Annotated in this window: 50 protein-coding genes and 1 pseudogene (2 of these 51 running past the window's edge); 21 read left to right on the top strand and 30 right to left on the bottom strand. The window is 72.3% G+C overall.

All coding sequences use genetic code 11. The annotated features are described in order from the left end of the window. A protein-coding gene (locus tag ACFYX3_RS20635; protein WP_389015266.1) for an efflux RND transporter permease subunit crosses the window boundary here: on the bottom strand, positions 1 to 2,122 show its 5' portion. 1,046 nt of this gene lie to the left of the window's left edge; the window shows 2,122 of its 3,168 coding nt (coding positions 1-2,122); it begins with the start codon at positions 2,120 to 2,122; its stop codon lies off the left edge, out of view. Further along, positions 2,122 to 5,802, bottom strand: a complete 3,681-nt coding sequence (locus ACFYX3_RS20630) for an efflux RND transporter permease subunit (RefSeq protein ID WP_389015263.1) — start codon at positions 5,800 to 5,802, stop codon at positions 2,122 to 2,124. Before ACFYX3_RS20630 ends, ACFYX3_RS20635 begins: the two co-directional genes overlap by 1 nt. Positions 5,803 to 6,309: 507 nt before the next feature. On the opposite strand from ACFYX3_RS20630, the gene ACFYX3_RS20625 reads away from it, so the two are divergent. From ACFYX3_RS20625 to ACFYX3_RS20615, 3 genes are read left to right on the top strand one after another with little or no spacing between them, the layout of a single operon-like run. Then, positions 6,310 to 6,489 carry a hypothetical protein gene (locus ACFYX3_RS20625; protein ID WP_389015260.1) on the top strand — a complete coding sequence of 60 codons (180 nt, stop codon included), beginning with the start codon at positions 6,310 to 6,312 and terminating at the stop codon, positions 6,487 to 6,489. Continuing rightward, complete coding sequence (locus ACFYX3_RS20620; protein WP_116158065.1) at positions 6,486 to 6,842, top strand: helix-turn-helix transcriptional regulator; 357 nt, start codon at positions 6,486 to 6,488, stop codon at positions 6,840 to 6,842. Before ACFYX3_RS20625 ends, ACFYX3_RS20620 begins: the two co-directional genes overlap by 4 nt. After that, positions 6,839 to 6,991 (top strand): DUF6126 family protein, encoded by a 153-nt coding sequence (locus ACFYX3_RS20615; RefSeq protein ID WP_376591467.1) that lies wholly within the window; start codon positions 6,839 to 6,841, stop codon positions 6,989 to 6,991. Before ACFYX3_RS20620 ends, ACFYX3_RS20615 begins: the two co-directional genes overlap by 4 nt. 322 nt (positions 6,992 to 7,313) lie before the next feature. On the opposite strand, the gene ACFYX3_RS20610 is transcribed toward ACFYX3_RS20615, so the two are convergent. From ACFYX3_RS20610 to ACFYX3_RS20585, 6 genes are all read right to left on the bottom strand, one after another. Continuing rightward, entirely contained in the window at positions 7,314 to 7,658 is a 345-nt protein-coding gene (locus ACFYX3_RS20610) for a metalloregulator ArsR/SmtB family transcription factor (protein WP_359514355.1), read from the bottom strand. Between the two features lie 153 nt (positions 7,659 to 7,811). Next, positions 7,812 to 8,204 (bottom strand): STAS domain-containing protein, encoded by a 393-nt coding sequence (locus ACFYX3_RS20605; protein WP_359514282.1) that lies wholly within the window; start codon positions 8,202 to 8,204, stop codon positions 7,812 to 7,814. A gap of 52 nt (positions 8,205 to 8,256) precedes the next feature. Further along, on the bottom strand, positions 8,257 to 8,676 hold the full coding sequence (locus ACFYX3_RS20600; RefSeq protein ID WP_389015255.1) for a pyridoxamine 5'-phosphate oxidase family protein: 420 nt from the start codon (positions 8,674 to 8,676) through the stop codon (positions 8,257 to 8,259). Next, entirely contained in the window at positions 8,673 to 10,331 is a 1,659-nt protein-coding gene (locus ACFYX3_RS20595; RefSeq protein WP_389015308.1) for a SulP family inorganic anion transporter, read from the bottom strand. The genes ACFYX3_RS20600 and ACFYX3_RS20595 overlap by 4 nt, the downstream gene beginning before the upstream one ends. 65 nt (positions 10,332 to 10,396) lie before the next feature. Continuing rightward, positions 10,397 to 10,774, bottom strand: a complete 378-nt coding sequence (locus ACFYX3_RS20590; protein ID WP_389015252.1) for an ArsR/SmtB family transcription factor — start codon at positions 10,772 to 10,774, stop codon at positions 10,397 to 10,399. Positions 10,775 to 10,938: 164 nt separating this feature from the next. Then, positions 10,939 to 11,427 (bottom strand): helix-turn-helix transcriptional regulator, encoded by a 489-nt coding sequence (locus ACFYX3_RS20585; RefSeq protein ID WP_389015249.1) that lies wholly within the window; start codon positions 11,425 to 11,427, stop codon positions 10,939 to 10,941. On the opposite strand from ACFYX3_RS20585, the gene ACFYX3_RS20580 reads away from it, so the two are divergent. Further along, on the top strand, positions 11,417 to 12,304 hold the full coding sequence (locus ACFYX3_RS20580) for a saccharopine dehydrogenase (RefSeq protein ID WP_389015246.1): 888 nt from the start codon (positions 11,417 to 11,419) through the stop codon (positions 12,302 to 12,304). The two genes, ACFYX3_RS20585 and ACFYX3_RS20580, sit on opposite strands and share 11 nt — an antisense overlap. A 657-nt stretch (positions 12,305 to 12,961) precedes the next feature. Here ACFYX3_RS20580 and ACFYX3_RS20575 read toward each other — a convergent pair. Together ACFYX3_RS20575 and ACFYX3_RS20570 are read right to left on the bottom strand one after the other, a co-directional pair. After that, complete coding sequence (locus ACFYX3_RS20575) at positions 12,962 to 13,111, bottom strand: hypothetical protein (protein WP_389015243.1); 150 nt, start codon at positions 13,109 to 13,111, stop codon at positions 12,962 to 12,964. Between the two features lie 98 nt (positions 13,112 to 13,209). Further along, positions 13,210 to 13,731, bottom strand: a complete 522-nt coding sequence (locus ACFYX3_RS20570) for an SMI1/KNR4 family protein (protein WP_389015240.1) — start codon at positions 13,729 to 13,731, stop codon at positions 13,210 to 13,212. Positions 13,732 to 13,939: 208 nt separating this feature from the next. Here ACFYX3_RS20570 and ACFYX3_RS20565 point away from each other — a divergent pair, with 208 nt between their 5' ends. Next, complete coding sequence (locus tag ACFYX3_RS20565) at positions 13,940 to 15,481, top strand: NCS1 family nucleobase:cation symporter-1 (RefSeq protein ID WP_389015237.1); 1,542 nt, start codon at positions 13,940 to 13,942, stop codon at positions 15,479 to 15,481. Here the strand turns inward: ACFYX3_RS20565 and ACFYX3_RS20560 are convergent. The 3 genes from ACFYX3_RS20560 to ACFYX3_RS20550 all read right to left on the bottom strand — a co-directional run bounded on the left by ACFYX3_RS20560 (position 15,435) and on the right by ACFYX3_RS20550 (position 18,362). Next, complete coding sequence (locus ACFYX3_RS20560; RefSeq protein WP_389015234.1) at positions 15,435 to 16,247, bottom strand: serine protease; 813 nt, start codon at positions 16,245 to 16,247, stop codon at positions 15,435 to 15,437. The genes ACFYX3_RS20565 and ACFYX3_RS20560 overlap by 47 nt on opposite strands. 150 nt (positions 16,248 to 16,397) lie before the next feature. Continuing rightward, the gene (locus tag ACFYX3_RS20555) at positions 16,398 to 17,282 is read right to left on the bottom strand and encodes a hypothetical protein (RefSeq protein ID WP_389015231.1); all 885 of its coding nucleotides are present in this window, start codon (positions 17,280 to 17,282) and stop codon (positions 16,398 to 16,400) included. Between the two features lie 24 nt (positions 17,283 to 17,306). Further along, a complete protein-coding gene (locus tag ACFYX3_RS20550; protein ID WP_389015228.1) occupies positions 17,307 to 18,362 on the bottom strand; it encodes a biotin/lipoate A/B protein ligase family protein in 1,056 nt (351 codons plus the stop codon). Between the two features lie 112 nt (positions 18,363 to 18,474). Here ACFYX3_RS20550 and ACFYX3_RS20545 point away from each other — a divergent pair, with 112 nt between their 5' ends. From ACFYX3_RS20545 to ACFYX3_RS20520, 6 genes are all read left to right on the top strand, one after another. After that, positions 18,475 to 19,311 (top strand): inositol monophosphatase family protein, encoded by an 837-nt coding sequence (locus ACFYX3_RS20545; protein WP_389015225.1) that lies wholly within the window; start codon positions 18,475 to 18,477, stop codon positions 19,309 to 19,311. Positions 19,312 to 19,392: 81 nt separating this feature from the next. Continuing rightward, a complete protein-coding gene (locus ACFYX3_RS20540; RefSeq protein ID WP_389015305.1) occupies positions 19,393 to 20,796 on the top strand; it encodes a phytoene desaturase family protein in 1,404 nt (467 codons plus the stop codon). A gap of 10 nt (positions 20,797 to 20,806) precedes the next feature. Then, entirely contained in the window at positions 20,807 to 21,427 is a 621-nt protein-coding gene (locus ACFYX3_RS20535) for an L-threonylcarbamoyladenylate synthase (RefSeq protein WP_376591447.1), read from the top strand. Positions 21,428 to 21,539: 112 nt separating this feature from the next. Then, a complete protein-coding gene (locus ACFYX3_RS20530) occupies positions 21,540 to 22,316 on the top strand; it encodes a metallophosphoesterase (RefSeq protein ID WP_389015222.1) in 777 nt (258 codons plus the stop codon). 72 nt (positions 22,317 to 22,388) lie between these two features. Next, positions 22,389 to 23,867: an AlkA N-terminal domain-containing protein gene (locus tag ACFYX3_RS20525; protein ID WP_389015219.1), complete on the top strand. Its 1,479-nt coding sequence runs from the start codon at positions 22,389 to 22,391 to the stop codon at positions 23,865 to 23,867. Positions 23,868 to 23,902: 35 nt separating this feature from the next. Then, on the top strand, positions 23,903 to 24,403 hold the full coding sequence (locus ACFYX3_RS20520) for a methylated-DNA--[protein]-cysteine S-methyltransferase (protein ID WP_352027464.1): 501 nt from the start codon (positions 23,903 to 23,905) through the stop codon (positions 24,401 to 24,403). Here ACFYX3_RS20520 and ACFYX3_RS20515 read toward each other — a convergent pair. Further along, entirely contained in the window at positions 24,400 to 25,119 is a 720-nt protein-coding gene (locus ACFYX3_RS20515) for an NAD-dependent deacetylase (RefSeq protein ID WP_389015216.1), read from the bottom strand. The genes ACFYX3_RS20520 and ACFYX3_RS20515 overlap by 4 nt on opposite strands. Before the next feature lie 64 nt (positions 25,120 to 25,183). On the opposite strand from ACFYX3_RS20515, the gene ACFYX3_RS20510 reads away from it, so the two are divergent. After that, complete coding sequence (locus ACFYX3_RS20510; protein ID WP_116158049.1) at positions 25,184 to 25,387, top strand: type II toxin-antitoxin system VapB family antitoxin; 204 nt, start codon at positions 25,184 to 25,186, stop codon at positions 25,385 to 25,387. A 248-nt stretch (positions 25,388 to 25,635) separates the two neighbouring features. On the opposite strand, the gene ACFYX3_RS20505 is transcribed toward ACFYX3_RS20510, so the two are convergent. Both ACFYX3_RS20505 and ACFYX3_RS20500 read right to left on the bottom strand, forming a co-directional pair. After that, positions 25,636 to 26,700 carry an ADP-ribosylglycohydrolase family protein gene (locus ACFYX3_RS20505; RefSeq protein ID WP_389015213.1) on the bottom strand — a complete coding sequence of 355 codons (1,065 nt, stop codon included), beginning with the start codon at positions 26,698 to 26,700 and terminating at the stop codon, positions 25,636 to 25,638. A gap of 73 nt (positions 26,701 to 26,773) precedes the next feature. Beyond that, on the bottom strand, positions 26,774 to 28,450 hold the full coding sequence (locus ACFYX3_RS20500; RefSeq protein ID WP_389015210.1) for a BCCT family transporter: 1,677 nt from the start codon (positions 28,448 to 28,450) through the stop codon (positions 26,774 to 26,776). 112 nt (positions 28,451 to 28,562) lie between these two features. On the opposite strand from ACFYX3_RS20500, the gene ACFYX3_RS20495 reads away from it, so the two are divergent. The 3 genes and pseudogenes from ACFYX3_RS20495 to ACFYX3_RS20485 all read left to right on the top strand — a co-directional run bounded on the left by ACFYX3_RS20495 (position 28,563) and on the right by ACFYX3_RS20485 (position 30,876). After that, entirely contained in the window at positions 28,563 to 29,714 is a 1,152-nt protein-coding gene (locus ACFYX3_RS20495; RefSeq protein ID WP_376591428.1) for a glycerate kinase, read from the top strand. Positions 29,715 to 29,880: 166 nt separating this feature from the next. Then, positions 29,881 to 30,297: pseudogene (locus ACFYX3_RS20490) on the top strand (GNAT family N-acetyltransferase); the annotation flags it as partial. Positions 30,298 to 30,363: 66 nt separating this feature from the next. Beyond that, positions 30,364 to 30,876: a GNAT family N-acetyltransferase gene (locus tag ACFYX3_RS20485; RefSeq protein ID WP_389015302.1), complete on the top strand. Its 513-nt coding sequence runs from the start codon at positions 30,364 to 30,366 to the stop codon at positions 30,874 to 30,876. 61 nt (positions 30,877 to 30,937) lie between these two features. Here the strand turns inward: ACFYX3_RS20485 and pssA are convergent, their stop codons facing one another. From pssA to ACFYX3_RS20440, 9 genes are all read right to left on the bottom strand, one after another. After that, on the bottom strand, positions 30,938 to 31,804 hold the full coding sequence (pssA, locus tag ACFYX3_RS20480) for a CDP-diacylglycerol--serine O-phosphatidyltransferase (protein ID WP_352027487.1): 867 nt from the start codon (positions 31,802 to 31,804) through the stop codon (positions 30,938 to 30,940). Continuing rightward, positions 31,797 to 32,453: a phosphatidylserine decarboxylase gene (locus tag ACFYX3_RS20475; RefSeq protein WP_073812552.1), complete on the bottom strand. Its 657-nt coding sequence runs from the start codon at positions 32,451 to 32,453 to the stop codon at positions 31,797 to 31,799. The genes pssA and ACFYX3_RS20475 overlap by 8 nt, the downstream gene beginning before the upstream one ends. A 169-nt stretch (positions 32,454 to 32,622) precedes the next feature. Then, the gene (locus ACFYX3_RS20470) at positions 32,623 to 33,828 is read right to left on the bottom strand and encodes an acyl-CoA dehydrogenase family protein (protein WP_017236794.1); all 1,206 of its coding nucleotides are present in this window, start codon (positions 33,826 to 33,828) and stop codon (positions 32,623 to 32,625) included. Positions 33,829 to 33,831: 3 nt separating this feature from the next. After that, positions 33,832 to 34,344: a MaoC family dehydratase gene (locus ACFYX3_RS20465; protein ID WP_015656728.1), complete on the bottom strand. Its 513-nt coding sequence runs from the start codon at positions 34,342 to 34,344 to the stop codon at positions 33,832 to 33,834. Between the two features lie 5 nt (positions 34,345 to 34,349). Next, complete coding sequence (locus tag ACFYX3_RS20460; protein ID WP_015037486.1) at positions 34,350 to 35,315, bottom strand: CoA ester lyase; 966 nt, start codon at positions 35,313 to 35,315, stop codon at positions 34,350 to 34,352. After that, the gene (locus ACFYX3_RS20455) at positions 35,312 to 37,348 is read right to left on the bottom strand and encodes a protein meaA (RefSeq protein ID WP_389015203.1); all 2,037 of its coding nucleotides are present in this window, start codon (positions 37,346 to 37,348) and stop codon (positions 35,312 to 35,314) included. The genes ACFYX3_RS20460 and ACFYX3_RS20455 overlap by 4 nt, the downstream gene beginning before the upstream one ends. A 10-nt stretch (positions 37,349 to 37,358) precedes the next feature. Next, positions 37,359 to 38,696 (bottom strand): crotonyl-CoA carboxylase/reductase, encoded by a 1,338-nt coding sequence (gene ccrA / locus ACFYX3_RS20450; RefSeq protein WP_116158041.1) that lies wholly within the window; start codon positions 38,694 to 38,696, stop codon positions 37,359 to 37,361. A 401-nt stretch (positions 38,697 to 39,097) separates the two neighbouring features. Next, a complete protein-coding gene (locus ACFYX3_RS20445) occupies positions 39,098 to 39,946 on the bottom strand; it encodes a TetR family transcriptional regulator (protein WP_352027470.1) in 849 nt (282 codons plus the stop codon). Positions 39,947 to 40,061: 115 nt separating this feature from the next. Continuing rightward, positions 40,062 to 41,843: a 3-hydroxyacyl-CoA dehydrogenase family protein gene (locus ACFYX3_RS20440; protein ID WP_382652134.1), complete on the bottom strand. Its 1,782-nt coding sequence runs from the start codon at positions 41,841 to 41,843 to the stop codon at positions 40,062 to 40,064. Positions 41,844 to 42,139: 296 nt separating this feature from the next. Here ACFYX3_RS20440 and ACFYX3_RS20435 point away from each other — a divergent pair, with 296 nt between their 5' ends. Further along, entirely contained in the window at positions 42,140 to 42,760 is a 621-nt protein-coding gene (locus ACFYX3_RS20435) for a HEAT repeat domain-containing protein (protein ID WP_382652137.1), read from the top strand. Here the strand turns inward: ACFYX3_RS20435 and ACFYX3_RS20430 are convergent. The 4 genes from ACFYX3_RS20430 to ACFYX3_RS20415 all read right to left on the bottom strand — a co-directional run bounded on the left by ACFYX3_RS20430 (position 42,734) and on the right by ACFYX3_RS20415 (position 47,419). Further along, positions 42,734 to 43,981: an MFS transporter gene (locus ACFYX3_RS20430; RefSeq protein WP_389015197.1), complete on the bottom strand. Its 1,248-nt coding sequence runs from the start codon at positions 43,979 to 43,981 to the stop codon at positions 42,734 to 42,736. The genes ACFYX3_RS20435 and ACFYX3_RS20430 overlap by 27 nt on opposite strands. 133 nt (positions 43,982 to 44,114) lie before the next feature. Then, positions 44,115 to 44,564 carry a RidA family protein gene (locus ACFYX3_RS20425; RefSeq protein WP_389015194.1) on the bottom strand — a complete coding sequence of 150 codons (450 nt, stop codon included), beginning with the start codon at positions 44,562 to 44,564 and terminating at the stop codon, positions 44,115 to 44,117. Between the two features lie 79 nt (positions 44,565 to 44,643). Further along, positions 44,644 to 46,272 carry an alpha/beta hydrolase gene (locus ACFYX3_RS20420; RefSeq protein ID WP_389015191.1) on the bottom strand — a complete coding sequence of 543 codons (1,629 nt, stop codon included), beginning with the start codon at positions 46,270 to 46,272 and terminating at the stop codon, positions 44,644 to 44,646. A 115-nt stretch (positions 46,273 to 46,387) separates the two neighbouring features. Continuing rightward, a complete protein-coding gene (locus ACFYX3_RS20415; RefSeq protein WP_389015188.1) occupies positions 46,388 to 47,419 on the bottom strand; it encodes an Rv2578c family radical SAM protein in 1,032 nt (343 codons plus the stop codon). Positions 47,420 to 47,566: 147 nt separating this feature from the next. On the opposite strand from ACFYX3_RS20415, the gene ACFYX3_RS20410 reads away from it, so the two are divergent. Then, positions 47,567 to 48,010, top strand: a complete 444-nt coding sequence (locus ACFYX3_RS20410; RefSeq protein WP_116158034.1) for an SRPBCC family protein — start codon at positions 47,567 to 47,569, stop codon at positions 48,008 to 48,010. A 239-nt stretch (positions 48,011 to 48,249) separates the two neighbouring features. Further along, positions 48,250 to 50,691 carry an MFS transporter gene (locus ACFYX3_RS20405; protein WP_385659143.1) on the top strand — a complete coding sequence of 814 codons (2,442 nt, stop codon included), beginning with the start codon at positions 48,250 to 48,252 and terminating at the stop codon, positions 50,689 to 50,691. Positions 50,692 to 50,702: 11 nt separating this feature from the next. Here ACFYX3_RS20405 and ACFYX3_RS20400 read toward each other — a convergent pair whose 3' ends face one another. Then, a complete protein-coding gene (locus ACFYX3_RS20400) occupies positions 50,703 to 51,866 on the bottom strand; it encodes a hypothetical protein (protein WP_389015185.1) in 1,164 nt (387 codons plus the stop codon). Positions 51,867 to 52,085: 219 nt separating this feature from the next. Here ACFYX3_RS20400 and ACFYX3_RS20395 point away from each other — a divergent pair, with 219 nt between their 5' ends. The 3 genes in view from ACFYX3_RS20395 to ACFYX3_RS20385 are tightly spaced (at most 33 nt apart) and all read left to right on the top strand, a layout consistent with a single transcriptional unit that may run on beyond the window. Next, complete coding sequence (locus ACFYX3_RS20395; RefSeq protein ID WP_389015182.1) at positions 52,086 to 52,919, top strand: M55 family metallopeptidase; 834 nt, start codon at positions 52,086 to 52,088, stop codon at positions 52,917 to 52,919. After that, a complete protein-coding gene (locus tag ACFYX3_RS20390; RefSeq protein ID WP_389015179.1) occupies positions 52,912 to 54,246 on the top strand; it encodes a M20/M25/M40 family metallo-hydrolase in 1,335 nt (444 codons plus the stop codon). The genes ACFYX3_RS20395 and ACFYX3_RS20390 overlap by 8 nt, the downstream gene beginning before the upstream one ends. Before the next feature lie 33 nt (positions 54,247 to 54,279). Then, positions 54,280 to 56,252: the 5' portion of a prolyl oligopeptidase family serine peptidase gene (locus ACFYX3_RS20385; protein ID WP_389015176.1), read on the top strand. Its footprint extends 49 nt past the window's final position; the window shows 1,973 of its 2,022 coding nt (coding positions 1-1,973); it begins with the start codon at positions 54,280 to 54,282; its stop codon lies off the right edge, out of view.

Raw genomic sequence — 56,252 nt, 5'->3', positions numbered from 1 at the left:
CCAGGCCCTTCTCGCGCAGGACCTTCTGGTCCTGGCCGTAGAGACGGACGACGATCGGGTACTTGGAGCCGGTGAGGACCTCGTCGACGCGCTCGTTGAGGTACGTCTGGACGTCCTGCTCCATGCCGGCGTACCGCGCCACGGTCTCCTTGATCTGCGTGAGGGTCTTGTCGTAGTCGGCCTTGGGTTCGATGCCGATCCAGCCCTCGCCGAAGTTGACCCCCGCGATCTCGTCGCCCAGGAACGCCTGCCCGATGTGGGCCCCGAAGACGTTGCGCACCCCGGGGATGGCCCGTACCTCATGGCTCAGCCGCGAGACCATGCGCTGCTCTTCCTGCACGGACGTGCCGGGCGTGGTGATGAAGTGCACCAGGAAGTCCCGCTCCTTGAAGGAGGGCAGCAGGGACTGGCTGAGCTGGGGCACGAGGAGGGCCGCGACGACCGCGAGCACGCCGGACACCAGGTAGGCGTTCATCGGCCGCTTGACGATGCGCCGCAGTCCCGCCGTGTAGCCGGTCTGCAGCCAGCGCAGGAGAGGGGACTGCCGGCGTTCGACCTTCGCCTTGCGCAGCATGATCAGGCAGAGGGCGGGGGTCACCGTCAGGGCCACGACCATGGAGGCGATGATGGCGAGCGTGTACGAGACGGCCAGCGTCCGGAAGAAGGAGCCCGCCACTCCCTGGAGCAGGAACACCGGCACCGTCGCCACGACGATGATCATCGTCGCGTAGACGATCGGGCTCCGGACCTCGAGGGAGGCGTTGAGGATGATCTTCGCGACCGACGTGTCACTGCCGGCCTTCCGGTGCTCGCGGAGCCGTCTGAGGATGTTCTCGACGTCGATGATGGCGTCGTCCACGACGGCGCCCAGCGCGATCACGAGTCCGGCGAGGGCCATCGTGTTGATGGTGTCCCCGCGCCAGTAGAGCACGAGCACGGCCGCCATCAGGGACAGCGGGATCGTCAGCAGGCTGATCAGCGCGACGCGCCACTCGTAGAGGAACGCCGCGAGGACCACGACGACGAGCAGGAAGCCGAGCACCAGGGCCTGGGTCAGATTGTCGATCGCGGTGTGGATGAAGTCCTGCTGCTGGAAGATGGTCGTGTCGAAGTGGATGCCGGGCAGGCCGGGTTCGAGGGTCGCGATCGCCTTCTCGACGTTCTTGGTGATCTCCGGGGTGTCGCCCCAGGGCAGCTTCTCGACGATCAGCAGCAGACCGGGGTCGCCGCCGACGATGGCGCTGCCGCCGAGCGGCTGGTGGGCCTCCTCCACCCGGGCCACGTCCCCGAGCCGTACGGTGCCGCCGCCCGCCGCGGAAACCGGCACCTGGGAGAGGTCGGTGGGCGTCACGACCGGCAGGAGGTTCCGGATGCCGAGGCGCTGCGTGGGGGTCTCGATCCAGCCGCCGGTGCCGATGACGGAACCGGTGGTGAACTTGAGCAGACCGGAGTCGACCGAATTGCCGGTGGCCTCCATGACGTCGTCGAGACTGACCTTGTGGGCCTGCATCCTGAGCGGGTCCACCTGCACGGTCATCATCTTCAGCCGCTCGCCGAAGATGCTCACGTTGGCGACGCCGGGCACCCGCAGCAGCCGGGCCCTGACCTCCCAGTACGCCGTCATGGACATCGACATCAGGGCCTTGTCGGAGTGGTCGTCCGAGGACATCCCGATCTTCATGACACGGCTGGTCGCGGCGACGGGCGGCATGATCACCGGCGGCGCGGCCCAGGTCGGCAGGGAGTGCGACACCTGCTGCACCCGTTCCTGGACCTCCTGCCGTGCCTTGAAGATGTCGGTCCCCTCGTGGAAGATCAGCTGGATCGACGAGAGCTGCGCGATGGACTCGGAGCGCAGGTCGTCGAGTCCGCCGAGGCCGTTGAGGGACTGTTCGAGCGGAACGGTGACCAGGGACTCGACGTCGGCCGTGGACAGGCCGAGGCAGGTCGTCTGGATCTCGACCCGCGGCGGTGCGAACTCGGGGAAGACGTCCACCCGCTGCCGGGGCAGCGACGTGATGCCCACGACCATCATCACCGCGGCCGCGGCGACCACGAGATAGCGGAAGCGCAGGCTGGACCGGACGATCCAGCGCATCAGGGTGCTGCGGTCCCCGGACATCAGTGCTCGCCGTCCGTCTCGTACTCGATGCCGAGGAGTTCGGCGGCCCCGACCGTCACGACGGGGGTGCCCTTCGGGAGGCCGGACTTCACGACCGCGTAGTCCTTACCGAACTTCCCCAGTTCGACGGGGGTCCGGATGTAGACGAAGGGCTTCGGGTTGGTGAAGGCGAAGGTCTTGCCCTCCGGGTCGTAGACCACCGCCTTCAGCGGGATGAGGGTCTGCGGCGGTCCGGCGCCGTCCAGCGGCGCCTGACGCAGCGGCTCCGTCGTGATGTGGATCCGCGCGGCCGTGTCCTCGGCCAGGGTCAGATGGGGGATCTTTCCCTCCGGGACCTGCTCGATCTCGGCGGGCGGCTGCTCGGAGTGCTCGGCGGCCGAGGCCGAGGAGGAGTGCGAGTCGGCGCAGGCCGTCAGGCCCGCTCCGCCGGCGAGCAGCAGCCCCGCGGCCGACAGGCCCACGGCCCACCGGCGCCCGGTGCGGCGCCGGCCGGGCCCGCCGCGGGGCGCCTCCCGCCGCTCCTCCCGGCGTTGCGTCCTGCCGTCGTCCGCGGCCGGCACGTCCGGTGCCGGTCCCGCCGTCGACAGGTCGGGTTCCGGGCCGACGCGGCGCTGCCCGCGGCCGCCGGGGGTGGAGAAGAAGCGGATGTAGAGGGCGGGCACGATGAACAGCGTGACGAGGGTCGAGGTGACGAGTCCGCCCAGCACGACGACGGCCAGCGGGTGCAGCACCTCCATGCCCTCGACGGTGCCGAGGAAGACCGCGGGCAGCACCGCGACCGCCGTGGCCAGCGCGGTCAGCAGGACCGGGCCGACCCGGTCGCGCGTGGCGTCGACGATGCGCCGCGGGTCGGCGGTCCCGTCCTCGCGCGGCTCGGTCTCCTGGTAGCCGCGGATCAGCAGCACCAGGTTGCGTACGGCGATGCCCACCACGACCAGGAAGCCGCCGAGCGCGCCGATCGACGTGACGCCGTCGACGGCGAACGCGGTCAGCACACCGCCGACACCGGCCAGCGGCAGGGCGAGCAGGACGAGCGTCGCCGCGCGCCAGCTGCCGAAGGCCGACTGCAGGAGGAGGAACGTGCCGAGCAGCGCGGCGGCCACCAGACCCACGATGCGCAGATCCTGGCTCTGCTGGTGCGCGACGTCGCTCTGCACCTCGGCGTGGAACTCGTACGGCATCGGCATCGCCTGGACGCGGTTCCTGACGTCGTCGAGGACGGAGTTCAGATCACGCCCGCTGACGTCGGCGACGACGTCGAGGCTGCGCGAGGTGGCGTCGTGCTCGATGACCGTCGGGTACGGCGTGACGCGGACGGTGGCGACGTCGCCGAGGCGGACGTGGCCGCCGTTCGGCGTGTCGATCAGGAGGTCGTGGACCTTCTGCGGGGCGGAGCGCGTCCCGGGCGAACCCCACACCACGACGTCGAAGACCTTCTGCTCCTCGTACAGACTGCCCACCGGCAGCCCGGAGAAGTAGGTGGCGGCCGTGCGGCGGACGTCACCGGGCTTGATCCCGTGGCTCTGTGCCGCCGCGAGGTCGACCTTGACCTCGATGGTCGGCTCCTCGGCCACGGCCGGGACCTGCGGCCGGACGACTCCGGGGACCTGCGAGAGGACCTTGCTCACCTGCTCGGCCTGGTGCCGCAGTACGCCCAGGTCGTTGCCGTAGACGCGGACGACGACGGGCGGCCCGGCGCCGTCCTCGGCCCGGACCTCGTCCAGGCGTGCCTGCGGGTACGTCACCACGTCGCTGTCGAGACCGGTCTGGTCGTGCATGGTGCGGTTGATCGCGGCGACGGTCCTGCCGTAGTCGGCCGAGCTCTTGAGGTTGACCCAGAACTCACCGGAGTTGACGTTGACGACCTGGTCCGACTCCCTGGCGCGGCCCACGTGGGCTCCGACGCCCTCGACGCCCGGCAGTGCGCGCAGCTGGTCGGCGGCCGCCTGGCCGAGGCGGTTCATCTCCGGCAGCGACGTACCGGGCGGGGCCTCCACCTGGATCAGCAGTTCACGCTGGTGCAGGGCCGGGATGGGGGAGGCGCTGTCGAGCTGCGGCCACACCGCGAAGCCTGCGGCCGCCAGTACGCCGGCCGCGACCAGCGCCCGGCCCGGCCGGAGCACGGTCTTGGGGCTGATCCGGTCGAAGCCGCGGTGGAGCAGTCCGAGCAGTGGGTTGCGGGGGTGGCCGAGCCGGGTGCGCGCGAGCAGCAGGGCGGCGAGTACGGGCGTGAGGGTCAGGGCGACGACGGTGGAGGCGAGCACCGCGAGCACGTACGACAGGGCCAGTGGCCGGGCGAACGCTCCGCCCACCCCGTTCAGGAAGACGACGGGCACCACGGCGAGGAGCAGGATCAGCGTGGCGAAGAAGACGGGCCGCCGCACCGCCGCGGTCGCGTCGACCACGACGTCGGCCACGGACCGGCGTTCACCGGAGCGCCTGCCTTCGCGCTCGAACTGTCCCTGGATGCGGTCGAATCCGATGACGATGTCGTCGATGACGGCGCCGAGAGCGATCGCGAGCCCGGCCAGGACCATCATGTTGAAGGTCGAACCCTGCAGATAGAGCACCCACAGGGCGGTGATCTCCGCCATGGTGATCGAGACGAGGCTGATCAGGGCGACGCGCCAGGAGAGGAAGTACAGGCCGAGCAGCACCGAGACGGCCGGCACGGCGACGAGGACCCACAGGCCCATGTGGTCGAGCGCCGTGTCGACGAAGGACGCCGGCCGGTACACGTGGGTGTCGACGGTGATGCCGGACAGTCCGGGCTGGAGTGAGGTCATCGCCTCTTCGACGGCGTGCGTGACCTCACGGGTGTTGGCGTCGGGGTACTTCTCGACCACCAGCATGATCCCGGGGCCGTCGCTCAGCATCACGTCGCCGATGAGGGGCTGGTGGTCCTCCACCACGGTCGCCACGTCGCCGATGCGCAGCTGCTTGCTCGCCGTGTCCTCCACGGCCACCGAAGCCAGGTCCTGCGCCTTGGTGATGGGCAGCACGTGCTGGATCGCCAGACGCTGGCTCGGCGTGTCGATGAACCCGCCGGTGCCCGGCGTCGAGGCCTCCACGAAGGTCAGCGGCGACACCCACAGCGCGTTGCCCGTGGTGCGGACCACCTGGTCGAGCGAGACGCCCCGGCTGGCCAGCTGCTGCGGGTCGACCTGGACCTGGAGCTGACGGTCCCGCTCACCCCAGATGACCACGTTCGCCACGCCCGGAATGCCGAGCAGACGCGGCTTGATGTTCCACCGCGCGAGCACGGACATGTCGATGCGTGAGACGTCCTTCGAGGACAGCCCGATCATCATGACCCGGCTCGTCGACGACAGCGGCTGGATCATCACCGGCGGCTTGCCCACCTGGGGCAGGCCGCCCACCTGGATCAGGCGTTCCTGGACGGCCTGCCGGGCCTTCTGCTCGTTCGTGCCCGGTCCGAAGACCAGGTTGACGGACGACAGTCCGGGGGCGGACTCGGAGGTGATCTCGTCGAGCCATGCCACGCCGTTCAGCAGGTCCTGCTCCAGCGGGACGGTGATGAGCTGCTCGACCTCGGCCGCCGACAGGCCCGGCGCCTCGGTCTGGATCTGAACCTGCGTCGGGGCGAACTCCGGGAAGACGTCCGTCGACGCCGCCTTCGGGAGGTGGATGAAGCCCAGGGCCATCACGGCCGCCGCCACACCGAGGATCAGGTTTCGGAACGTAAGACTGAGGGAAAGGATTCTGTGGACCACGACGGGGTCCTGCCTTCCAGAGCGACGGCGCGTTCCGCCGAGCCGCTCTCGGACCCTCTTGGCAGGGCCTCGCGAGAGCGTGGGATCACGCATCGGGCGGACGGCATACCGGGCGCCCGCACGGGGTCGTCCGTCCTGCTGCGGCATCAGTCGCCGGCTTCGACCGGCGAGGGAGAGGATTCCCGGCCACCGTCCTCACCGCGCGGTCGCGGGACACGGACGGGCCGACCTCATATGCACTATGCCTATGGTCGATAGATACGCCGTAAATGTACCCAGTAGGGGAAAACCCTGTCAATGATTTCCCCCTGAAAGGGACATACCGTGCGAGGGGGGTCACGGTCGGCGACCCCCGGGTCCCGCCCTGCAAGGGGTGTTTGCGCGCTAGAATTGCAGAATTCTTCAATTCAGCAGATGTCGATCCTCAGAACTGTGCGGGGCAGGGAGTGTGACGTGAGCACGTTCGCGGAAGCGGTCGTGGAGAGGGTGCGCGCCGCGCGGGCGCGGCTGGCCGCGGCGTACGAGGACGGGGACGCCTACGGGGCGTCCCTCGCCCAGGACGAGCTGGAGGACGCGCTGCGGCTCGCCCGCAAGCACGGCATCGACGCGGGCGACGAGGAGGGCGAAGGATGAGCCCCGCCCCCGTCCCGCTCTACCAGGCCAAGGCCGAGTTCTTCCGGATGCTGGGCCACCCGGTCAGGATCCGGGTCCTGGAACTCCTCAGCGACGGCCCGCTGCCCGTGCGGGAGTTGCTCGCGGCGATCGAGATCGAGCCGTCCAGCCTCTCCCAGCAGCTGGCCGTGCTGCGCCGGTCGGGCATCGTGACGGCGACCCGCGAGAGCTCGACGGTCGTGTACGAGCTCGCGGGCGGCGACGTGGCGGAGCTCCTCCTGGCCGCCCGCCGCGTCCTGTCGGGTCTGCTCGTCGGGCAGCAGGAGCTGCTCGCCGAACTGCGCGGGGCCGAGGAGCAGGAGGTGGGCGCGTGACCACGGAGCCGGAGCACGGAGGCCGGGACACGGAGAAGTGGAAGGAGCGCGGCGTGATGCTGCGCGTCTTCGTGTACATCTTCGCCACCCACCTGTTCGCCGGGTTCGTCTGGATCCTCTTCTACGTGGGCCAGCACGCCCAGAAGTGAAGCCGCCCGGCTCCCGCCGTCGCAGGTGGTCGCCGCGTACGGCGCGGAGGCCCCCGCACCCCTCCGCCGCGCGGCAGCCGGTGGCCCGTCACCTCCGCGTCGAGGTGCGGGAGTTGCTCCCGTACCTGCGGGGCGTGGGCGACGGCGGTGTCGCCGCCGACGCGTTCGGCGAGGGGGAGTCCGGCCGCGGGGCCGGCCGGGGGTCGAGTGTCGGCCGGTGCAGGGGATTCTGTCGTCGGGCCGACGTGGCGCTCGCCGCCACCGTTCCCGTCGCTGTCCATCGGTGGGCGCGGTGGCGGCGAACGCCGGTTCCGGGCCGCCGTCAGGCGGGCGGCTTCCCCGTCGACGCCTGCAGGTCCGCGAGCAGTTCGGCCTGTCCGGCCAGCACGCCGGAGAGGATCGAACGCGCCACGGCCAGCAGCTCCGCGACCTGGGGGTCGGTCAACGAGTAGAAGACCGTGGCCCCCTCCCGCCGGGCGACGACCAGGTTCGCCCGGCGCAGCACCGCGAGCTGTTGCGAGAGGTGCGCCGGCTCGATGCCCAGCTGGGGCAGCATCTCGCTCACCGCGTGCTCGCGTTCGCTCAGCAGCTCCAGGACGCGGATCCGCACCGGATGCCCCAGCGTCTTGAAGAACTCCGCCTTCAGCTGGTAGAGCGGCGCACTCATCCGCACCGCCTCCACCGTGTCGATGCAGGGCTCCCCGTTCGATGCCATCTCTTCGTCATGGCCCTATCCTCGCGCCCTCACGACAACGTGATGACCTCGGTAATTGCCAACATCGGCAACTATCGAAGATCGATATGCGGAATTTCCGGAAAGCTACGCCCGCATGTCGGGCCAGTCGTCGCTGCGCCACTCCCGCTGATGCGCGCCCTCGCTCCGGTGGGCGGCGAGGGCGGCGGCAAGGTCGCAGTGCACGGGGATGGCCGGCTGGTCCCCGGTCGGCACGAGGGAGCCGTCCGCCGGGATCGCCGCGAGCTCCATCCGCCGGCCCTCTGCGCGGAAGCGGCGGGCCGCCTCGGCGACCGCGAGCTGGCCGCCCACCGACCAGCCGCGCAGGCTCGTCAGGTCCAGGACCACCGGACCGGTCCCGCGGGCCAGTGCCCAGCCGACCGCGCCGGTGAAGCGGTCCACCGCCTCGGCCCCGAGGAACCCGGCCAGGGATAGGACTCCGAGGTCCTTCTGGATGGTGTATCGCCACTCGATGGTCATCGCTGCCGCTCTCTCGTACGCATGGGCTCGTTCTCGCTCTGCAGTCGCGCGTTCATCGCGCCGCGGTCTTCCCGAGGCGGTACCCGGTCACGGTCTGCGGCTGGATCCGCAGGACGGCGTCGTGCGGCCCGTACGCCCAGCCGGAAAGGGTGCGGCGGTAGTGGGCGGCCTCGTCGGGGTCCGCGACGGCCTCGGCGGGACCCGTGACCGTCACGCTCCAACCGGTGGCGGCGGGCATCCTCACGTCCTGGACCTGGTAGGTCAGCGTGGGCCGGCCGGCGACCAGGCCGCCCTGGACGGGGGCCCGGACGACCAGCCGTCCGAACTCGAGGACGTGCACGGCCGGCCGCACCACGGCCTGGTCACGGCGGCTGTGGATGAGGAGGCCCTGCGCGGCTCCCTCCAGGAGCCACAGCGACTCCGTGCCGGAGACCTCGACCATGACGCGGGCGGGGGCGGTGGGTGCCGTCATCGGGTGCTCTCCTTCTCGGCGTCCGGCCGCGGGCCGGGCAGCGGCGGCAGGAGCCCGGCGCCCTGGAGGTGGGAGCGGGCGCCGGCGATGGCCGCGGGGGTGGTGGCGTACTCCCGGCCCTCGAACCGCAGCAGGTCGAGGGCGCCGACGGAGTCGAGGACCTGGCGCTGGCCGGGCCGGATCCCCGAGGTCATGACGGCGATGCCGCGCCGGTTCAGCTTCTCGACGGCGTCCTTGAGGACGAGCGCGCCGGTCGCGTCCATCGTGGTGACCCGGGACATCCGCAGGATGACGACCCGGACGTCCGCCACCTCGGTGAGTTCGAGCAGGAAGCGGTGTGCCGCGGCGAAGAAGAGCGGGCCGTCGATGCGGTACGCCACGATGTGCTCGGCGAGGAGCGCGTGTTCCTCCTCGCTGTGCTCACCGGGCAGGTCGGCACGGAAGTCCACCTGGTCCATCCGGGCCTGCTTGGCCACGGCCCGCAGCGCGAGGGCGCCCGCGACGGCGAGACCGATGATCACCGCGTACACGAGGTCGAGCGCGAGCGTGGCGACCGCGGTGAGGACCAGGACGACGCCGTCCGAGCGGGTGGCCCGGGCCATCGCCCGCAGGGACCCGACCTCGACCATGCGGATCGCGGTGGCCAGCAGGACGCCCGCGAGGGCCGCGAGGGGGATCTTCGACACCAGCGGCGCCGCGGCGAACACGATCACGGCCAGGACCGCGGCGTGGGTGAGCGCGGCCAGGCGGGAGGAGGCGCCGGAGCGGACGTTCACCGCCGTACGGGCGATGGCGCCGGTCGCGGGGACGCCGCCGAACAGCGGGGCCACGAGGTTGGCCAGACCCTGGCCGAACAGCTCCCGGTCCGGGTCGTGCTTCTGCCCCACCGTCATGCCGTCCGCGACCTGCGCGGAGAGCAGCGACTCGAGCGCGGCGAGCGCCGCCACGGCCACCGCCGGGGCGAGCAGCGACCCCAGGGCGGACAGGTCCAGGAAGCCGAGGGAGGGGGCCGGAAGCCCGGCGGGCAGCTCGCCGATGGGGGCGGCCGCGTCGAGGTGGAAGACCTGCGACACGACGGTCGCGGCGATCACGGCCACGATCGAGAAGGGGACGGTCGGCCGGATTCGGGCGCCGACGAGCATCATGAGGGCCACGCCGGCGGCGAGCGCCACGGCCGTCCAGTTCGGTGTCCGGACGAACTCCTCGACGGCCCGCCACGTCACGACGAGGACGCGCTCGCCCTCGGGCTCGGGCACGCCGAGGGCGTTGGGGACCTGCTGGAGGCCGATCACCAGCGCGATGCCGAGGGTGAAGCCCTCGATGACCGAGGCCGGGAGGTACGCCATGTACCGGCCGGCGCGGGCGAGCGCGAGGCCGATCACGATCAGCCCGGCGAGCAGCCCGACGGTGAGCACGCCGCTCGGCCCGTGCTGGGCCACGATCGGTACGAGGACCACGGTCATCGCGCCCGTGGGGCCCGAGACCTGGAGGTTCGAACCGCCGAAGAGGGCGGCGAGCGCCCCGGCGACGACGGCGGTCGCGAGCCCGGCCTCGGCACCCAGGCCGGAGGAGACGCCGAACCCGAGCGCGAGCGGCAGGGCGACGACGGCGACGGTCAGCCCGGCCAGGAGATCCCGTCGCGGGTCGCGGGCCATGGCCGCGGCGTCGGCGCGGACGGGCAGGAGGGAGCGGACCCGGGTCCAGGCGGTGCTCACGAGGCTCACGTGGATGCGACCTCGGCTTCCCGGTCGCTTTCCCTGTCCGCTTCCCTTTCGGCTTCTCGGAGTTCGGCCAGGAGCTGGTTCTGTCCGGCGAGCATCTCGGTGAGGATCCGCCGCGCCGCCTGCATCAGCTCCGCCACGTCCCCGCCGGCCAGTGTGTAGACGACGGTGGACCCCTCACGGTTCGAGGTGACGATCCCCGACCGCCGCAGGACGGCGAGCTGCTGCGAGAGCGCCGAAGGCTCGACCGGGATGCGCGTGAGCAGCTCGCGCACCGCGAGGGGGCCGCTCTGGAGCAGCTCCAGGATCTGGATGCGTACCGGATGTCCGAGCATCCGGAAGAACTCGGCCTTCGCCTGATGGAGCGGAACCGGCACGGTCTCTCGTCTCTCCTCGCCTCACCGGCGGGAGTGCGCCCGCCGGGTGGCTGTGCCCGCGGCTACCTGCGGGCACAGCCACTCCATCATGTGATGAATTGCCGAATTTCGCAATTGCTGGCCTGCTGATGATGATCCAGTGGGGGGCGTGTGGGGACAGCGGGTCAGTGGCTCGTCGCCGGGTGCCGCTTGCGGTACTCGCGCGGGCCTACGCCCTTCCACTGCCGGAACGCCTGGGAGAAGGAGGAGACCTCGACGTAACCCAGCCGTCGCGCGATCTGCCCGACGGGCAGGCCCGCGGTGATCAGGAGCTGCTCGGCGAGGTGTTCGCGGACCTCCGAGAGCAGGGCCCGGTACGAGATCCCCTCGGCGGCGAGCCGGTGGCGGAGCGTAAGGGTGGCGAGGTGCGGCCGCGCGGCGACCTCGTCGGCGTCGGGGCGTTCGGGCAGCTGGTCGACCAGGACGTCGCGGACGCGGCCCGCGAAGCCGGTCCGCGCCTGCCGCCGGGCCGGCAGCTCCCGGCACCGGGCGAGCGCCAGGGCCTCCGTGTGCGTGTTGGCCCGCGGACTCGGAGGCCTCGACCACCGGCTCGCCGACGCCTCCCGGCCGGAGACCGTGCGGGCGATCGTCGGCCCCGGCGACGTGCTGATCACGACCGTCGGACCGTTCGAGCGGTTCGGACACACCACCGCGCGGGCGGCCACCGACGCCGGCGCCCACCACGTGGACGCCACCGGAGAGGTCGGCTTCGTCCGAGCCCTCCGGGAGCGCCATCACGACCGTGCCCGCGCCGCCGGCGCCGTCATGCTCCCGGCCTTCGGCTACGACTACGTCCCCGGAGCCCTCGCGGGCGCGCTCGCGGCGCGGCAGGCGGGCCCGGACGTGCGCGCGCTGGACATCGGCTACTTCGTCGACGGCTCGCTGCGCGGTGGGCGCGGGCTCAGCCAGGGCACCCGCAAGACCGTCGCCGACGGCATCACCCCGCCCGTCACCGTCCGGCGGAACGACCGGCTGGTCGACGAACGCGTCGGGCACCGCGTCCAGGCGTTCCGGGTGGACGGGCGTACCCGGCGGGCCGCACTGGCCTCGGGATCCGAAGTGCTCTTCCTTCCCGCACGGATCCCGGCCCTCGAATCCGTGGCCGTGTACAACGGATGGTTCCCCGGCGACGCCGTCCGGCTGGCGTCCCGCGTCGCGAACGCCGCGGTGAAGCACCTGGCCGGAGAGCGCCTCGTCGACGCGGTGCGGCGCCGGGCCGTCGGCCCCGCCGGCGGGCCCGACGCCACGGAACGCGTCCGCACCCGCACCCGCGTGGTCGCGGTGGCCCGCGACGCCTCGGGGGCGCCGCTCGCCGAAGTACAGCTGGAAGGCCCCGGCATCTACGACCTGACCGGCGAGCTGATGGCCTGGGCGGGCGAGCAGCTCGCGGCCGGACACGGCAGGACCCCCGGAGTCGTCGGCCCGATCGATGCGTTCGGCCTCGACACCCTCGCCGAGGGCTGCGCGGGCATCGGACCGACCCAGGTCTGACCCCCGCCGCGCCCGTTCCCCCACCCCGGAAAGGCGTCACCCCATGCGTACCACCACCCGGCCCGCGTCCTACCGCGACCAGCAGGCGTGGCGCGAGATGCAGGAGTTCCTGCCCGCCCGCCTGCGCCTGACCGACGCGACCGCGCCCCGGGAGGAGTTCTGGAACGGGCGCGGGCACCGCGTCCACCTGGACCGGTACCCCAACCCCGCCGCGAAGGCCAAGGTCGTCCTGCACCACGGTGTGGGCACCAACGGCCGCCAGATGTCCCTCGTCCTCGGCGCGCCGCTGGCGAAGCGCGGGTTCGAGACGGTGGCCCTGGACAACCTCGGTCTGTACGGCCTGAGCGCGGGCGGCATGCTCACGTACCACGTCGCCGCCAAGGCACCCCGCGGCACCCTGCACGGCGTCGTCGGCATGACCTTCCTCGACCAGCGGGACCAGCGGGTCCGCGACGAGACCTCGCACGACAAGCTCACCGCCCGAGCGGGCGTCCCGCTGATGGGCCTGCTCGCGAAGACGCCGGCGGCCTCCCTGACGTACCCGATGAGCCTCGCGTCGAAGATGTCCGCGCTCGCCAACGACCCCGCGGCGATGAAGGTCCTGATGAAGGACCGTACTTCCGCCGCCAACCGGGTCAGCGTCCGCTTCCTCGACAGCTACGCGACGTACACCCCCGCCGTCGAGCCGCCGGCCTTCGACGCCTGGCCCGTGCTGCTGACCCAGCCGGCCGGGGACCGCTGGACCCCGCACCACCTCAGCGTGCCCGTCCTGTCCCGCATCACCGAGGTCCCGGTCGAGACCGTCATGCTCGACAACGCCGGCCACTACCCCCTGGAGGAACCCGGCCTGACGCAGATGCGGGACGCCATCGCCGATTTCGTCACGAGGAACACCGCCCGAGGGGTCAGGGAAGGAACTCGTAGAACGGCCCGTCGGGCGCGCGGTCGCGGGCGCACAGCATCACGTTCCTCCCCTTCAGATAGGCGAGCAGCCACTCGCCGAACGTCATCTCGTAGAGGGTCCACGAGGGGCTGTCCATCTCCTGGACCAGGACGCGCCAGCGCGAGGAGGTTTCATCGGGGACGCAGAGGAAGATCATCTCTCCCGTCGTGGCCGACGCCACCGGCAGCAATTCCCCGGGACCCGCCCCCGCCCGGCTCGGCAGGAACTCGGCCATGTCCTCCTCGCGCCAGAACTCGAGGTCCTGCCTGATGTCCCTGCCCAGGTCGTGCAGCAGATGGGTGGCGGGGTGCTTCAGATACAGCTGCCCGTTGACCGAGACCGAGCCGTAGGCGTCGACGATCTCGCGGAAGTCCGCGGGGAACTCGACACCGAGTTCCCGCTCCAGATCGGTCCACGGGGCCGGATCCGACCAGTTGAACCTGGGCTCGCCCAACAGGGCTCGGATGTCCGGGAGCGTTGCCACTGCGTGACTCCTTCTGGAGGATGAACCGGTACGGGACTCGGTGGATTGTTCATCCCGGATCCTGAGCTCCGTCAAGCCGCCGCCCGATCAGGGCATTTCAGCAACGGCATCCCTTGACGCCCCTGCCAGGCAGGACGAGACTCCGCACGGTCAAGAACCCCACGCCCCGCACGGCCTCGTTCCGTCCCCCGAACGAAGGGTTCCGTCCATGACCGCAACCGCACCCTCCGGAAGACCCGGCCCCTCCGCCGTCCACGACGGCCGTGTCGAGCTCGCGTTCGGCACCGCCCCGGACGACCCCCGTTTCGTCAACGACGACCTGCTCCCCGTCCCCGTGGCCGACCGCCGCTGGACCACGTACAACTTCGCCGCCCTCTGGGTCGGCATGGCCCACAACATCCCCTCCTGGATGCTCGCCTCCGGTCTCGTCGCCCTCGGCATGGACTGGAAGCAGGCCGTCCTCACGATCGCCCTGGCCAATGTCATCGTGCTGGTGCCGATGCTGCTCACCGGCCACGCGGGCCCCAAGTACGGCATCCCCTTCCCCGTCCTCGCCCGCGCCTCCTTCGGACTGCGCGGGGCCAACCTGCCCGCCCTCGTCCGGGCCGGCGTGGCCTGCGCCTGGTTCGGCATCCAGACCTGGATCGGCGGCCAGGGCCTCTTCGTCCTGCTCGACAAGGTCGCAGGCGGCGGCTGGACGGGCGCCGAGGAGGTCGCAGGCCAGCCGTGGACGCTCTGGGCCTGCTTCGTCCTCTTCTGGGTGGTCGAACTGGCCATCATCCACCGGGGGATGGAGGCCCTGCGCCGCTTCGAGAACTGGGCCGCGCCCTTCGTGATCGTCGGCGCGCTCGCCCTCCTCGTCTGGATCACGGTCAAGGCGGGCGGCCTCGGGCCGCTCCTCGACCAGCCGTCGAAGCTGGGCTGGGGCGCCGACTTCTGGCCCGTCTTCTTCCCCGCCCTCATGGGCATGATCGCCTTCTGGGCGACCCTCAGCCTCAACATCCCGGACTTCACGCGCTTCGGCGCGGGGCAACGCTCCCAGGTCCTGGGGCAGACCCTCGGCCTCCCCACCACGATGACCCTCTTCGCCCTGCTCTCGGTGCTCGTCACCTCCGGCTCGCAGGCCGTGTACGGGGCGCCCGTCTGGGACCCGGTGGCGCTCGCGGCGAACACCGACAACGTCTTCGGTCTGCTCTTCGCCCTGGTGACGGTCCTGGTCGCCACCCTCTCCGTGAACCTCGCGGCGAACGTCGTCTCCCCGGCGTACGACCTCGCCAACCTCGCCCCGAGGCTGGTCACCTTCCGTACGGGCGCGCTGATCACCGGCGTCGTCGGCGTGCTCATCATGCCGTGGAAGCTCACCGCCACCCCCGAGCTGTACATCTTCACCTGGCTCGGCCTGGTCGGCGGCCTGCTCGGCACGGTCGCGGGCATCCTCATCGCCGACTACTGGCTCGTCCGCCGGACCGTCCTCGACCTCGAAGGTCTCTACCGGGCCGACGGCCCGTACTGGTACCGGGGAGGCTGGAACCCGGCGGCCGTCCTCGCCTTCGCGGTGGGCGGCGTCCTGGCCGTGGGCGGCTCGCACTCGGCGCCGGGCACGGGACCGTTCCCCGAGGACGGCCTGATCCCCTTCCTCAAGCCGCTCGCCGACTACGGCTGGGCCGTGGGCCTGGCCGCCTCCCTGCTCCTCTACACCGTCCTCATGAGGCGCGGGGCAGCTTCCCGGCCGTCCTCCCGATCCAGCTGAGGTAGGACCAGACGCGGGTGTTCACGGCGGGGGTGTCGGTCGCGCACCCCTTCCCGTACGAGACGAGACCGACGAGGTACGGCGTCCCCGCGATCGTGTGGACCAGCGGGCCGCCGGAGTCGTACTGGCAGGTGTCCTGGCCCGGTGCGTACGTGCACAGCTGGGCGGCGGTGACCCCGGACATGCCCCGGGCGCCGCACGTCGGGTTGCTCATGGTGCCGAGGACGACGGTCCGCAGGACGTCGGAGGTGCGGCCCCCGAAGGAGGTGGTGCCCCAGCCGGGGGCCTCGACCCGCGTGTGGTCGAAGGTGCCGTGGGCGTAGCGGACGGGCAGGGCGACCGGCCGCACGTCCCGGTTGAACGCCACGGGCTCGGCCAGCCGGACCAGCGCGATGTCGTCGCGCTGGGTGGCGGGGTCGTAGCCGGGGTGCGTGAGGAAGGAGGCCGGGGTCGCGAGCACCGCGTGCGGGCTGTCGTCGCCGCGCGTCAGGTCGTGGTCGCCGAGGAGCACGCCCACGCGCGCGGTGTCGCCGTACGAGCCGGTCAGGCAGTGCGCGGCGGTGAGCACGTACCGCTCGCCGATCAGCGCGCCGCCGCACATCACCCGGCGCTCCGCCAGATCCACGAGCCCCACCATGAACGGGTACTGATGGGGCCGCGCCTCCCGACCCCCGACGACCGCCTGCGCGGGCGCCGCGATGCCGAGCGGACACACCGCCATCACCAGGCCCGCGACCGCCGCCATGACCTTCTTCGCCCGTCCCACTTGACCTCCGTACCGCCGACACCGTGTCACCGGGCCCGGTGATCGTGCGGAGACGTTTCCGCACGGCCGCCCCGGCCCGCGTGGGCATCAACGACGAGGGAGCGGCGGGGTCACCTGACCACGGGGCCGGACTGATGACCGAGGCGGTGATCAGCGGTCGGCGCCGGGGGCCCAGCCGGGGACGTGCGCGGCGACGGCGGCGTCCCAGGCCGGGGCTCCACCGGGGAACGGCCAGGCACGGGTGAGGTCGGGGGAGTGGACGATGTCCCGGAGCTCGGAGGCCAGCCTCCGGCTCTCGTTCGCGATCCGTACGCTGCCGAGCGGGCCGTCCAGCGCGGCGACCCGCTTCTCGTACTCGATCACCGGACGCTCGGCGCAGAGCGCCACCCACGCGGCGTCCGAGGCACGCGAGAGGACCAGCACCCGGGGCCGGCCGCCCTCGGCGAGCGCCGCCGTCAGGCGGTCGTGGCCGTCCAGGACGACGGGGGACCCGAGCCCGCTGATCCACCAGGCGAACACCGGCGGCAGCACCCCTTCCCGGTACTGGCGGCGGTACGCGCGCACCCGGGGCGCCTCCACCGGTGAGAGCGACCGCAGAGGCAGCAGGTCGCGCGCGTCCTCGGCCGGGTCGCCGTACCCGAACCAGGTCAGATGGCCCCGGTCGGGATCGTGCGCCAGGAGCTTCGGCCAGTTGCCGTCCACGAACCAGCCGTTCGGGCGGGGCCCGAGCCGCCACTCGCCCGTGTGGAGCGGCCCGTCCGCCGCCGCGCGGAGTTCCGCCCCCGCGTGCGCGGCCCAGCGCTCCGTCCACTCCTCCGTGCCCGGCATCGCGAACTCCGCGAACGCGCGCGCCCGTTCGGCCCGCAGCGGGGCCAGCGGGGAGGCGTACCGCCCGGTCCGCGCGTAGTGGACCCCGCGGTGGGTGGCGCGCTGGCGGGCGAACAGCACCGGGGTCGTGCCCTGCAGCAGCACGAGCCGGCGCCCGTCGGCGCACTCCATCCGGAGACCGGGCTTCACCGGCACCTCGACACGCATGCCGTCACCCTACGCAGCGGTCGGTCACGGCACCCGGGCCGTCCACTCCTCCGTGCCGAACTTCGACTCCGCCAGCTCCTTCGCGCGGGTCAGTTCGTCCTCCGTGAGGTGGCCCCGGGTGAGGCCGTAGCGGGTGCGGAAGGACGTGATCATGCGGTCGATCACCGTCTCGCGCGGCAGGCCCGTCTGGCGGCGCAGCGGGTCCACGCGCTTCTTCGCGCTCTTCGTGCCCTTGTCGGAGAGCTTCTCGCGGCCGATCCGCAGCACCTCGGTCATCTTGTCCGCGTCGATGTCGTACGCCATCGTCACGTGGTGCAGGACCGCGCCCTCGCCCGCCACCAGCCGCTTCTGCGCCGCGCCCGCGATCTTGCCCGCGTCCGTGGCGATGTCGTTGAGCGGCTGGTACCAGGCCCGGATCCCCATGTCGCCGAGCGCGCCGAGCACCCAGTCGTCGAGGTAGGCGTAGCTGTCGGTGAAGGACAGGCCCTGGACGAGGGCGTCGGGGACGGAGAGCGAGTACGTGATCGTGTTGCCCGGTTCGACGAACATCGCGCCGCCGCCGCTGATCCGGCGCACCACCTGGATGCCGTGCCGCTCCGCCGCCTCCGGGTCGACCTCGTTGCGCAGGGACTGGAAGCTGCCGATGACCACCGCCGGGGCGCCCCACTCCCAGACCCGGAGGGTCGGCGGGCGGCGGCCGGCCGCCACCTCGGCGGTCAGGACCTCGTCGATCGCCATGTGCAGCGCGGGGGACTGCGGCGGCTCGTGGATCAGCTGCCAGTCGTAGTCGGTCCAGTCCGTGGCGTGGGCGAGGGCGCGCCGGACCGCGACCCCGACGCCCTCCGAGGTCAGGCCGAACATCTGCGTGCCCGGCGGGAGCGCCGCGTCGATCCGCGCGGCGAGCCCCGAGGCGTCCGTGTCGGCCGGTGCGCCTTCGAGGGCCCCGTCGATCGCGAGGATCGCCTCGTCGGGTTCGAGGAAGAAGTCGCCCGCGACCCGGACGTTCCGCAGGACCCCGTCCTCGGTGTCGAGGTCGACGACCACCAGCTTTCCGCCGGGGACCTTGTACTCGCCGTGCACGGAAGCCTCCCTGCGTGTAAGGGGTGAACTCGGCCAAAGGGTACTCCCAGGGGAAACGGAGGATGACAAGTGCGGCATTCCGGTTGTCAGCGGCCCGTGCTTAGCTGGAGGCATGATCGAAGACTTCTTTGAGCAGGTCCTCGGCGGCCGTACGACCGAGGTCGAGGAGGCCGTCCGCAAGGCGGCCGCGGCCGAGATCATGCCGCGCTTCCGGCAGCTCGCCGCCGACGACATCGTCGAGAAGAACGGGCCGCACGACCTGGTCACCGTCGCCGACCGGGCCGCAGAGGCCCATCTCACCGCGTCCCTCACCGCCCTGCTGCCCGGCTCCGTGGTCGTCGGCGAGGAGGCCGTCCACGCCGACCCGAGCCTGTACGAGGCGCTGCGCGGCGACGCCCCCGTCTGGATCGTCGACCCGGTCGACGGCACCCGTCAGTTCGTCCACGGCGACCCCGGCTTCTGCACCCTCGTCGCCCTCGCCAAGCACGGCGAGGTCCTCGCCTCCTGGACCTTCGCGCCCGCCCTGGACCAGTTCGCCGTCGCCGTGCGCGGCCGCGGCGCCACCCTCAACGGGCAGGCGATACGGTCGGGTTCGCCGGCGCCCGGCGAGGTCCTGGAGGTCGCCACCTCGCACCCCGACTACACCACCCCGGACCAGAAGCGCGCCCTGCTCGGCCTGGCGGTCGAGGGCGTCCGCCCCCGCCCCTGCGGCTCGGCCGGGCTCGAGTACCTCGCCGTGGCGCGCGGAGAGCTGGCGGGCACCGCGTTCTCCTGGGAGTACGCCTGGGACCACGCCGCCGGACTCCTCCTGGTCGCCGAGGCGGGCGGCGCGACCACGACGATCGCGGGGGAGCCGTTCCGTATAGCCGGGGGGAACGCGCTGCCGTTCACGACCGCCCGGGACGCGGCGACCGCCGAGCGGATCCGGACGCTCCTCGGGGGCGTGTGAGACGCCGTTCCCCACCCGCCTATCCTGGGAGCCTTGGCCATCGGCTGACGAAGGAGTCCGAAGGTGACGAACGAGACGTCGATGCTCGATGCCGTCGTCGTGGGGGCGGGACCCAACGGACTGACGGCCGCCGTCGAACTGGCCCGCCGCGGACTCTCCGTGGCCGTCTTCGAGGCCAAGTCCACCGTCGGCGGAGGCGCCAGGACCGAGGAGCTCACCCTCCCCGGTTTCCGCCACGACCCCTGCTCCGCCGTGCACCCGCTCGGCGCCGGCTCGCCCGTCTTCAAGACGATGCCGCTCGACCGGTACGGCCTGGAGTGGCTCCACCCCGAACTGCCCATGGCGCACCCCTGGGACGACGGCACCGCCGCCGTCCTCGCCCGCTCCGTCGCCGAGACCGCCGCCTCCTTCGGACCGCGCGACGCCGGGACGTACCGCAGGCTCGTCGCCCCCTTCCTCGGCAAGTGGGACACGCTCGCGAGCGACTTCATGCAGCTGCCGCTCACCGCGCTGCCCCGCGACCCGGTCACCCTCGCCCGCTTCGGCCTCGCCGGACTGCCGCCGTCCACCTGGCTGATGCGAAGGTTCCAGGACGAGAAGGCCCCCGCGCTCCTGGCCGGACTCGTCGGCCATGTCATCGCCCCCCTCAACGGCCTCGCCACCGGCGCCGTCGGCCTGGTCTTCGCGCTCGCCGCGCACGCGGGCGGCTGGCCCATGCCCCGGGGCGGCTCGCAGTCGATCTCCGACGCCCTCGCCGCGTACCTCAAGGACCTCGGCGGCGCCGTCCACACCGACTTCGAGGTCAAGCGGCTCGACGACCTGCCGCCGGCCCGCGCCTACGTCTTCGACACCTCGCCCACCGCCCTCGCCCGGATCGCCGGCTTCGGCGGGCACTACGACCACTACAAGTACGGCGCCAGCGCCTTCAAGATCGACTACGCGCTCGACGGGCCCGTGCCCTGGACCGCCGAGGAGGCCCGCCGGGCCGGCACCGTCCAGGTCGGCCCCACCGCCCGCGAGATCGGCACCGCCCTGCGCCAGGCCTCCTCCGGCACCGCCCCCGACGCGCCCTTCCTCATCACCGCCCAGCCCAGCCTCGTCGACCCCTCCCGCGCCCCCGAGGGCAAGCACGTCTTCTGGGCGTACGGCCATGTGCCCAACGGCTGGCGCGGCGACCTCACCGAGGCCATAGAGCGTCAGATCGAGCGCTTCGCCCCCGGCTTCCGCGACCGCGTCCTGGCCCGCGCCACCGCGGGCCCGCCCGAACTCGCCGAGCGCAACGCCAACTACATCGGCGGCGACATCGCCTGCGGCGCCGCCCGCGGCCTCCAGCTCCTGCTGCGCCCCACGCTCTCCCTGCGCCCCTACGCGACCCCGCACCCGGCGGTGTTCCTCTGCTCCTCCGCGACCCCGCCCGGCCCCGGCGTGCACGGCATGTCCGGGCACAACGCGGCGAAGGCGGTGTGGCGGAGCCTGCGAAAATAGACTGGTCGCCATGGCCAAGTACTTCGACGTGCACCCCGACAACCCTCAGCCCCGCACCATCGGCGCGGTGGCCGACTCCATCCGGAACGGGGCGCTCGTCGCGTACCCGACCGACTCCTGCTACGCGCTGGGCACCCGGCTCGGCAGCCGCGACGGCATCAGCCGCATCCGCGCCATCCGCGACCTCGACGACCGGCACCACTTCACGCTGATGTGCGCGAACTTCGCCCAGCTGGGCCAGCTCGTGCACATCGACAACGACGTCTTCCGCGCCGTCAAGGCGTCCACCCCCGGCGCGTACACCTTCATCCTCCCGGCGACGAAGGAGGTGCCCCGGCAGCTGCTGCACCCCAAGAAGAAGACCGTCGGCGTCCGCATCCCCGACCACGTCGTCACCCAGGCCCTCCTCGCCGAACTCGGCGAGCCGCTGCTCTCCAGCACCCTGCTCCTGCCCGACGAGGACGAACCGCTGACCCAGGGCTGGGAGATCAAGGAGCGGCTCGACCACCAGGTGGACGCGGTGCTCGACTCCGGCGACTGCGGCACCGAACCCACCACCGTCGTCGACTTCTCCAGCGGCGAGCCCGAGATCGTCCGCCGCGGCGCGGGGGACACCACCCGCTTCGAGTAGGCGGCCGGGTCGAGGTCCACCGGTCGCGAACCGGCCCTTCCCGGGACGGTCGTGATCACCGTACGGTCGCGTGTGAACGCCCGTTCACGCGCACCCACGGAGGCCCGGCCGCATGATCGTCATCGCCCACGTCAGCGACGTCCACCTCGACGGCGAGCAGCGCAGTCAGGACCGCACCCGCGCCGTCCTGCGGTACCTGGAGGAGCTGCCGTACGACCTGGCGGCCGTCCTCGTCACCGGCGACATCGCCGACCACGGAACCCCGGACGAGTACGCGGTGGCGCGGGAGCTGCTGACCTCCCGCCACCCGCTGCTCGTCTGCCCCGGCAACCACGACGACCGCGCCGCCTTCCGCAAGGCCCTCCTCCCCGAGGAGAGCCTCCCCGGAGAGACCGCGGAGCGCCCCTACGCCCCCGTCGACCAGGTGCTCCGCGGCGAAGGTTTCGTCATCGCCCTCTGCGACTCCTCGGTGCCCGGCGAGCACCAGGGCCTCCTGGAGGACGAGACCGTCGAGTGGCTCGACGGCGTGCTCGCCGCCACCCCGCGCGAGGTGCCCGTCCTGGTCGCCTTCCACCACCCGCCGGTCCCGCTGCACACCCCGTACGTGGACGGGATCCGGCAGTTCGGCGAGGAGAGGCTCGCCGCGCTCGCCGACCGCCACCCCCACCTCACGGCCTTCCTCGCGGGCCACGCCCACACCGCGGCCGCCACGACGTTCGCCGGCCGCCCGCTGCTCGTCGCCCCCGGGGTCGTCTCCGCCCTCCGGCTGCCGTGGGAGAACCCGACCGACGATCCGCACGTCCACCTCGGCCTGCCGCCCGCCCTCGCCTTCCACGTCCTCGGCGAGGACGGCCGTCTGACCACCCACTACCGGACCGTCTCCGTCTGAGGCCGGGAGGGGGCGGACGTCCATGTCGTTTTCTCGCCAGCCCGCGAGCGGTCCGTCCCCGATCCTGGAACCATGCACACCGACACCGAGCGCTGCGTGCGGGCCGTCCAGTCCAAGGAGGCGCGCTTCGACGGCGTGTTCTTCACCGCCGTCCGCACCACCCGGATCTACTGCCGGCCCAGCTGCCCCGCCGTGCCGCCCAAGCCCGAGAACATGGAGTTCCACCCCAGCGCCGCCTCCTGTCAGCGCGCCGGCTACCGGGCCTGCAAGCGGTGCCGCCCCGACACCAGCCCCGGCTCGCCCCAGTGGAACGTCCGCGCCGACGCCGTCGCCCGCGCCGTCCGCCTCATCCAGGACGGCGTCGTCGACCGCGAGGGCGTCCCCGGCCTCGCCCGGCGGCTCGGCTGGTCCACCCGCCAGATCGAACGCCAGCTCCTCGCCGAACTCGGTGCCGGGCCCCTCGCCCTGGCCCGCGCCCAGCGCGCCCAGACCGCCCGGCTGCTCATCGAGACCACCCCGATGCCCTTCGGCGAGATCGCCTTCGCCGCCGGCTTCTCCTCCATCCGCACCTTCAACGACACCGTCCGCGAGGTCTTCGCCCTCACCCCCGGCGAGCTGCGCGCCCGCGCCACCCGGCGGGCACCGCTCGGGGCGGCCGCGACCCCCGGCGTCATCAGCCTCCGGCTGCCGTTCCGCGCCCCCCTCGAACCCTCCAACCTCTTCGGCCACCTCGCCGCGACCGCCGTCCCCGGCGTGGAGGAGTGGCGGGACGGCGCCTACCGGCGGACGCTGAGCCTCCCGTACGGACACGGCATCGTCTCCCTCGCCCCGCGCCCCGACCACATCGCCTGCCGCCTCTTCCTCACGGAACCGCGCGACCTCACGCACGCGATCAGCCGCTGCCGCCGGCTCCTCGACCTCGACGCCGACCCCGCCGCCGTCGACGAGCAGCTCCGCACCGACCCGCTGCTCGCCCCGCTCGTCGGCAAGGCGCCCGGCCGCCGCGTGCCCGGCACCGTCGACCCCGCCGAGTTCGCCGTACGGGCCGTCCTCGGCCAGCAGGTCTCCACCGCCGCCGCCCGCACCCACGCCGCCCGCCTGGTCACCGCGCACGGCGTCCCGATCGAGGACCCCGAGGGCGGGCTCACCCACCTCTTCCCGGGCCCCGAGGCGCTCGCCGCCCTCGACCCCGAGAGCCTCGCCCTGCCGCGCAGCCGCCGCACCACCCTCCTCACCCTCGTCCGCGCCCTCGCCGACGGCTCGCTCCCGCTCGGCCCCGCCGACGACCGCGAGGAGGCCCGCGCCCGGCTGCTCGCCCTGCCCGGCTTCGGTCCCTGGACCACCGAGATCATCGCCATGCGGGCCCTCGGCGACCCCGACGCCTTCCTCCCCGGCGACCTCGGCGTCCGCCGCGCCGCCGAAGGCCTCGGACTGCCCGGCACCCCGGCGGCGCTCACCGCCCGCGCCGCGCACTGGCGCCCCTGGCGCGCCTACGCCGTCCAGTACCTCTGGGCGACCGACGACCACCCGATCAACCACCTGCCCGCGTAGACCACCGCGTTGAAGCACCGTGAGGATCCACTCCCATGCCCGTCGTCCAGCACACCGTCGTGGACAGCCCCTACGACCCGCTGACCCTGGTCGCCGTCGACGGCGTCCTCAGCCGCCTCCACATGACCGGCCAGCGCCACCGCCCGCCCGAGGAGACCTTCGGCGAGCCCGACCCGCGCCCCTTCGGCGAGGCGGTCCGCCAGCTCGACGCCTACTTCGCGGGCGAACTGACCGAGTTCGACCTGCCGTTGAACCTCGTCGGCACCCCGTTCCAGCTGCGCGTCTGGGAGCAACTCCTTCGCATCCCGTACGGGGAGACCCGGACGTACGGAGAACTCGCCGAAGAGCTCGGCAACCCCGGCGCCTCCCGGGCCGTGGGCCTCGCCAACGGCAAGAACCCCGTCGGCATCATCGTCCCCTGCCACCGCGTGATCGGCGCGGGCGGAAGCCTCACCGGCTACGGCGGCGGCCTGGACCGCAAGCAGCGGCTGCTCGCCTTCGAATCGGGTACGGCGGAACCGGACGCCCTGTTCTAGCGGAGCCGGTCGAGCAGCGCGGGCAGCGCCGTGCCGATCGGCTCGCGCACGACCTCGTCGGCGACGGAGTCGTACGGGGTGGCTTCGGCGTTCACGATGATCAGCCGGGCGCCGTGCTCGGCCGCGATCCCCGCGAGGGAGGCCGCCGGCTGGACCTGGAGGCTGCTGCCCACCACGACGAACACCTCGGCGGCCTTGGCGATCGACATGGCCGTGCCGAGCACCACCGGATCGAGCCGCTGCCCGAACATCACCGTCGCGGACTTCAGGATCCCGCCGCACGCCCGGCACGCGGGGTCGTCCTCGCCGGCCCGCACCCGGTCGAGCGCCTCCGCCATCGACGACCGCGCGTGGCAGGCCGTGCACACCACCGACCGTGCCGAGCCGTGGAGTTCGAGGACCTTCCGCTCGGACACCCCGGCCGCCTGGTGCAGGCCGTCCACGTTCTGCGTGATCACCCGCAGCGCGTTGCCGCTCGTCCGTTCGTAGGCGGCGATCGCACGGTGCGCCACGTTCGGCTCGGCGCCCAGGACCGGGCCGTCGAGCCGCATCCGCCACGAACGGCGGCGGATGTCCGGGTCGGCCATGTACGGCCCGTACGTGACGAGCCGCTCGGCCTCGGGGTCCTGCCGCCACACGCCGTTCGGCCCCCGGTAGTCGGGGATGCCCGAGTCGGTGGAGATGCCGGCACCGGTGAAGATCGCGACCATCGTCATGCGAAGACCCTAGGCACCGCCGAACCGCTCCCGCGAGCGGGTTTCCGGGTGTTAGGTTCCCGTCGTGGCCAAGGTGAACATCGCGCTCGACGCCGAACTCGTCGTGGAAGTCATGGTCCTGGCCGGCATCGGCAACCCCCAGGACGCCGTCGAGGCGGTGGTCCGCGACTACATCGCCCGCGGCCACCGCACCGAGGCACGGGCCGTCAGCCGGGACGAACCGCAGCGCACCGGCGAGATCGTCCCGCCGGAACCCCCGCAGGGCTAGGGCCTGTCTTTCGGATCATGCCGGGCTCGCGGGGCCTGGCACGTGCGCTCGCCGCGTCGTCGTCGGTCGGCGACTCCCCCGTAGCCCTTCGGGCACGGGAGGTGCCCCCGCCGCGTCGACTCCCTCCTCCGCCTTGCGGTCGCGCTCGGCATCCGAAGGATGGATCAGGGAGCCGAGACGGAGCGAGCGAAGCGAGTGCAGTGTGCCAGGCCCCGCTCCCTGATCCGGCCTGACCCGAAAGACAGGCCCTAGGTTCCCTCCGCCAACCGCAGGGTCCGTTCCGCCAGTTCGCTGATGCGGACCCCGTCGAAGCCGAAGACGGCGCTGCGCACCCTGTCCCGTAGGGGCTCCGACCACTGCGGCGGGATCGCGGCCGCGCCGCAGCGGACCCCGGCCACCGAGCCCGCCGTCGCCCCGTTGGAGTCGGTGTCCAGGCCGCCGCGGACGGTGAGCGTGATCGTCCGGGTGAAGTCCCCCTCCCCGTACAGGAGTCCGGCCGTCAGGACGGCCGCGTTCGGGACGGTGTGGATCCAGCCGAGGCCCGCCGTCCGCTCCGCGAGCTCGGTGAGGGCCTCCGACCAGCCGAGCCCCGACTCGTACAGCGCGATCGTGCCCCGTACGGTCCGGGCCAGCCGGCTGCTCGCAGGCACCTGCTCCAGGCTCGTCTCCAGGGCGGAGCGCACGTCCGGCGCGGTGAAGGCGGAGGCGATGAGGGCGGCCGCCCACATCGCCCCGTACACGCCGTTCCCGGTGTGCGAGAGGGCCGCGTCCCGGCGGGCGAGCGAGGCGGCACGGCGCGGGTCGCCCGGACACGTCCAGCCGTACACATCGGCCCGGATCAGCGCGCCGATCCAGTCCTGGTACGGATTGTCGTACGTGGCCGTCAGCGGCGGCCGCAGCCCGTCGGCGAGGTTCCGGTAGGCGACCCGCTCCGCCGTGAACGTCTGCAGGTACGGCAGCCGCAGCAGCCACTCCTCGCCGACCTGCTCGGTCGTGAACGCGAAGCCGCGCGTCTCCAGGAGGTGCAGCCCCAGGATCGACCAGTCGACGTCGTCGTCCCGGCAGCTGCCGTCGATCCCGCCCCGCACGCACCGTTCCCACTCGGGCCGCAGCTCGAAGCCCTCCGCCCCGGGCGGCGGCGGAGGGAGGTAGTCGGTCAGCGGGAGCGCCCCGGTCAGCCGCAGATAGGCGTCGATGCGGTCCCGGGTCCAGTGGTCCCCGCGCTCCACGGGCTTGCCCAGCATGTTCCCGGCGATCCGGCCCGTCCAGCCGCCCAGGATCCGGTCCCCGAGCTCCCCGTGTGCGAACCCCATACCTCCGGTGTACCGAATCCGGCGGCCGGGCGCGCGCCGGAGCCCGGACCCGGCCGCCGGGCGCGCGTCGACGTCAGTCCTCGGGCGGCTCCGCGCCGCTGCGGGCCTCCGCCGCCTCCCGGGGCCGCCGGCGGCGGTCGCCGGCCTGCTCGGTCATCGCCTCCCCGACCAGGCTCCGCACCGCGTCCCGCAGCCCGTGCATCGCCGGGTGCCGGGCCGGGCCCGCGCCCGGATCCTCCCGCAGCTCCTTCAGGAGCGCGAAGCACAGCACCAGCATCACCACCACGAACGGCAGCGCCACCAGGATCGTCGCCGTCTGCAGCGACTTCAGACCGCCCGCCACGAGCAGCACCGCCGCCACGGCGGCCATCAGGACACCCCAGGTCACCACGAGCCAGGTCGGCGGATTCAGCGCGCCGCGGCTCGTCAGCGAACCCATCACCAGCGAGGCCGAGTCGGCGCTCGTGATGAAGTACGTCATCACGAGCAGCATCGCGAGGACCGACGTCACCGTCCCGATCGGCAGTGCCTCCAGCATCGCGAACAGCGAGGCCTCGGCGCCGTCCTTCATCGCCGTCGCCAGATCCGCCGCGCCCGTCGACTGGAGGCGGATCGCGGTCCCGCCCATCACGCAGAACCACACCACCGTCGCCCCCGACGGCACCAGGAGCACGCCCACCAGGAACTCGCGGACCGTCCGGCCGCGCGAGATCCGGGCGATGAACGTGCCGACGAACGGCGCCCAGGACAGCCACCAGGCCCAGTAGAAGATCGTCCAGGTGCCCAGCCAGGCACGGTCGGTGAACGCACCCGTCCGGCTGGCCATCGGCAGCAGCTGGAACAGGTAGCCGCCGACGGAGGCCGGGATCGTGTCCAGGACGTAGACCGTCGGGCCGATCAGGAACACGAAGAGCATCAGACAGGCCGCGAGCACGATGTTCAGCGTGGACAGCCACTTCACGCCCTTGTGGAGACCCGAGAACGCCGACAGCACGAACGCCGCCGACAGCGCCACGATGATGATCAGCTGCGTGGCCGTGGAGTTCTTCACGTCCATCGTCAGGTTCAGCCCCTCCGCGACCTGGAGGGCGCCGAGACCCAGACTCGTCGCCGTGCCGAACACGGTCGCGAACACCGCGAGCAGATCGATCGCCTTGCCCGGCCAGGAAGCCGCCCGGTGCGCCCCCATCAGCGGCACGAAGGCGGAGCTCAGCCGGTTCCCCCGGCCCTTGCGGAAACCCGCGTACGCGAGCGCGAGGCCCGCGATGCCGTAGATCGCCCACGGGGTCAGCGTCCAGTGGAAGAACGAGTACTCCAGGGCCGTCCTGGCCGCCGCACCCGACTCCGCCGGGACCCCGGTCGCCGGGGGAGGGCTCAGGAAATGCGTCAGCGGCTCCCCGACCCCGTAGAACATCAGACCGATGCCCATTCCGGCGCTGAACATCATCGCGATCCACGCCAGGTTCGTGAATTCCGGCTCCGAATCGTCCGCGCCCAGCCTGATCCGGCCGAAACGGCTCAGCGCGATCACCACGCACAGCACCAGAAAGGTGTCGGCGGCGACCACGAAAAGCCAGGCGAAATTCGACAACACCCAGCTCAGGGCCGAGGAGGAGGCGCTGTCGAAGGAATCCTCGCCCAGCGCCGCCCAGCCGACGACCGCGATCACGGCCGCCACCCCGATCCCGATGACCCTGCCGTCGGGTCTGCCGTCGGGTCCGCCCTCCGGAACGATCTTTTCCGCGCTCATGCGACCCCACTATGGTGCGGAATATCGCCTTATCAGGGGGTGGCACGCCGTCTGGAGGTGCGGATAGGGTCTGCCTCGGCGCGACTGCACGTTCGAAAGCAAGGGATGCAAGGTGACGGACGGAGCAGCAACTCAGGTCGCTCACGTGCTCGTGGCGGCCGACAAGTTCAAGGGCTCGCTCACGGCCGTGCAGGTCGCGGAGCGGGTCACAGCAGGACTGCGACGGGTCGTCCCCGAGCTCACGGTGGAGACGCTGCCCGTCGCCGACGGCGGCGACGGCACCGTCGCGGCGGCCGTCGCGGCCGGCTTCGAGCGGCGCGAGGTCCGTGTGACGGGCCCGCTCGGCGAGCCGGTCACCGCGGCGTACGCGCTGCGCGGCACCACCGCGGTCGTCGAGATGGCGGAGGCCTCGGGCCTCCAGCTACTCCCGCCCGGCGTGTTCGCGCCCCTCACGGCCACCACGTACGGCTCCGGAGAGCTGCTCCGCGCCGCCCTCGACGCCGGAGCGACCACCCTCGTCTTCGGCGTCGGCGGCAGCGCCACCACCGACGGCGGCGCCGGCATGCTCGCCGCGCTCGGCGCCCGCTTCCTCGACGCGGCCGGCGAGCCCGTCGGGCCCGGCGGCGCGGCCCTCGCCGAGCTCGCCACGGCCGACCTCGGCGGCCTCGACCCCCGCTTCGCCTCCGTCGACCTGATCCTCGCGAGCGACGTCGACAACCCGCTCACCGGCCCCAAGGGCGCGCCCGCCGTCTACGGCCCCCAGAAGGGCGCCACCCCGGACGACGTCCGCACCCTCGACGCGGCCCTCGCCCACTTCGCCACGGTCCTGGAGAAGGCCATCGGGCCGCGCGCCGCCGAAGCGGCCGTCGCGCCCGGCGCGGGCGGTGCGGGCGGCATCGGGTACGGCGCGCTCATCCTCGGCGCGAGCTTCCGGCCCGGGATCGAGCTGATGCTGGAGGTCCTCGGCTTCGCCCCCGCCCTGGAGCGCGCCACCCTCGTCATCACCGGCGAGGGCTCCCTCGACGAGCAGACCCTCCACGGCAAGGCCCCGGCCGGCGTCGCCGCCGCCGCGCGCGCCGCCGGCAAGGAGGTCGTCGCGGTCTGCGGCCGCCTCGCCCTCCCGCCCGAGGCCCTGGGCACGGCCGGCATCCGCCGCGCCTACCCCCTCACGGACCTGGAACCGGACACGGCGAAGTGCATCGCGAACGCGGGCCCGCTCCTGGAGATGTCGGCGTCGAACATCGCGCGCGACTTCCTGTCGTAGACCCCCGCCGGGACGGCGCCCCCGTTGTGCCCGCCCTCCCCGAGCTCTCGGCTTCGCCCGACAGGGGGAGGCCGGGCACAGGGAGGTGGGCGCCGCCCGGGCGAGGCGCGGAGCCGGTCCAGAAGATCGTCATCCGCCCGAAACACGACGGTGTGAAGCTCTGCCCATGACTGCTGTACGCATCGAGGAGAACCGCTCCCACCCCCGCCTCCCCGACCTGCTCGCCACCTACCACCTGGCGAACCAGGCCGAGCAGGACAAGGCCGTGGCGGCCGTCGCCGAGCTCCCGGCCGTATACCGCACCGAGGCCGAGGACCCGGCCGCCGCGTTCGCCGCCGACACCGTCCTGCTCGCCACCCCGCCCGGCGCGGACGAGCCGGTCGGCTGCGTCGTGCTCAAGGCCTCCCGCGAGGCTCCCGAGATCAAGCGGCTCTGGGTCGCGCCCGAGGCCCGGCGGAAGGGGGTTGCGCGGGCGCTCATGGCCGAGGCCCTGCGCCGGGCGGCGGCCGCCGGCGCCGCCTCCGTACGCCTCACCGTCTGGAACTGGCGCGAGGAGCCGCTCGCCCTCTACCGGAGCCTCGGCTTCGGGACCGTCGCCTCCTGGGACGATCGTCCGGATCTGCTGTGCCTGGAGCGGCGGCTCGACGTCATCGAGCGGCTCACCCCCGCCGCCGTACGCGCCCACGCCCCCGTCGGACTCGCCGCGCTTCTCGTGGACGCCGTGGACGGCGGCGCCTCCGTGGGCTTTCTGGCACCCCTGGAGACCGCCGAGGCGGCCGACTGGTGGTCGGCGGTCGCCGAGGAGGCGGAGAGGGGCGTACGGGACGTCTGGGCCGCCCGCGGGCCCGACGGGAGTCTCACCGGCGTCGTCACCCTCGTCCGGGCCGGCACGGACAACGGCCGGCACCGCGGCGAGATCTCCCGGCTCCTCGTCCACCGCTCCGCCCGCGGCCGCGGACTCGGGCAGCGCCTGCTCGCCACGGCCGAGGCGCACGCCGCCGCCACCGGCCTCGGACTGCTCGTCCTGGACACCCAGACCGACAGCCCGGCCGAGCGCCTCTACCGGGGAGCGGGCTGGACCGTCGCCGGGACGATCCCGGACTTCGCCGCCGACCCCGCCGGCGTGCTTCGCGCCACCACGCTCTACTACAAGAGGGTCTAGGGCGGGCATGCGAAAGGGCCCGGGAGGCTGTTCGCCTCCCGGGCCCTTCGTACGCCGTCCGCTACGGCAGCTGGGCCGCCCGCGCCTCCCGGCTCTCACGCCGGTTGCCGCGGAAGGTGTTCACCCGGCGGGCCGTCGCGAAGAGGGGGATCACGGCGCCCATCACGACCTGGAGCGCGCAGCCGGTCTGGAGCAGGATCTGTCCGCCCGGGGCGTCGAACGCCCACGCGGCCAGCATCGCCATCGCTCCGACGATCCAGCTGAGCATGGCCGCCGCGAGGACACCTCGCGGCTTCGGGTACTCCACCCGGCTCACCATCAGCCACGCCGTGCCGATGATCGCGAGCAGGGTCGGGATGAACGGCAGCTCGAGCAGGATGATCGAGACGACCGTCAGCGCGCCGAAGGGGCTCGGCATGCCCTGGAACATGCCGTCCTTCATCGTCACGCAGGAGAAGCGGGCCAGCCGCAGGACCACCGCGAGCAGGACCACGATCGCGGCGACCGCCGAGACCTTCTGCTGCGCGTCGTCCGCGACCATGCCGTACACGAGCACGAAGTAGGCCGGGGCCAGACCGAAGCTGATGAGGTCCGACAGGTTGTCGAGCTCGGCGCCCATCGGCGAGCTGCGGAGCTTGCGCGCCACGATGCCGTCGAAGAGGTCGAAGATCGCCGCGGCCAGCATCAGGATCACGGCGGTGGCGGCGCTGTTGCGCGCCATGCCGGTCTCGCTGCTGCCGGTGAGGTGCGGGATGAGGATGCCGGTGGTGGTGAAGTACACCGCCATGAAGCCGCACGTGGCGTTACCGAGCGTGAGGGCGTCCGCTATGGACAGCCTCAGCGACAGCGGCATCTCCTCGGCTTCCTCGGCCGCCTCCGCATCCGCGTCGGCGGCCCAGTCGGCAGCCCGTGTGTCGGGATCAATCACGGTCAATGCGAGTCACCCCCGCGGTGGTGGCCTGGCCGACCTCGACCGCGACCTCGACACCCTCGGGGAGGTAGATGTCGACGCGCGAGCCGAAGCGGATCAGACCGATACGGTCACCCTGCTCGACCTTCGTCCCCTGGGGGATGTACGGCACGATCCGACGGGCGACGGCGCCCGCGATCTGGACCATCTCGATGTCGCCGAGCTCGGTGTCGAAGTGCCAGACAACGCGCTCGTTGTTCTCGCTCTCCTTGTTGAACGCCGGGACGAACCCGCCCGGGATGTGCTCCACGGACGTCACCGTGCCGGCCAGCGGCGCGCGGTTGACGTGGACGTTCAGCGGGCTCATGAAGATGGCGACCCGGGTGCGTCCGTCCTTCCACGGCATGATGCTCTGCACCACACCGTCGGCGGGGGAGATGACCCGGCCCTGAGCGATCTCGCGCTCGGGGTCGCGGAAGAACCACAGCATGCCGGCCGCGAGCGCGGTGGTCGGCACGGCGATGGCCGCGGCACGCCTCGACTTGCGCGCGCGCACGAGGCTGAGCGCCGCGGTGGCGACGGTCGGGAGGAGCCACGGCGATGCTCCGCGCGCGAGGCGTACGCCGGAGAGGCTGTCGCGGTGTGCAGAGGTTTGGCTGTGGGGCATGGATGACCTTCGTAGCGGATGATGCCGCACTGGCAACGGGGGACGGCGGCTTTCCGGCGATGCTATCGGTTGCGGGGCGCAACTGGGCAAGCCAGGAACCGAGTCGACGGCCGGAAGACGAACACAGGGTGTGATCTTCTTCGCGGCCGAACCGACTCAAAAGCGACAATCAACCCTGGAATCGGTACTCCTCGAGCAGCCGACGACCAATGATCATTTTCTGGATCTCGGCGGTACCTTCACCGATGAGCAGCATCGGGGCCTCGCGGTAGAGGCGCTCGATCTCGTACTCCTTCGAGAACCCGTATCCACCGTGGATGCGGAAGGCATCCTCCACGACCTCCTTGCAGTACTCGGAGGCGAGGTACTTCGCCATCCCTGCTTCGAGGTCGTTTCGTTCCCCGGAGTCCTTTTTGCGTGCTGCATTCACCATCATGGCATGGGCGGCCTCGACCTTGGTAGCCATCTCGGCCAGCTTGAACTGAATCGCCTGGTGCTGGGCGATCGCCTTGCCGAAAGTGTGACGTTGCTGGGCATAAGAGACACCCAGTTCGAAAGCACGCTGCGCGACGCCGCAACCACGGGCCGCCACGTTCACGCGGCCGACCTCGACGCCGTCCATCATTTGGTAAAACCCTCGGCCGGTGACCCCGCCGAGCACGCGATTGGCCGGAATGCGCAGTCCGTCCATGATGAGTTCGGTCGTGTCGACGCCCTTGTAACCCATCTTGTCGATCTTCCCGGGGATCGTGAGGCCGGGGCGGACCTCTCCGAAGCCGGGCTCCTTCTCGACGAGGAAGGTCGTCATCGACTTGTGGGGGGCCGTGCCCTCCGGGTGTCCTTCGTCACTTCGGACGAGAACGGCCACCAGCGTCGACGTCCCGCCGTTCGTCAGCCACATCTTCTGGCCGTTGAGGACGTACTCGTCGCCGTCCTTGACGGCCTTCGAGGTGATCGCCGACACGTCCGAGCCGAGGCCCGGCTCCGACATCGAGAAGGCGCCGCGCGTCTCGCCGGCCGCCATCCGCGGAAGGAAGTACTCCTTCTGCTCCTGCGTGCCGTGCTGCTTGAGCATGTACGCCACGATGAAGTGCGTGTTGATGATGCCGGAGACCGACATCCAGCCGCGGGCGATCTCCTCCACGCACAGCGCGTAGGTGAGCAGCGACTCGCCCAGGCCCCCGTACTCCTCGGGGATCATCAGGCCGAAGACGCCGAGCTCCTTGAGCCCGTCGACGATCTGCTGCGGGTACTCGTCGCGGTGCTCGAGCTCCGTCGCGACCGGGATGATCTCCTTGTCGACGAAGTCCCGGACGGTGGCGAGGATCTCCTGCTGGACATCGGTCAGACCGTGGGTCTGGGCGAGACGCGCCATGACTTACTTCCCCTGTTCCTTCAGCTCGGGGCGGCCGGGCTGCTCGCCGCCGCGCTCCTTGATGTACGTCTCGGTGGGGACCATCACCTTGCGGCGGAAGACGCACACGAGGGTGCCGTCCTGCTTGTAGCCCTTGGTCTCGACGTAGACGATGCCGCGGTCGTTCTTCGACTTCGACGGGGTCTTGTCGAGGACCGTGGTCTCGCCGTAGATCGTGTCGCCGTGGAAGGTCGGCGCCACGTGCCGCAGCGACTCGATCTCCAGGTTGGCGATGGCCTTGCCGGAGACGTCCGGCACGGACATGCCGAGCAGCAGCGAGTAGATGTAGTTGCCGACGACGACGTTCTTGCCGAAATCCGTCGTGTTCTCGGCGTAGTTCACATCCATGTGCAGCGGATGGTGGTTCATCGTCAGCAGGCAGAAGAGGTGGTCGTCGTACTCGGTGACCGTCTTTCCGGGCCAGTGCTTGTAGACGGCACCGACTTCGAACTCTTCGTAGGTACGGCCGAACTGCATCGCTCTCAGGCCTCCGGGATCTCGAACTTGCTGGTGCGCTGCATGCCGGCGGCGCGGCCCTTGCCGGAGATGACCAGGGCCATCTTGCGGGAGGCCTCGTCGATCATCTCGTCGCCGAGCATCGCGGAGCCCTTCTTCCCGCCGGCCTCGGACGTGTAGTAGTCGTACGCGTCGAGGATCAGCTCGGCGTGGTCGTAGTCCTCCTGCGAGGGCGAGAAGATCTCGTTCGCGGCGGCGACCTGGTCCGGGTGGAGCACCCACTTGCCGTCGAAGCCCAGGGCGGCGGCGCGCTGCGCGACGGCCTTGTAGCCCTCCTGGTTGCGGATCTGCAGGTAGGGGCCGTCGATCGCCTGGAGGTTGTTGGCGCGGGCCGCCATCAGGATGCTCATCAGGATGTGGTGGTACGCGTCCGCCGGGTAGCCGGGCGGCTGCTCGCCGACGACGAGGGACTTCATGTTGATGGAGGCCATGAAGTCGGCCGGGCCGAAGATGATCGTCTCGACGCGCTGGGAGGCCTGCGCGATCGCGTTGACGTTGGTCAGGCCCTGGGCGTTCTCGATCTGCGCCTCGATGCCGATCTTGCCGACCTCGAAGCCCATGGTCTTCTCGATCTGCGTGAGCAGCAGGTCGAGGGCGACGATCTGCTGGGCGTCCTGGACCTTCGGCAGCATGATGCAGTCGAGGTTCTGGCCGGCGCCCTCGACGACCGTGACGACGTCGCGGTAGGTCCAGTGGGTCGTCCAGTCGTTGACGCGGACCACGCGGGTCTTGCCGGTCCAGTCGCCCTCGTTCAGGAACTTCACGATGGTGTGCCGGGCCTCGGGCTTGGCCAGCGGGGCGCACGCGTCCTCCAGGTCGAGGAAGACCTGGTCGGCGGCGAGGCCCTGGGCCTTCTCGAGGAAGCGCGGGTTGGAGCCGGGGACCGCCAGGCAGGAGCGGCGGGGGCGGAGCCGGTTCACAGGGCTGGTCATGCGAGGACCTCCGTACTTTCCAGGGGGCTGAGCTTGTTCGCTTGCCGGATCTCGTCGACGATACGGCCGATGATCTCCGTGATGCCGAAGTCCTTCGGTGTGAAGACGGCGGCGACACCCGCGCGCTTCAGTTCTGCGGCGTCGGCGTTCGGGATGATGCCACCGACGATGACCGGGATGTCCGTCGCGCCCGCCTCGCGGAGGCGGTCGAGGACGTCGGGGACCAGCGCGGAGTGCGAGCCGGAGAGGATCGACAGGCCCACGCAGTGCACGTCCTCCGCCAGGGTGGCGTCGACGATCTGCTCGGGGGTCAGCCGGATGCCCTGGTAGACCACCTCGAAACCGGCGTCACGCGCGCGGACGGCGATCTGCTCGGCCCCGTTGGAGTGCCCGTCCAGGCCCGGCTTGCCGACGAGCAGCCGCAGCCGCCCGCAGTTCAGGTCCTCGGCGGTCCTGGCGACCTTCTCGCGGACCAGGGCGAGCGGCGTGCCCGCCTCGGCCGTCACGGCCACCGGGGCGGAGGAGACGCCGGTCGGGGCGCGGAACTCGCCGAACACCTCGCGCAGGGCCCCGGCCCACTCGCCGGTGGTGACGCCGGCGCGGGCGCACTCCAGGGTGGCCTCCATGAGGTTCTCCGTGCCCTTGGCGGCCTCCTTGAGGCGCTCCAGGGCCTTGCAGGGCCGCGGGTGGTTGAACGGCGGCTGGTAGCGGTTGTCGCGCCAGGTCTTCATCGAGCCGACGACGCGGGCCTCGACGGCCGGGTCGACCGTCATGATCGCGGTGTCCAGGTCGGCCGTGAGGGGGTTCTCCTCGGTCGACTGGAAGATGTTGACGCCGACGATCTTGTCCTCGCCGGCCTCGATCCGGGCGCGCCGCTCGGCGTGCGAGGAGACCAGCTGCGACTTGAGGTAACCGGACTCGACGGCGGCCATCGCGCCGCCCATCTCCTGGATCCGGTCGATCTCGGCGAGGCACTCCTCGACGAGGGCGTCCACCTTGGCCTCGATGACGTGCGAGCCGGCGAAGATGTCCTCGTACTCCAGCAGGTCGGACTCGTGGGCGAGCACCTGCTGGATGCGGAGCGACCACTGCTGGTCCCAGGGCCGGGGGAGGCCGAGGGCCTCGTTCCAGGCCGGGAGCTGCACGGCACGCGCGCGGGCGTCCTTGGAGAGGGTGACGGCCAGCATCTCCAGGACGATCCGCTGGACGTTGTTCTCCGGCTGGGCCTCGGTGAGGCCGAGGGAGTTGACCTGGACGCCGTAGCGGAAGCGCCGCTGCTTGGCGTTCTCGATGCCGTACCGCTCCAGCGTGATCTTGTCCCAGATGCGGCCGAAGGCGCGCATCTTGCACATCTCCTCGATGAAGCGGACGCCCGCGTTCACGAAGAAGGAGATGCGGGCGACGACCTCGCCGAAGCGGTCCTCGGGGACCTGACCGGAGTCGCGGACCGAGTCGAGGACCGCGATCGCGGTCGCCATCGCGTACGAGATCTCCTGGACCGGCGTGGCCCCGGCCTCCTGCAGGTGGTAGCTGCAGATGTTGATCGGGTTCCACTTCGGTATGTGGTTGACCGTGTACGCGATCATGTCCGTCGTGAGGCGGAGCGAGGGGCCGGGCGGGAAGACGTGCGTCCCGCGCGACAGGTACTCCTTCACGATGTCGTTCTGGGTGGTGCCCTGGAGCTGGGTGATGTCCGCACCCTGCTCCTCGGCGGCCACCTGGTAGAGCGCCAGCAGCCACATGGCGGTGGCGTTGATGGTCATCGAGGTGTTCATCTGCTCCAGGGGGATGTCCTGGAACAGCCGGCGCATGTCACCGAGGTGCGAGACGGGGACGCCGACCCGGCCGACCTCGCCGCGGGCGAGGATGTGGTCGGGGTCGTACCCGGTCTGCGTCGGCAGGTCGAACGCGACCGAGAGGCCGGTCTGACCCTTGGCGAGGTTGCGCCGGTACAGCTCGTTGGACGCCTCGGCGGTCGAATGACCCGCGTACGTCCGCATGAGCCACGGCCGGTCCTTCTGGCGCTCTGTCATCTTCGGGACCTCAGATGTTCCGGAAGCGGTTGATGGCGTCGATGTGCTGGGCCCGGAGCTCCGGGTTGCTGACGCCCAGGCCCTCCTGCGGGGCGAGGGCGAGGACGCCGACCTTGCCCTGGTGGAGGTTGCGGTGGACGTCGTAGGCGGCCTGGCCGGTCTCCTCCAGGGAGTAGACCTTCGAGAGCGTCGGGTGGATCTTGCCCTTGGCGATCAGGCGGTTGGCCTCCCACGCCTCGCGGTAGTTGGCGAAGTGCGAGCCGATGATCCGCTTCAGCGACATCCACAGGTAGCGGTTGTCGTACTGGTGCATGTAGCCCGAGGTCGAGGCGCAGGTGGTGATGGTGCCGCCCTTGCGGGTGACGTACACGGAGGCGCCGAAGGTCTCGCGGCCCGGGTGCTCGAAGACGATGTCGATGTCCTCGCCGCCGGTCAGCTCACGGATCTTGGAGCCGAAGCGCTTCCACTCGCGCGGGTCCTGGGTGTTCTCGTCCTTCCAGAACTTGTAGCCCTCGGCGTTGCGGTCGATGACCGCGTCGGCGCCCATGGCCCGGCAGATGTCGGCCTTCTCGGGGGAGGAGACGACACAGATCGGGTTGGCGCCGCCGGCCAGGGCGAACTGCGTGGCGTACGAGCCGAGTCCGCCGCTCGCGCCCCAGATGAGGACGTTGTCGCCCTGCTTCATGCCGGCGCCGTTGCGGGAGACCAGCTGGCGGTAGGCGGTGGAGTTGACGAGGCCGGGGGCCGCCGCCTCCTCCCAGCTGAGGTGGCCGGGCTTCGGCATCAGCTGGTTGGACTTGACGAGGGCGATCTCGGCGAGGCCGCCGAAGTTGGTCTCGAAGCCCCAGATGCGCTGCTCGGGGTCGAGCATCGTGTCGTTGTGGCCGTCGGAGGACTCCAGTTCGACCGACAGGCAGTGCGCGACGACCTCGTCGCCGGGCTGCCAGGCGTTGACGCCCGGGCCGGTGCGCAGGACGACGCCCGCGAGGTCGGAACCGATGACGTGGTACGGCAGGTCGTGGCGCTTGGTGAGCTCGGACAGCCGCCCGTAGCGCTCCAGGAAGCCGAAGGTCGAGACGGGCTCGAAGATCGAGGTCCAGACCGAGTTGTAGTTGACGGAGCTCGCCATGACGGCCACGAGGGCCTCGCCCGGTCCGAGCTCGGGGAGCGCGACGTCGTCGAGGTGGAGCGACTTGCGCGGGTCCTTGTCGCGGCTGGCGAGCCCGGCGAACATCTCCTGCTCGTCCTTGTGGACGGTGACGGCGCGGTACGACTCGGGCAGGGCGATGTTCGCGAAGTCGGCGGACGTGGCGTCCGGCGACTGGATCGCGGCCAGGATTTCCTTCACGGGTTGCCTCCGGCGGTGAGCGTCCTGAGGGAGGGACGCCTGAGGGTTACGGCGGGACGTGCTGCTGTGGAGGTGTGCCGTCGGTTCGGCTCGGTGGTGCGGTGGCGGCGCTGTGTGGTGGAGCGCGGGGTGCCTGTGACGCAGGCGTCCGGGCGCACCGACCGTCGGTCGGTGGGGACAGCCGGAGCGCGAGGTGTGGTCTCTGCGCTCCGGCCGCCCGGACAACATCAACGTATGGCACGCCGTGTCACCTGACAAGGCACTGCGTGCCAACAATTTCACTCAGATGCAATCTGCCCGTCACGGATGAGCGATGATCGATCGAAATGGCCGCTGAGCTGCGGGAACGCAAAGAGGGCCGCCCCCGGAAATCCGGGGACGGCCCTCCTCGTCGAGCGGTGTCAGGCGCCCTTGAGCGCCTGCTGGATGGTCCGCATGACCTCGTCGAGCGGAGCGTCCGTACGCGCCACGGCGACCACCACGTCGCCCGTCGTGGACGCCGTCGCGGCGGCCGGCGGCTCCGGGGCGGCAGACTCGGCCGGTACGGCGGCGGTGCCGCTCCCCGCGGGCGCCGGGCGGGCGCCTATGCCCGAGCCGAAGGTCTCCCGGACGATCGCGAAGGCGTGGTCGAGCTGGGCCTCCACGTCACCCTGGCCGCCGGCCCGCAGCCAGCGGCGCAGCACGTGGTTGTGGGCGGTGACGACCGCCGACGCGGCCACCTCGGCGAGCAGCGGGTCGTCGTTGCCGTCGTGGTGGTCCCGCTCGTCGAAGTGCCCGAGGAGATAGCGGGTGAAGAGCCGCTCGTAGCGGGCGACCGAGGCGATCTCCCGCTCGCGCAGGGTCGGCACCTCGCGGGTGAGCCGGTAGCGCTCCACGGAGACCGCGGGGGACCCCGCGTACATCTTCATGACTTCCTTGATGCCCCGGCACACCGTGTCGAGCGGGTGCTCGTGCGGCGGCGCGGCGTTCAGCACCGCCTCCGCCCGTACGAGGGTGTCGTCGTGGTCGGGGAAGATCGCCTCTTCCTTGGACCGGAAATGCCGGAAGAACGTCCGCCGCGCGACCCCGGCCGTGGCCGCGATCTCGTCGACGGTCGTCGCCTCGTACCCCTTGGTCGCGAAGAGCTCCATCGCGGCCGCGGCGAGCTCCCGGCGCATCTTGAGCCGCTGCGCGGCGGCACGAGTGCCCGCCGCGCTCTCCGGAGCGTCGGACGGGGACGTGGCACGGGGTGTCTTCGCGGCCTTGGGCATGGTCCGAAAGTACTGCATCGGAGTGGGAGTGTGCCCAGGTGGGGGCGGGGAGGCCCCCGGGGCACCGTCGGTGCCCGGGGGACTCAGCAGACCGCCCCAGCCGGCGGTGCGGGGCTCAGCGTCGGGCATATTCGCGGAAGCCGCGACCCGTCTTGCGGCCCAGGCAGCCGGCCGCCACCAGGTGCTCGAGGAGCGGGGCGGGGGCGAGGCCCGGGTCGCGGAACTCGCGGTGCAGCACCTGCTCGATCGCGAGCGAGACGTCCAGGCCGACCACGTCGAGCAGCTCGAACGGGCCCATCGGGTAGCCGCCGCCCAGCTTCATCGCCGCGTCGATGTCGTCCAGGGTCGCGTAGTGCTCCTGGACCATCTTGATCGCGTTGTTCAGGTACGGGAAGAGCAGCGCGTTCACGATGAAGCCGGCGCGGTCGCCGCAGTCCACCGGGTGCTTCCGGATCTTCGCCGTGACCTCGCGGACGGTGGCGTGGACGTCGTCGCCGGTCAGGACCGTGCGGACGATCTCGACCAGCTTCATCGCCGGCGCCGGGTTGAAGAAGTGCATCCCGATGACGTCCTGCGGGCGCGTGGTGGCGCGGGCGCAGGCGATGACCGGCAGCGAGGAGGTCGTGGTGGCCAGCACCGCGCCCGGCTTGCAGATCTTGTCGAGCCGCCCGAACAGCTCCTGCTTGACCGCGAGGTCCTCGGCGACCGCCTCGACGGCCAGGTCGACCTCGGCGAAGGCGTCGAGCGAGCCGGCCGGGGTGATCAGGGCGAGCGTCTCGTCGCGGGCCTCGCCCGTCATCCGGCCCTTGTCGACCGAGCGGCCCAGGGACTTGGCGATCCGGGCCTTCGCGGCGTCCGCCTTCTCCTGCGAGCGGGCGGCGAGCACGACCGCGTACCCGGCCTTCGCGAAGACCTCGGCGATGCCGGAGGCCATGGTGCCCGAGCCGGCGACGCCGACCGAGCGGACCTCGCGGCCGCCGCCGGCCTCGGCGGAGGTGAGCGGGGTCAGCGCGTCGCGGACCACCTCGCCGGAGCCCGGCGCCTCGTACGTGTAGAAGCCGCGGCCCGCCTTGCGGCCGGTCAGACCGGCCTCGCTGAGCTGCTTGAGGATCGGGGCGGGGGCGTGCAGCCGGTCGTGCGAGGCCGCGTACATGGCCTCCAGGACCGTACGGGCGGTGTCGACGCCGATCAGGTCGAGCAGCGCCAGCGGGCCCATCGGCAGGCCGCAGCCCAGCTTCATCGCCGCGTCGATGTCCTCGCGGGAGGCGTACTTGGCCTCGTACATGGCGGCGGCCTGGTTCAGGTAGCCGAAGAGCAGCCCGTCCGCGATGAAGCCGGCCCGGTCTCCGACCGCCACCGGCTCCTTGCCGAGGTCCTGGGCGAGCCGGGTGACGGCGTCCACGGCCTTCGGGTCGGTCAGCACGGAGGAGACCACCTCGACCAGCTTCATGGCCTGGACCGGGGCGAAGAAGTGCAGGCCGAGGACCCGCTCGGGGTGTGCCGAGTCGGCGGCGAGCCGGGTCACGGAGAGGGCGTTGGTGCCGGTGGCCAGGATGGCGTCCGGCCGGACGATCCCGTCCAGGGCCCGGAAGACCTCCTGCTTCGCCTCGTACGACTCGGGCACGACCTCGATCACGAGGTCGGCGTCGGCGGCCGCCTGCAGGTCGGAGAAGGTACGGAAGCGGGCGAGGACGTCCTGCCGCTCCTCCTCGGTGATCCGCTCACGGGCCACCGCACGGGCGGTGGAGGCCTCCAGGGCGGCGACGGCCTGGGCGGCTGCGGCGTCGCTGATGTCGATGCCGATGACCTCACGGCCGGCCCGGGCGAGGACATCGGCGATACCCGAGCCCATGGTGCCGAGACCGACGACGGCGATGGTGGAGAGAGGGGTGTCCATCAGGGGACTCCAGAGGAAGAGTGACGACTGAGGGCAGCGCGCGCGAAAGGGCGCGGGAAAGTGCGAGGGCGGACCCCGGAAAAGAGGGCGGTGCCCTGGGAAAGGTGAGACGGACTCTGTCCCGGAGTCACGTCGAGACTGCCGAACCGACGAACGAACACAACGGCTGCGTCACCAGGCCGTCGTGAGAAGTGCGGGTGGTGCCCGCTCACCTGAGACTAACCGGCTGGTAACGAGCGCGCCAGTCCCGGGAAGTTGGGAAAGTGTGATCTGGATCGCGGATAGGGTTCGGATTCATGGAAATCTCCGAGGACCCGGAATTCTGCTCGATGATCGATCGATTGCGGGACGAGATCGAGAATGACTCCGGAGAAGTCCCGACGGCATTCACGGAACTGGTGGAAGTCGCGGATCGCGTCGGATCCGAGGACCGCGCCGAGGAACTGCACCGCGTCCTCACCGCACCCGGACAGCCGCTCTGGGCCCGGGAGATCGCCGCCTACGCCCTCGGTGTCGCCGGCGACCCCCGTGCCTTCGAGGCCCTCGTGCTCCTCCTCAACCACCGCGACCCGGAGCGCTGCGTCACCGCCGCGCACGCCCTGGTCCGGCTCGGCGACCCGCGCACCGCACGCGCGGCCGCCGCCCTCGCCACCAACGAACTCCGCGTCGCCTACGCCCTGCTGCCGGTGCGGCTGCTCGCCGAACTCCGCGCACCCGAGTCCGTGCCGGCCCTGATCACCGTCCTCGGACGGCGACTTCGGGCCGACGACCCGCACTGGAGGGTCGGCCTCGCCTGCGCCGAGGGCCTCGGAACCCTGGGCGACGCCCGGGCCCGCCCCGTGCTGGAGGCGGCCCTTCCGCACCCCCGGCTCGGCGCCGCGGCCCGGACGTCACTTCAGCGACTCGACACCCGCTGACGCGGGACGCCGACGGACGGGGAGCAGTGTCCCCACCGCTGCGAGAACGGCCGGGAGCGCGGCGAGCGCGAAGCACAGCGGCAGCGACAGCCGCCCCACCAGGAGGCCCGCACCGGCCGTCGCCGCCGTCGTGCCGGCGTTGAACGCGGTGTTGACCCAGGCGCCGGCCCGGGTGCGCCGCTCCTCCCCGACGGCCTCGTCGGCCAGGAGATAGGCGCTGGTGAGCGCCGGCGCCACGAAGAGGCCGCCGAGCGCCACCCAGCCGACCAGCGCGTACGGATGCGGGGAGAGCCCCGCCACCGCCAGGACCGCACCGAGGCCGAGCGCGAGGGCCGACAGGCGTACGGCGGTGGGAACGCGCCACGGCACGGCGCCGTACACGAGGCCGCCGACCGCGCTGCCCGCCGAGAGGGCCGCCGCCGCCCACGGCACGGCCCCGGGGCGGTGGTGTGCGTCGGCGAACGCGATCACAAGCAACTCGACGGCGCCCAGGCACATGCCGACCCCGGCCGCCACGGCCGCCGCCCTCGGCAGCCCGGCCCCGGGGCCGCCCCGCCTGCCCCCGGCCGGCTCCGGCGTCCCGGGATCCTGCTCGACGGCCCCGCCCCGCACCACCGGCGAGGTGACGAGCGCGAGCGTGCCGGTCAGGACGAGCCCCGCGCTCACCGCGAGCCCGGCGGGCGCCGACGCGTACCGCACGAGCAGGCCCACCAGCAACGGGCCCGTGACGAAGAGGAGTTCCTCCGCCACCGTGTCCAGGCTGTACGCGCGCCGCAGCAGGTTCCGGTCGGTCAGCATCCCGCTCCACAGCGCCCGCGACACCGGGCCGAGCGGCGGCGGCAGCGCCCCCGCGGCGGCGGCCAGGACCACGAGGGCGAGCAGCGGGGTCGCGGGCCGGGCGGTCGCCACCGCGAGCGCGACGAGCAGCAGCGCGGACCCGGCGGCCAGGGGTACGAGCGCGCGGCGCGGCCCGAACCGGTCGACCAGGGCGGCCCGCGCGGGTGACAGCAGGACACCGGTCAGCCCGAACACGGCCATGACCGTGCCGGCCGCGGCGTACGAACCGGTGCCGTCCTTGACGGAGAGGACCAGGGAGAGCGGGGCGACGCCGTAGGACAGCCGCCCCAGGAGGGCGGCGCCGAAGGTACGGCGGGCGTGCGGGGTCCGCAGCACCGCGGCGTACGTGGGCGCGGGGGAGCGGACGGGGGAGATCACGGACATGACGGAGTTCCTCGGAAGAGGCGCCGGGCAGCGGCCGGCGGCGCCTGGGCGTGCGGGGACGGCGGGACACCGCGCCCGGCTGGGCACGGTCGTCGGATCGCCGACTCCTACGCACGGAAGAGGAACATGCGCGTCAACGTAGCAGACGGGGCTCCGCCCCGGCCTCGCCCGACGCCGCCGTCTGCTCCGGTACCAGCGCGAACGCCTCGATCTCCACGAGCAGTTCCGGACGGACGAGCGCCGACACCTGGACCGCCGAGCTCGCCGGCAGCGGCGCGCCCGCGAAGTGCGCGTCCCGCGCGTCCCGCACCGCCGGGAGGTGGGCCACGTCCGTGACGAAGTACGTCAGCTTCACCACGTCCCCGAAGGCCGCGCCGGCCGCCGCGAGGCAGCGCTCCAGGTTCGCGAAGACCTGGTGGGCCTGGGCCGCCGCGTCGCCCTCCCCGACCACGGCGCCGGAGGCGTCCAGGGCGCACTGCCCGGATATCGCGACGAACCGGCCCGTGCCCCACACGACGTGGCTGTACTGGGGGCTGGGCGCGAGGCCGTCGGGAGCGGGCACATGGGTCAGGTGGCTCGTCATGCCCCACATCCTCGCGCACACCACCGACAGTGCCCGCCACCCCTTGCGGGGCGCGGGCACCGGGGAACGTCGGGAGGGGTCAGCGCACGTGGCCCAGCAGGCCGTGGAGGGCGACGCCGGCCCGTTCCGCGCGCACGGCGCCGGCCCGCTTGCCGGCCTTCTCCGGGGCCGTCGGCGCCGCCGCGGTCACCGGCTCGGGCTCGGGCTCGGGGAGCGCGGCGCAGACCGCGTCCACCTCGGTGTCGCCCTCGCCGCGCGGGACCTTGCCCGTGGCCAGGTAGGCGGCCAGGTGCTCGTCGAGGCAGTCGTTCCCGCCGAGGGTGATCCCGTGGTTCCCGCCGCCCTCCTCGACGACGAGGCTGGAGCCGCGCATCAGGCGGTGCAGGGCGACCCCGCCCTCGTACGGCGTCGCCGCGTCGTCGGTGGCCTGGAAGACGAGGACCGGCGGCACCTGGTCGTTGGTGAGGTCCGGCGGGGTCAGGGAGTCCACCGGCCAGAAGGCGCAGGGCGCGTTGTACCAGGCGTTGTTCCAGGTCGAGAACGGCGCCTTCGCGTGCACGTCCCAGTTGTCCTTGCGCCACACGTTCCAGTCGCGGGGCCAGGCCGCGTCCCGGCACTGCACGCTCGTGTAGACCGAGTAGCCGTTGTCGGCGGCCGCGTCGGCCTCCCCGTACCGCTCGTAGGCCTCCTTCAGCGGCACCGGGTCCGCGTCGTTGACGTACGCGGCGAAGGCGCTCGCGAGGCGGGGCCAGTAGCCGTTGTAGTACCCGCCGGGCAGGAAGGTGTCCTCCAGCTCGGCGGGGCCGACCTTGCCGCCGGCCGGGGTCGTGCGCAGCGCGTCGCGCATCCGGTACCAGGCGGCCTCGACCGCGGCCGGGTCGGTGCCCAGCTCGTACACGGCGTTCTGCTTGGCCACCCAGGCCATGAAGTCCTTGTGGCGGTTGTCGAAGGCGTAGTCCTGCGCGATGTTGTCCTCGTACCAGACGCCGTGCGGGTTGACGACGGAGTCGAGCGCCATCCGCCGCACCCGGTCCGGGTACAGGCGCGCGTAGACGGAGCCCAGGTAGGTGCCGTACGAGTAGCCGAGGTAGTTGATCCTCGGTGCGCCGAGCGCCTGGCGGATCGCGTCCAGGTCCCGGGCGGTGCTCACGGTGTCGATGTACGGCAGCACGTCCGCGTACTTCTTGCCGCAGGCCTCGGCGAAGGACTGCGCCCGCCCGACGGCCGCCCGCTCGGCCGCCGCCCCGGTCGGCACCGAGTCCGGCCGCACCGGCGCGAAGTGGCCGGGCTCGCAGTCGAGCGCGGGCTCGCTCTTGCCGACGCCGCGCGGGTCGAAGCCGATCACGTCGTACTCGGCGGCCACCTTCGGGGGCAGCGAGGCCGCCACGTACCCGGCCATGCCGCGCCCGCTGCCGCCGGGCCCGCCCGGGTTCACGAGCAGCGGGCCCTGGAAGGCCTTCGCGGTGTGCGGGACGCGGGTGAGGGCCAGGGTGATCTTCCGCCCGGCCGGGTCGTCGTGGTTGAGCGGCACCTTCAGGGTGGCGCACTGGAGCGTGGGGTACGCCTTCGTGGTGCAGTCGCTCCAGGCGAGCCGGGGGAGCGGTCGGGGGGTCGGTTCGCCGGCGTCGGCGGGGGCGGGCTGCAGGACGGTGACCGTCCCGGCGACCAGCGCTCCAGCGGCGATCAGCATTCCTGCGCGTGGGGTCATAGGGCGTTTGTGTCCCGAACCGGCGCCGAGGGGACCGGTTTCGGCGAGAGTTGACCCGAACGGATGCGGATCCGACGGCGCGTCAGGCGACCGGTCCGATCATCGGAGCGGCGGGTCAGAGGAAGGTGAGCTGCTCCGGGGCGACCGCCGTGGCGGGCCGTTCCGGTACGGGGATCCGGCGTGCGGCGCCCCGGTGCGCGGGTCCGATGCCGAACTCGGCCGCCAGCTCGTGCACCTGACGGGTGATCCGGCGCTGGTACCAGGTCGGCGCGTAGGCCCCGTCCGCGTACATCCGCTCGTACCGCCCCACCAGGCCCGGGTGGTGCGCGCGCAGCCAGGCCGTGAACCACTCGCGGGCGCCCGGCCGCAGGTGCAGGACGAGCGGGGTGACCGAGCTCGCACCGGCCTCGGCGATCGCGCGGACGGTCGCGCGCAGCTGCTCGGGACGGTCGCCGAGGAAGGGCACCACGGGCGCCATCAGGACCCCGCAGTCGATGCCGTGCTCGCCGAGCGTGCGGACCACGTCGAGGCGGCGCTGCGGTGAGGGGGTGCCGGGCTCGATCGTGCGCCAGAGCTCCTGGTCGGTGAAGCCCACGGAGACGGAGATGCCGACCTCGGTGACCCGGGCGGCCTGGGTGAGGAGCTCCAGGTCGCGCAGGATCAGCGTGCCCTTGGTGAGGATCGAGAACGGGTTCGCCCGGTCCCGCAGCGCCGTGAGGATGCCCGGCATGAGGCGGTAGCGGCCCTCGGCGCGCTGGTAGCAGTCGACGTTGGTGCCCATGGCGATGTGCGCGCCCTGCCAACGGGCGGAGGCGAGCTGCCGGGCGAGCAGCTCCGGGGCATTGGTCTTGACGACGATCTGGGAGTCGAAGCCGAGGCCGGTGTCGAGGTCGAGATAGCTGTGGGTCTTCCTCGCGAAACAGTAGACGCACGCGTGCGTACAACCCCGGTACGGATTGACCGTCCATTCGAACGGCATCCGGGAGGCGCCGGGCACCCGGTTGAGGATCGAGCGGGCCCGGACCTCGTGGAAGGTGATGCCGCGGAACTCGGGGGTGTCGAAGGTGCGGGTGGTCACCGAGTCCGTGCCGAACAGGGCGATGTCGGCGGGGGCGGCGGGGGTGTCGCCCAGATTGTCCCAGCGCATGGACGCCTCCTCGATGGCTCTGCCTCGACCGTTCGCCCAGAATAGAACACCTGTTCCCTTGATCGCCGCAACCCGGATTTCGCCCCCCGGAGCCCACGTGGTTCGCTTGGCCCACACCCCTGAGGAATCACGAGCTGGAGGAAGTCAATGGCGCAGGTCGAGGCCACCACGGAACGGATCATCGCCGCGGACGCGGAGACGGTGTTCGACGCGCTGGCCGACTACAGCGGCACGCGCGCGAAGCTGCTCCCCGAGCACTTCAGCGAGTACGAGGTGCGCGAGGGCGGCGACGGCGAGGGCACCCTCGTCCACTGGAAGCTCCAGGCCACGAGCAAGCGCGTCCGCGACTGCCTCCTGGAGGTCAGTGAGCCCACCGACGGGCAGCTCGTCGAGAAGGACCGCAACTCCTCCATGGTCACCACCTGGACCGTGACCCCCGCCGGCGAGGGCAAGTCCCGCGCCGTCGTCACCACCGTCTGGAACGGCGCCGGCGGCATCGGCGGCTTCTTCGAGCGGACCTTCGCGCCCAAGGGTCTCGGTCGCATCTACGACGCCGTCCTCGCCAAGCTGGCGGACGAGGTCGAGAAGTAACGCCCGGAGCGTTCACCGATTCGAGTGGATCGCCCGCACCCCCGTACCGGCGCCCCAGCGCACCGAGGGGGCGCGGGCCTTCTCGTAAACGCGCTGATGAGCGACCCAAGTGCGCCGTGACGCAGGGACGTTCGTCCCCCGGATCGCCACCGCCCTCCCGTACCGCCCGACTTGCTCCCCCTTCGCGCGCAATGCGAAGAATGGCGCGGCGCAGACGCCGTGACGAGGGGAGCAGACACGTGGGTGCGATCACGATCGTGAAAGACCGTGACGGGGACGCGGAACCGCTCGCCCCGGACGGGCCGGCCGCCGACCTCGCACCGCCTCCCGAGCCGGGACCCGCCGCGCTCGAACCCCGCCGCGTCCGGCTCGTCTTCTGCGGCCTCATGCTCGCGCTGCTCCTCGCCGCGCTCGAGCAGATGATCGTCGCCACCGCCCTGCCGAAGATCGTCGGCGAACTCCACGGTCTCGACCGGATGTCCTGGGCGATCACCGCCTACCTGCTGACCTCCACCATCGGCCTGCCGGTCTACGGAAAGCTCGGCGACCTCCTCGGCCGCAAGGGCGTCTTCCTCTTCGCCATCGTCGTCTTCGTCATCGGCTCCGGCCTCGCCGGCTGGTCCCGCACCATGGACCAGCTCATCGCCTTCCGCGCGATCCAGGGCATCGGCGCCGGCGGCCTCATGATCGGCGTCCAGGCGATCATCGCCGACATCGTCCCCGCCCGGGAACGCGGCCGCTACATGGGGCTCATCGGCGCCGCCTTCGGCCTCGCCTCCGTCGCCGGACCCCTGCTGGGCGGCTTCTTCACCGACCACGTCTCCTGGCGCTGGTGCTTCTACTTCAACGTGCCCTTCGGGCTCCTCACCCTCGCCGTCGTCGCCGCCGTCCTCAAGCTCCCGAAACCCGCCGCACGCGCGCGCCTCGACGTCCTCGGCGCACTGCTCCTCGCCGCCGCCTCCACCTGCCTGGTCCTGCTGACGAGCTGGGGCGGCACCGAGTACGCCTGGGACTCCCGGGTCATCCTCGCCCTCGCCGCCGGAGCCGCCGGAGCGGCCGTCCTCTTCGTGGTCGTCGAGCGCTTCGCGCCCGAACCGCTCATCCCGCTCCGGCTGTTCCGCGACTCCGTCTTCACCGTCACCGCCCTCGTCGGCGCCGTGATCGGCATCGCGCTCTTCGGCGCCGCCAGCTACCTCCCCAGCTTCCTGCAGATGGTCGAGGGCGCCAGCGCCACCGAGTCCGGCCTGCTGATGCTGCCCCTCATGGGCGGCATCGTCATCGCCTCCGTCGTCTCCGGCCAGCTCATCAGCCGCACCGGCCACTACAAGATCTACCCGGTGATCGGCGCGGCCGTCTCCGCCCTCGGCATGTGGCTGCTCTCCCGCATGGACACCGACACCCCGCGCCTCCAGCACAGCCTCTGGCAGGCCGTCCTCGGCGCCGGCATCGGCCTCGTCATGCCGGTCCTCGTGCTCGCCGTGCAGAACTCCGTACGCCCCGCCGACCTCGGCACCGCCACCAGCGCCCACAACTACTTCCGCCAGATCGGCGGCAGCGTCGGCGCCGCCGTCTTCGGCACCCTCTTCGCCTCCCGGCTCGACGACGCCCTGAGCGACCGGCTCGCGGGCGTCCTCGCCCAGGGCGGCCCCACGCGGCTGCCGCCGGCCGAGTCGATCACCCCGGGGACCGTCCACACCCTGCCGCCCGCCCTGCGCGACGCCTACGTGCAGGCGTACGCGGACGCGATGCCGCGGATCTTCCTCTACCTCGTGCCGGTCCTCGTGCTCGGCCTCGTCCTCGCCTTCTTCCTCAAGGAGAAACCGCTGGTGTCCCACACCCCCGCCACCGAGGCCCCCACCACCCCCGTCCCGCATGCCCGCCACGCGGCCCCCGCCGCGGCCGCCGCCCCCGCACCGCCGCACTCCGGGGTGCCCGTCTGCGGCACCGTCCAGCACCACGACGGCAGCCGCGTCCCCCGGGCCGCGCTCACCCTCATCGACGTCCAGGGCCGGCAGATCGGCCGCGGCGCCAGCGGGGAGGACGGCCGGTACGCCCTGAGCGTCCCCGGCGGCGGCGCGTACGTCCTGATCGCCGCGGCCGGCGGACACCAGCCACAGGCCGTCTCCGTCACCGTCGGCGACCGGCCCGTGGAGCTCGACGTCGTCCTCGGCGGCGCCGGGCGGCTCGCGGGCAGCGTCGTCACCGCCGACGGCACGCCCGTACGGGACGCGGCCGTCACCCTCACCGACGTACGAGGCGAGGTCGTCGCCTCCACCCGCAGCGGGCGCGAGGGCGGCTACGTCATCGGCGAACTGGTCGCGGGCGAGTACACGCTCGCCGCCAGCGCCCCCGCCTTCCGGCCCGCCGCGCTCCCCGTGAGCGTCCAGGCCTCCCGCGAGACCCGCCAGGACATCGAGCTGGCCGGCGGCGCGGTGCTCCGCGGCACCGTACGGGCCGGGGGAGGGCGCCCCGTGGAGGACGCCCGGGTCACCCTCCTCGACGCCGCGGGCAACGTCGTCGACACCCTCACCACCGGCGCCGACGGCACCTTCCGCTTCGTCGACCTGTCCTCCGGCGAGTACACGGTCATCGCCGCCGGGTACCCGCCCGTCGCCACCGTCCTCCAGGTGGCCGGCGGCGGCCGCACCGAGCGCGACCTCCAGCTCGGCCACGAGGACTGAGCCTTCCGCCGTCAGGAGGAGGCGGTCGTCGTCGCCCTGCGCAGCGCGCTGATGCAGGTGCCGATCGCCTCCTGGAGGGCTTCGAGGCGCTGGAGCATGTCCGCCTCGTAGATGTCCTCCTCCATCACCTCGTCGAGCGTGAGCTCCTCGAAGACCTTCGTCGCCTTCTGCAGGCTGTTGTAGAACTTCGTCCGCCGCTCCTGGACACGCAGCGCCGGGTCCTCCTCGACCGCCTTGGCGACCAGGCCCTTCACCGTGTCGTAGGCCTCGCCGGCCCACTCGCCCGCCTCCTCCGAGTCGTCCAGCTCGTCGAGGAGCGACAGGTGCCGCTCGGCCTCGGCCCGCAGCTCGGCCGGCGCCTCCACGGTCTGCCCGGCGGGGGTCCTGATCTGGCCGTTCTCGACGATCTGCCGCACGTACCCGATGCGGTCGGCCGCCTTCGCCTCGTTCGCCACCGCCTTCTTCAGGTCGTCGGTACGGGCGAAGGCGCGGGCCATCTCGGTCTGGAGCGCCGGGTCCTCCTTCATCCGGTCGAGCAGCGCCCCGCGCGCGGCCTCCGCCGTCCCCGGGTCGGCGAGGATCGCCGCCCGCAGCGCCGTCGGGTTCTCCGCGACCTCCAGGGCCTTCGTCGGCCGGATGCCCTCCGCCTCGGCCGCCGCGCTGATCGCCTGGCCGCGCACGGAGGACGCGCTGTTGCGGGAGGTGTAGTACGAGAGCCAGACGTCCGCGTCCGGCAGCTCGATGTCCTCGCCCGGGACCAGGACCTCGAACTGCGGGACGAGACCGTCGTCCGCCGCCATGTCCCAGGCCTTGTAGTAGCGCATGACCCGCTCGGGCGAGCACCCGGCGAGCTCCGCGAAGGCCTTCGCGGAGACCTTCGCCGCCGCCGTCCCCTCGGCGGCCTGCCCGCCGGGCCGGACGCTCCGCGCCACCTTCAACGCGAAGGTCCAGCCACCGGTCCGCGCGTAGACCCCGAACTCCCGGGCGTCACGGACGACGACGGGGTCGTGATCACGGGCCTGGTCGTCGTGGTTCGCGTCCTGCGCGTCGTCCGGTGCGTTCTGGGGATCGGGGGCCGAGGGCTCCCAGAACTCCGGCTCCTCCGCCATGACGGGCGGCCCGGCGGTCCCGGGCTCGGCGGGGGACGTTTCGGACGGGGTGAAGGCGATGGCCACCGAGTTCTCTCCGGAAGGTCGACAACGACAACTGCGGCCGACAGCCTATACGCGCCCGTTGGCGATGTTTCGTCCCTTTTCTCGTACGGGGAGCCCAGGAGGGCATCCGGAACCGGCCGGGTGATCCGTACCGCCGTCCGGTCCATGTCATTGGTCCACTCCAACGATGGTTATCCACAGGGGTGGTGGGGCCGTCGGGCGGCGCGTACGGTGCCAGGCATGAAGATCCTCATCAGCGCCGACATGGAGGGCGCGACCGGTGTGACCTGGCCCGCCGACGTGCTGCCCGGCACGCCCCAGTGGGAGCGGTGCCGCGCGATGTTCACGTCCGACGTGAACGCCGCCGTGCTCGGCTTCTTCGACGGCGGTGCGGACGAGGTCCTCATCAACGAGGCGCACTGGTCCATGCGGAACCTGCTCCTGGAGCGGCTCGACGAGCGGGCCGAGATGCTCACCGGCAAGCACAAGTCGCTCTCGATGGTCGAGGGCGTGCAGCACGGGGACGTCGACGGCATCGCGTTCGTCGGCTACCACACCGGCGCGGGCACCGAGGGTGTCCTCGCGCACACGTATCTCGCCAACTCGATCACCGGGGTCTGGCTCAACGGCGAGCGGGCGAGCGAGGGCCTGCTCAACGCCCGTGTCGTCGCGGAGTACGGCGTGCCCGTCGTCCTCGTCACCGGCGACGACCTGACCTGCGAGGACGCCCTCGGCTACGCGCCCGAGGCGCCCAAGGTCGCCGTCAAGGACCACGTCTCCCGGTACGCGGCGGTGTGCCGCACCCCGGCCCGGACAGCCGCCGACATCCGCGCCGCCGCGAAGACGGGCGCCGCGCTCGCCGTCCGGCACGAGCCGGTCCGGGGCGGCCCCTTCACCGTGGAGCTGGAGTTCGACGCCGAGCACCTGGGCGCCGCCGCCACGGTGGTTCCCGGCGTGGCGCGGAGCGGCGAGCGGCGCGTCGCGTACACCAGCGAGACGATGTACGAGGCAATTCGCACGTTCAAGGCGGTCACGACCATCGTCTCGGCCGCGGTGGAGGAGCAGTATGGCTGAGGAGGTCCGGGGCCCGGACACGACGGCGCTCGACGAGGTGGTCACCTTCACCTCCGAGCTCATCCGCATCGACACCACCAACCGGGGCGGCGGCGACTGCCGCGAGCGGCCGGCCGCCGAGTACGTCGCCGAGCGGCTCGCGGACGCCGGGATCGAACCCACCCTCCTGGAGCGGACCCCCGGCCGCACCAACGTCGTGGCGCGGATCCCCGGCACCGACCCCTCGGCCGAGGCGCTCCTCGTCCACGGCCACCTGGACGTCGTGCCCGCCGACCCCGCCGAATGGACCGTGCACCCCTTCTCCGGCGAGGTCCGCGACGGGATCGTCTGGGGGCGCGGCGCCGTCGACATGAAGAACATGGACGCGATGGTCCTGGCCGTCGTCCGCTCCTGGGCCCGCCAGGGCATCCGGCCCCGCCGCGACATCGTCCTCGCCTACACCGCCGACGAGGAGGCCAGCGCCGAGGACGGCTCCGGCTTCCTCGCCGACCGGCACGCGGCCCTCTTCGAAGGGTGTACGGAGGGCATCAGCGAGTCCGGGGCGTTCAGCTTCCACCCGCAGCCCGGCACCACCCTCTACCCGATCGCGGCCGGGGAGCGGGGCACCGCCTGGCTCAAGCTCACCGCCCACGGCCGGGCCGGCCACGGCTCCAAGGTGAACGCGGAGAACGCCGTCACCCGCCTCGCCACCGCCGTCGCCCGGATCGGCACCCACACCTGGCCGGTCCGCCTCACCACCACCGTCCGCGCCGCCCTCAAGGAACTCGCGGCGCTCTACGGCATCGACGTCGACACCAGCGCCCGCGACCTCGACGTCGATCTCCTCCTCGACAAGCTGGGCCCCGCCGCCGCGCTCGTCGAGCCGACCGTCCGCAACAGCGCCAACCCGACGATGCTGGAGGCCGGTTACAAGGTCAACGTCATCCCGGGCCAGGCCGTCGCCTACATCGACGGGCGGATGCTGCCGGGCGCCGAGGAGGAGTTCGCCGCCACCATGGACCAGCTCACCGGGCCCGACGTGGAGTGGGAGTTCCACCACCGCGAGGTGCCCCTGGAGGCGCCGGTCGACTCGCCGACCTTCGCCAAGCTGCGGGCCGCCGTCGAGCGCTTCGACCCGGCCGGGCACGTCGTGCCGTTCACCATGTCCGGCGGCACCGACGCCAAGCAGTTCTCCCGGCTCGGCATCACCGGGTACGGCTTCTCGCCGCTCCGGCTGCCCCCGGACCTCGACTACGGAGCGCTCTTCCACGGCGTCGACGAGCGGGTCCCGGTGGACGCCCTGCACTTCGGCGTCCGCGTGCTCGACCACTATCTGAAGTCCGCCTAGGACATCCACGCAGGACCGAGGGGGACCGGACCCATGACAGGGGGAGACGAGATGGACACGACCACGGCCGGGTACGGCAGCTGGCCTTCGCCCGTGGACGCCGCGCTCGCCGCGGCGCACGACGGACGGCCCGACTTCCTCGGCGCCGTCGGCGACGAACTCTGGTGGACCGCGCCCCGCCCCGCCGAGGGCGGCCGCCGTGCCCTCGTCCGGCGGCGCGCCGACGGCACCGAGGAGAGCCTGCTGCCCGCCCCGTGGAACGTGCGGAGCCGCGTGATCGAGTACGGCGGGCAGCCATGGGCGGCCGTCCCGCGCCCGGCGGACGGGCCCCTCGCCGTCTTCTGCCACTTCCCCGACCAGCGGCTCTACGCCTACGAACCCGACGCCGCGCCCGGCGCGGAGCCGCGGCCGCTCACCCCCCTCTCCGCCGTCGGCGGCGGACTGCGCTGGGTGGACCCCGTGATCCACCCGGAGCGGGGCGAGGTGTGGTGCGTCCTGGAGGAGTTCACCGGCCCCGCCCCCACCGACGTCCGCCGCGTCCTCGCCGCCGTCCCCCTCGACGGCTCCGCCGCCGACGACCGCGCCGCCGTCCGTGAACTCTCCGACGGTCGCCACCGGTTCGTGACCGGACCCCGGCTCTCCCCGGACGGCCGCCGGGCGGCCTGGATCGCCTGGGACCACCCCCGGATGCCCTGGGACGGCACCGAGGTCCAGCTCGCCGACGTCACCCCCGACGGCACCTTCCGCGAGGCCGGGACCGTCGCCGGCGGGACCTCCGAGTCGATCCCGCAGGTCGACTGGGACGCGGCCGGGAGGCTGCTCCTCGTCAGCGACCGCACCGGCTGGTGGAACCTCTACCGCGCGGAGGTCGCGCCCGACGGCGGCCTCACCGAACCGGAGGCGCTCTGCCCGCGCGCCGAGGAGTTCGGCGGGCCGCTCTGGCAGATCGGGCTCCGCTGGTTCACGCCCCTGGAGAACGGGCTCATCGCCGTCGTCCACGGCAGGGGATCCCCCTCCCTCGGGATCCTCGATCCCGAGCGCCGCGAGCTCGTCGACGCCGGCGGGCACCGCGTCGAGTGGGCCGCCACCCTCGCCGCGCACGGCACCCGGGTCGTCGGCGTCGCCGCCGGACCGCGCAGCTCGGCCGAGCTCGTCGAGCTCGACACCTGCACCGGCCGCAGCCGCGTGGTCGGCGCCGCGCACACCGACGCCGTCGACCCCGCGTACCTCCCCGAGCCCCGGGTCCGCACCTTCACCGGCCCCGGCGGGCGGGAGATCCACGCGCAGGTCTTCCCGCCCCACCACCCCGGATTCACCGGGCCCGAGGGCGAACTGCCGCCCTATGTGATCTGGGCCCACGGCGGCCCCACCGGGCGCGCGCCGCTCGTCCTCGACCTGGACATCGCCTACTTCACCTCACGGGGCATCGGCGTCGCCGAGGTCGACTACGGCGGCTCGACCGGCTACGGCCGGGAGTACCGGGAGCGGCTGCGCGAGCAGTGGGGCGTCGTCGACGTCGAGGACTGCGCCGCCGTCGCGGAAGCGCTCGCCGCCGAGGGCACCGCCGACCCCGCCCGGATCGCGGTACGCGGCGGCAGCGCCGGCGGCTGGACCACCGCCGCGTCCCTCGTCTCCACCGACGTGTACGCCTGCGGCACGATCATCTACCCCGTACTCGACCTGCGGAACTGGGCCACCGACGAGACCCACGACTTCGAGTCCCAGTACCTCCACGGACTGGTCGGACCGCTCGACGAAGTGCCCGCCCGCTACAAGGAACGCTCGCCGATCGAGCACGTCGACCGCGTCACCGCCCCGTTCCTGCTGCTCCAGGGCCTCGACGACGTCATCTGCCCGCCCGCGCAGGCCGAGCGCCTCCTCGCCCGCGCGGCCGGCCTGGGCGTCCCGCACGCCTACCTCGCCTTCGAGGGGGAGGGGCACGGCTTCCGCAGGGCCGACACGATGATCCAGGCGCTGGAGGCCGAACTCTCCCTGTACGTACGGAC

Source organism: Streptomyces sp. NPDC002463 (assembly GCF_042889835.1).
Classification (GTDB): Bacteria; Actinomycetota; Actinomycetes; order Streptomycetales; family Streptomycetaceae; genus Streptomyces; species Streptomyces nymphaeiformis.
This window is presented reverse-complemented; position numbering and strand designations above follow the sequence as displayed.

Bases quoted from the DNA above. Each gene is read 5' to 3' on its own strand.
- ACFYX3_RS20620 (WP_116158065.1), top strand. From the start codon at position 6,486: ATGAGCCCCGCCCCCGTCCCGCTCTACCAGGCCAAGGCCGAGTTCTTC.
- ACFYX3_RS20610 (WP_359514355.1), bottom strand. From the start codon at position 7,658: ATGAGTGCGCCGCTCTACCAGCTGAAGGCGGAGTTCTTCAAGACGCTG.
- ACFYX3_RS20605 (WP_359514282.1), bottom strand. From the start codon at position 8,204: ATGACCATCGAGTGGCGATACACCATCCAGAAGGACCTCGGAGTCCTA.
- ACFYX3_RS20600 (WP_389015255.1), bottom strand. From the start codon at position 8,676: ATGACGGCACCCACCGCCCCCGCCCGCGTCATGGTCGAGGTCTCCGGC.
- ACFYX3_RS20595 (WP_389015308.1), bottom strand. From the start codon at position 10,331: ATGGCCCGCGACCCGCGACGGGATCTCCTGGCCGGGCTGACCGTCGCC.
- ACFYX3_RS20575 (WP_389015243.1), bottom strand. From the start codon at position 13,111: ATGACGGTCTCGACCGGGACCTCGGTGATGCGGGACAGGACGGGCACG.
- ACFYX3_RS20565 (WP_389015237.1), top strand. From the start codon at position 13,940: ATGACCGCAACCGCACCCTCCGGAAGACCCGGCCCCTCCGCCGTCCAC.
- ACFYX3_RS20555 (WP_389015231.1), bottom strand. From the start codon at position 17,282: ATGCGTGTCGAGGTGCCGGTGAAGCCCGGTCTCCGGATGGAGTGCGCC.
- ACFYX3_RS20545 (WP_389015225.1), top strand. From the start codon at position 18,475: ATGATCGAAGACTTCTTTGAGCAGGTCCTCGGCGGCCGTACGACCGAG.
- ACFYX3_RS20540 (WP_389015305.1), top strand. From the start codon at position 19,393: ATGCTCGATGCCGTCGTCGTGGGGGCGGGACCCAACGGACTGACGGCC.
- ACFYX3_RS20535 (WP_376591447.1), top strand. From the start codon at position 20,807: ATGGCCAAGTACTTCGACGTGCACCCCGACAACCCTCAGCCCCGCACC.
- ACFYX3_RS20530 (WP_389015222.1), top strand. From the start codon at position 21,540: ATGATCGTCATCGCCCACGTCAGCGACGTCCACCTCGACGGCGAGCAG.
- ACFYX3_RS20525 (WP_389015219.1), top strand. From the start codon at position 22,389: ATGCACACCGACACCGAGCGCTGCGTGCGGGCCGTCCAGTCCAAGGAG.
- ACFYX3_RS20520 (WP_352027464.1), top strand. From the start codon at position 23,903: ATGCCCGTCGTCCAGCACACCGTCGTGGACAGCCCCTACGACCCGCTG.
- ACFYX3_RS20515 (WP_389015216.1), bottom strand. From the start codon at position 25,119: ATGACGATGGTCGCGATCTTCACCGGTGCCGGCATCTCCACCGACTCG.
- ACFYX3_RS20505 (WP_389015213.1), bottom strand. From the start codon at position 26,700: ATGGGGTTCGCACACGGGGAGCTCGGGGACCGGATCCTGGGCGGCTGG.
- ACFYX3_RS20500 (WP_389015210.1), bottom strand. From the start codon at position 28,450: ATGAGCGCGGAAAAGATCGTTCCGGAGGGCGGACCCGACGGCAGACCC.
- ACFYX3_RS20475 (WP_073812552.1), bottom strand. From the start codon at position 32,453: ATGCCCCACAGCCAAACCTCTGCACACCGCGACAGCCTCTCCGGCGTA.
- ACFYX3_RS20470 (WP_017236794.1), bottom strand. From the start codon at position 33,828: ATGGCGCGTCTCGCCCAGACCCACGGTCTGACCGATGTCCAGCAGGAG.
- ACFYX3_RS20465 (WP_015656728.1), bottom strand. From the start codon at position 34,344: ATGCAGTTCGGCCGTACCTACGAAGAGTTCGAAGTCGGTGCCGTCTAC.
- ACFYX3_RS20460 (WP_015037486.1), bottom strand. From the start codon at position 35,315: ATGACCAGCCCTGTGAACCGGCTCCGCCCCCGCCGCTCCTGCCTGGCG.
- ACFYX3_RS20455 (WP_389015203.1), bottom strand. From the start codon at position 37,348: ATGACAGAGCGCCAGAAGGACCGGCCGTGGCTCATGCGGACGTACGCG.
- ACFYX3_RS20445 (WP_352027470.1), bottom strand. From the start codon at position 39,946: ATGCCCAAGGCCGCGAAGACACCCCGTGCCACGTCCCCGTCCGACGCT.
- ACFYX3_RS20440 (WP_382652134.1), bottom strand. From the start codon at position 41,843: ATGGACACCCCTCTCTCCACCATCGCCGTCGTCGGTCTCGGCACCATG.
- ACFYX3_RS20435 (WP_382652137.1), top strand. From the start codon at position 42,140: ATGGAAATCTCCGAGGACCCGGAATTCTGCTCGATGATCGATCGATTG.
- ACFYX3_RS20430 (WP_389015197.1), bottom strand. From the start codon at position 43,981: ATGTCCGTGATCTCCCCCGTCCGCTCCCCCGCGCCCACGTACGCCGCG.
- ACFYX3_RS20425 (WP_389015194.1), bottom strand. From the start codon at position 44,564: ATGACGAGCCACCTGACCCATGTGCCCGCTCCCGACGGCCTCGCGCCC.
- ACFYX3_RS20420 (WP_389015191.1), bottom strand. From the start codon at position 46,272: ATGACCCCACGCGCAGGAATGCTGATCGCCGCTGGAGCGCTGGTCGCC.
- ACFYX3_RS20415 (WP_389015188.1), bottom strand. From the start codon at position 47,419: ATGCGCTGGGACAATCTGGGCGACACCCCCGCCGCCCCCGCCGACATC.
- ACFYX3_RS20410 (WP_116158034.1), top strand. From the start codon at position 47,567: ATGGCGCAGGTCGAGGCCACCACGGAACGGATCATCGCCGCGGACGCG.
- ACFYX3_RS20395 (WP_389015182.1), top strand. From the start codon at position 52,086: ATGAAGATCCTCATCAGCGCCGACATGGAGGGCGCGACCGGTGTGACC.
- ACFYX3_RS20390 (WP_389015179.1), top strand. From the start codon at position 52,912: ATGGCTGAGGAGGTCCGGGGCCCGGACACGACGGCGCTCGACGAGGTG.